59 protein-coding genes and 3 pseudogenes (2 of these 62 running past the window's edge) are annotated in these 54,792 nt (G+C 57.0%); 12 read left to right on the top strand and 50 right to left on the bottom strand.

Annotation, left to right across the window (positions count from 1 at the left end):
- The 3 genes and pseudogenes from AC1MEW_RS21085 to AC1MEW_RS21075 all read left to right on the top strand — a co-directional run.
- Nucleotides 1-2,037, top strand: partial view of a hypothetical protein gene (locus AC1MEW_RS21085; protein WP_480423516.1) — the 3' portion only. 780 nt of this gene lie to the left of the window's left edge; only the last 2,037 of its 2,817 coding nucleotides appear in the window; its start codon lies off the left edge, out of view; the stop codon is at nt 2,035-2,037.
- A complete protein-coding gene (locus AC1MEW_RS21080) occupies nt 2,015-3,391 on the top strand; it encodes a JmjC domain-containing protein (RefSeq protein WP_480423515.1) in 1,377 nt (458 codons plus the stop codon). The genes AC1MEW_RS21085 and AC1MEW_RS21080 overlap by 23 nt, the downstream gene beginning before the upstream one ends.
- 85 nt (nt 3,392-3,476) lie before the next feature.
- Nucleotides 3,477-3,692, top strand: a pseudogene (locus AC1MEW_RS21075) (IS3 family transposase); the annotation flags it as partial.
- 523 nt (nt 3,693-4,215) lie between these two features.
- Here the strand turns inward: AC1MEW_RS21075 and AC1MEW_RS21070 are convergent.
- Nucleotides 4,216-4,446, bottom strand: a pseudogene (locus AC1MEW_RS21070) (transposase domain-containing protein); the annotation flags it as partial.
- On the bottom strand, nt 4,436-4,798 hold the full coding sequence (locus tag AC1MEW_RS21065) for a hypothetical protein (RefSeq protein ID WP_480423514.1): 363 nt from the start codon (nt 4,796-4,798) through the stop codon (nt 4,436-4,438). The gene AC1MEW_RS21065 and the pseudogene AC1MEW_RS21070, both read right to left, overlap by 11 nt.
- Before the next feature lie 619 nt (nt 4,799-5,417).
- Between AC1MEW_RS21065 and istA the strand changes: the two genes are divergently transcribed.
- Together istA and istB are read left to right on the top strand one after the other, a co-directional pair.
- On the top strand, nt 5,418-6,917 hold the full coding sequence (istA, locus tag AC1MEW_RS21060; RefSeq protein WP_480427301.1) for an IS21 family transposase: 1,500 nt from the start codon (nt 5,418-5,420) through the stop codon (nt 6,915-6,917).
- Nucleotides 6,910-7,713 carry an IS21-like element helper ATPase IstB gene (gene istB / locus AC1MEW_RS21055; RefSeq protein ID WP_480423513.1) on the top strand — a complete coding sequence of 268 codons (804 nt, stop codon included), beginning with the start codon at nt 6,910-6,912 and terminating at the stop codon, nt 7,711-7,713. The genes istA and istB overlap by 8 nt, the downstream gene beginning before the upstream one ends.
- A 159-nt stretch (nt 7,714-7,872) precedes the next feature.
- On the opposite strand, the pseudogene AC1MEW_RS21050 reads toward istB, so the two are convergent.
- Together AC1MEW_RS21050 and mobH are read right to left on the bottom strand one after the other, a co-directional pair.
- Nucleotides 7,873-8,022: pseudogene (locus tag AC1MEW_RS21050) on the bottom strand (aldehyde dehydrogenase family protein); the annotation flags it as partial.
- 326 nt (nt 8,023-8,348) lie between these two features.
- On the bottom strand, nt 8,349-10,070 hold the full coding sequence (gene mobH / locus AC1MEW_RS21045) for a MobH family relaxase (protein ID WP_480423512.1): 1,722 nt from the start codon (nt 10,068-10,070) through the stop codon (nt 8,349-8,351).
- Between the two features lie 221 nt (nt 10,071-10,291).
- Here mobH and AC1MEW_RS21040 point away from each other — a divergent pair, with 221 nt between their 5' ends.
- Nucleotides 10,292-10,486, top strand: coding sequence for a DUF7740 domain-containing protein (locus AC1MEW_RS21040; protein ID WP_020300924.1), 195 nt, complete (start codon nt 10,292-10,294; stop codon nt 10,484-10,486).
- 136 nt (nt 10,487-10,622) lie between these two features.
- Here AC1MEW_RS21040 and AC1MEW_RS21035 read toward each other — a convergent pair whose 3' ends face one another.
- The gene (locus tag AC1MEW_RS21035; protein WP_480423511.1) at nt 10,623-11,582 is read right to left on the bottom strand and encodes an ArdC family protein; all 960 of its coding nucleotides are present in this window, start codon (nt 11,580-11,582) and stop codon (nt 10,623-10,625) included.
- A gap of 131 nt (nt 11,583-11,713) precedes the next feature.
- Nucleotides 11,714-12,043 carry a hypothetical protein gene (locus AC1MEW_RS21030; protein WP_480423510.1) on the bottom strand — a complete coding sequence of 110 codons (330 nt, stop codon included), beginning with the start codon at nt 12,041-12,043 and terminating at the stop codon, nt 11,714-11,716.
- 456 nt (nt 12,044-12,499) lie between these two features.
- Here AC1MEW_RS21030 and AC1MEW_RS21025 point away from each other — a divergent pair, with 456 nt between their 5' ends.
- Complete coding sequence (locus tag AC1MEW_RS21025; protein ID WP_480423508.1) at nt 12,500-12,898, top strand: DUF3742 family protein; 399 nt, start codon at nt 12,500-12,502, stop codon at nt 12,896-12,898.
- On the opposite strand, the gene AC1MEW_RS21020 is transcribed toward AC1MEW_RS21025, so the two are convergent.
- The 5 genes from AC1MEW_RS21020 to AC1MEW_RS21000 form a co-directional block, all read right to left on the bottom strand.
- The gene (locus AC1MEW_RS21020; protein WP_480423506.1) at nt 12,887-14,428 is read right to left on the bottom strand and encodes a conjugal transfer protein TraG N-terminal domain-containing protein; all 1,542 of its coding nucleotides are present in this window, start codon (nt 14,426-14,428) and stop codon (nt 12,887-12,889) included. The two genes, AC1MEW_RS21025 and AC1MEW_RS21020, sit on opposite strands and share 12 nt — an antisense overlap.
- 10 nt (nt 14,429-14,438) lie before the next feature.
- Nucleotides 14,439-14,747: a hypothetical protein gene (locus tag AC1MEW_RS21015; RefSeq protein ID WP_150580268.1), complete on the bottom strand. Its 309-nt coding sequence runs from the start codon at nt 14,745-14,747 to the stop codon at nt 14,439-14,441.
- Between the two features lie 3 nt (nt 14,748-14,750).
- The gene (locus tag AC1MEW_RS21010) at nt 14,751-16,133 is read right to left on the bottom strand and encodes an integrating conjugative element protein (protein ID WP_480423505.1); all 1,383 of its coding nucleotides are present in this window, start codon (nt 16,131-16,133) and stop codon (nt 14,751-14,753) included.
- Nucleotides 16,130-17,086, bottom strand: coding sequence for a TIGR03756 family integrating conjugative element protein (locus AC1MEW_RS21005; RefSeq protein WP_480423504.1), 957 nt, complete (start codon nt 17,084-17,086; stop codon nt 16,130-16,132). The genes AC1MEW_RS21010 and AC1MEW_RS21005 overlap by 4 nt, the downstream gene beginning before the upstream one ends.
- Before the next feature lie 105 nt (nt 17,087-17,191).
- Nucleotides 17,192-17,446, bottom strand: coding sequence for a helix-turn-helix domain-containing protein (locus AC1MEW_RS21000; RefSeq protein ID WP_480423503.1), 255 nt, complete (start codon nt 17,444-17,446; stop codon nt 17,192-17,194).
- Between the two features lie 169 nt (nt 17,447-17,615).
- On the opposite strand from AC1MEW_RS21000, the gene AC1MEW_RS20995 reads away from it, so the two are divergent.
- Nucleotides 17,616-17,888, top strand: coding sequence for a LasR-specific antiactivator QslA (locus tag AC1MEW_RS20995; protein ID WP_480423502.1), 273 nt, complete (start codon nt 17,616-17,618; stop codon nt 17,886-17,888).
- Nucleotides 17,889-18,019: 131 nt separating this feature from the next.
- Here AC1MEW_RS20995 and AC1MEW_RS20990 read toward each other — a convergent pair whose 3' ends face one another.
- From AC1MEW_RS20990 to AC1MEW_RS20945, 10 genes are all read right to left on the bottom strand, one after another.
- Complete coding sequence (locus AC1MEW_RS20990; RefSeq protein ID WP_090454301.1) at nt 18,020-18,292, bottom strand: HU family DNA-binding protein; 273 nt, start codon at nt 18,290-18,292, stop codon at nt 18,020-18,022.
- A gap of 124 nt (nt 18,293-18,416) precedes the next feature.
- Nucleotides 18,417-21,167, bottom strand: coding sequence for a conjugative transfer ATPase (locus AC1MEW_RS20985; RefSeq protein WP_480423500.1), 2,751 nt, complete (start codon nt 21,165-21,167; stop codon nt 18,417-18,419).
- The gene (locus AC1MEW_RS20980) at nt 21,167-21,577 is read right to left on the bottom strand and encodes a TIGR03751 family conjugal transfer lipoprotein (protein ID WP_480423499.1); all 411 of its coding nucleotides are present in this window, start codon (nt 21,575-21,577) and stop codon (nt 21,167-21,169) included. Before AC1MEW_RS20980 ends, AC1MEW_RS20985 begins: the two co-directional genes overlap by 1 nt.
- Nucleotides 21,540-23,057, bottom strand: a complete 1,518-nt coding sequence (locus AC1MEW_RS20975) for a TIGR03752 family integrating conjugative element protein (protein ID WP_480423498.1) — start codon at nt 23,055-23,057, stop codon at nt 21,540-21,542. Before AC1MEW_RS20975 ends, AC1MEW_RS20980 begins: the two co-directional genes overlap by 38 nt.
- Nucleotides 23,047-23,859, bottom strand: coding sequence for a TIGR03749 family integrating conjugative element protein (locus tag AC1MEW_RS20970; RefSeq protein WP_480423497.1), 813 nt, complete (start codon nt 23,857-23,859; stop codon nt 23,047-23,049). Before AC1MEW_RS20970 ends, AC1MEW_RS20975 begins: the two co-directional genes overlap by 11 nt.
- Nucleotides 23,856-24,497 carry a PFL_4703 family integrating conjugative element protein gene (locus AC1MEW_RS20965; RefSeq protein ID WP_480423496.1) on the bottom strand — a complete coding sequence of 214 codons (642 nt, stop codon included), beginning with the start codon at nt 24,495-24,497 and terminating at the stop codon, nt 23,856-23,858. The genes AC1MEW_RS20970 and AC1MEW_RS20965 overlap by 4 nt, the downstream gene beginning before the upstream one ends.
- The gene (locus tag AC1MEW_RS20960) at nt 24,494-24,907 is read right to left on the bottom strand and encodes a TIGR03750 family conjugal transfer protein (protein ID WP_480423494.1); all 414 of its coding nucleotides are present in this window, start codon (nt 24,905-24,907) and stop codon (nt 24,494-24,496) included. Before AC1MEW_RS20960 ends, AC1MEW_RS20965 begins: the two co-directional genes overlap by 4 nt.
- A 7-nt stretch (nt 24,908-24,914) precedes the next feature.
- Nucleotides 24,915-25,286 carry a TIGR03745 family integrating conjugative element membrane protein gene (locus AC1MEW_RS20955; protein WP_480423493.1) on the bottom strand — a complete coding sequence of 124 codons (372 nt, stop codon included), beginning with the start codon at nt 25,284-25,286 and terminating at the stop codon, nt 24,915-24,917.
- A gap of 17 nt (nt 25,287-25,303) precedes the next feature.
- Nucleotides 25,304-25,543, bottom strand: coding sequence for a TIGR03758 family integrating conjugative element protein (locus tag AC1MEW_RS20950; RefSeq protein WP_480423492.1), 240 nt, complete (start codon nt 25,541-25,543; stop codon nt 25,304-25,306).
- Nucleotides 25,540-25,875, bottom strand: coding sequence for an integrative conjugative element protein, RAQPRD family (locus tag AC1MEW_RS20945; RefSeq protein WP_480423491.1), 336 nt, complete (start codon nt 25,873-25,875; stop codon nt 25,540-25,542). The genes AC1MEW_RS20950 and AC1MEW_RS20945 overlap by 4 nt, the downstream gene beginning before the upstream one ends.
- 317 nt (nt 25,876-26,192) lie before the next feature.
- Here AC1MEW_RS20945 and AC1MEW_RS20940 point away from each other — a divergent pair, with 317 nt between their 5' ends.
- From AC1MEW_RS20940 to AC1MEW_RS20930, 3 genes are read left to right on the top strand one after another with little or no spacing between them, the layout of a single operon-like run.
- Nucleotides 26,193-27,476 (top strand): hypothetical protein, encoded by a 1,284-nt coding sequence (locus AC1MEW_RS20940; RefSeq protein WP_480423490.1) that lies wholly within the window; start codon nt 26,193-26,195, stop codon nt 27,474-27,476.
- An 11-nt stretch (nt 27,477-27,487) separates the two neighbouring features.
- Nucleotides 27,488-28,174 (top strand): matrixin family metalloprotease, encoded by a 687-nt coding sequence (locus tag AC1MEW_RS20935; protein ID WP_480423489.1) that lies wholly within the window; start codon nt 27,488-27,490, stop codon nt 28,172-28,174.
- Entirely contained in the window at nt 28,108-29,568 is a 1,461-nt protein-coding gene (locus AC1MEW_RS20930; protein WP_480423487.1) for a S1 family peptidase, read from the top strand. Before AC1MEW_RS20935 ends, AC1MEW_RS20930 begins: the two co-directional genes overlap by 67 nt.
- A 148-nt stretch (nt 29,569-29,716) precedes the next feature.
- Here the strand turns inward: AC1MEW_RS20930 and AC1MEW_RS20925 are convergent, their stop codons facing one another.
- The 12 genes from AC1MEW_RS20925 to AC1MEW_RS20870 form a co-directional block, all read right to left on the bottom strand.
- On the bottom strand, nt 29,717-30,448 hold the full coding sequence (locus AC1MEW_RS20925) for a TIGR03747 family integrating conjugative element membrane protein (protein ID WP_480423486.1): 732 nt from the start codon (nt 30,446-30,448) through the stop codon (nt 29,717-29,719).
- A gap of 86 nt (nt 30,449-30,534) precedes the next feature.
- Nucleotides 30,535-32,640: a type IV conjugative transfer system coupling protein TraD gene (gene traD, locus AC1MEW_RS20920; protein WP_480423485.1), complete on the bottom strand. Its 2,106-nt coding sequence runs from the start codon at nt 32,638-32,640 to the stop codon at nt 30,535-30,537.
- 9 nt (nt 32,641-32,649) lie between these two features.
- Nucleotides 32,650-33,165, bottom strand: a complete 516-nt coding sequence (locus AC1MEW_RS20915) for an integrating conjugative element protein (protein ID WP_480423483.1) — start codon at nt 33,163-33,165, stop codon at nt 32,650-32,652.
- Nucleotides 33,162-33,710, bottom strand: coding sequence for a lysozyme family protein (locus tag AC1MEW_RS20910; protein WP_480423482.1), 549 nt, complete (start codon nt 33,708-33,710; stop codon nt 33,162-33,164). The genes AC1MEW_RS20915 and AC1MEW_RS20910 overlap by 4 nt, the downstream gene beginning before the upstream one ends.
- A complete protein-coding gene (locus AC1MEW_RS20905; protein WP_480423480.1) occupies nt 33,692-34,411 on the bottom strand; it encodes a TIGR03759 family integrating conjugative element protein in 720 nt (239 codons plus the stop codon). The genes AC1MEW_RS20910 and AC1MEW_RS20905 overlap by 19 nt, the downstream gene beginning before the upstream one ends.
- Nucleotides 34,412-34,420: 9 nt before the next feature.
- Nucleotides 34,421-35,092 (bottom strand): chemotaxis protein, encoded by a 672-nt coding sequence (locus AC1MEW_RS20900; protein WP_480423479.1) that lies wholly within the window; start codon nt 35,090-35,092, stop codon nt 34,421-34,423.
- Nucleotides 35,089-35,631: a PFGI-1 class ICE element type IV pilus protein PilL2 gene (gene pilL2, locus AC1MEW_RS20895; protein WP_480423477.1), complete on the bottom strand. Its 543-nt coding sequence runs from the start codon at nt 35,629-35,631 to the stop codon at nt 35,089-35,091. The genes AC1MEW_RS20900 and pilL2 overlap by 4 nt, the downstream gene beginning before the upstream one ends.
- A 106-nt stretch (nt 35,632-35,737) precedes the next feature.
- Complete coding sequence (locus AC1MEW_RS20890) at nt 35,738-36,484, bottom strand: DUF5983 family protein (protein ID WP_480423476.1); 747 nt, start codon at nt 36,482-36,484, stop codon at nt 35,738-35,740.
- Nucleotides 36,485-36,536: 52 nt separating this feature from the next.
- Nucleotides 36,537-37,031 carry a RadC family protein gene (gene radC / locus AC1MEW_RS20885; RefSeq protein WP_480423474.1) on the bottom strand — a complete coding sequence of 165 codons (495 nt, stop codon included), beginning with the start codon at nt 37,029-37,031 and terminating at the stop codon, nt 36,537-36,539.
- Nucleotides 37,032-37,131: 100 nt separating this feature from the next.
- Nucleotides 37,132-37,389 (bottom strand): hypothetical protein, encoded by a 258-nt coding sequence (locus AC1MEW_RS20880; RefSeq protein ID WP_480423472.1) that lies wholly within the window; start codon nt 37,387-37,389, stop codon nt 37,132-37,134.
- 71 nt (nt 37,390-37,460) lie between these two features.
- The gene (locus AC1MEW_RS20875; RefSeq protein ID WP_480423471.1) at nt 37,461-38,042 is read right to left on the bottom strand and encodes an STY4534 family ICE replication protein; all 582 of its coding nucleotides are present in this window, start codon (nt 38,040-38,042) and stop codon (nt 37,461-37,463) included.
- A gap of 904 nt (nt 38,043-38,946) precedes the next feature.
- Nucleotides 38,947-39,288 carry a helix-turn-helix domain-containing protein gene (locus AC1MEW_RS20870; protein WP_480423470.1) on the bottom strand — a complete coding sequence of 114 codons (342 nt, stop codon included), beginning with the start codon at nt 39,286-39,288 and terminating at the stop codon, nt 38,947-38,949.
- 209 nt (nt 39,289-39,497) lie between these two features.
- Here AC1MEW_RS20870 and AC1MEW_RS20865 point away from each other — a divergent pair, with 209 nt between their 5' ends.
- Nucleotides 39,498-39,755 (top strand): hypothetical protein, encoded by a 258-nt coding sequence (locus tag AC1MEW_RS20865; RefSeq protein ID WP_480423469.1) that lies wholly within the window; start codon nt 39,498-39,500, stop codon nt 39,753-39,755.
- Between the two features lie 44 nt (nt 39,756-39,799).
- Here AC1MEW_RS20865 and AC1MEW_RS20860 read toward each other — a convergent pair whose 3' ends face one another.
- The 17 genes from AC1MEW_RS20860 to AC1MEW_RS20780 all read right to left on the bottom strand — a co-directional run.
- The gene (locus tag AC1MEW_RS20860; RefSeq protein WP_480423467.1) at nt 39,800-41,767 is read right to left on the bottom strand and encodes a DNA topoisomerase III; all 1,968 of its coding nucleotides are present in this window, start codon (nt 41,765-41,767) and stop codon (nt 39,800-39,802) included.
- A gap of 225 nt (nt 41,768-41,992) precedes the next feature.
- Nucleotides 41,993-42,463, bottom strand: coding sequence for a single-stranded DNA-binding protein (locus tag AC1MEW_RS20855; RefSeq protein ID WP_480423465.1), 471 nt, complete (start codon nt 42,461-42,463; stop codon nt 41,993-41,995).
- Nucleotides 42,460-42,978 carry a DUF3158 family protein gene (locus tag AC1MEW_RS20850; RefSeq protein ID WP_480423464.1) on the bottom strand — a complete coding sequence of 173 codons (519 nt, stop codon included), beginning with the start codon at nt 42,976-42,978 and terminating at the stop codon, nt 42,460-42,462. The genes AC1MEW_RS20855 and AC1MEW_RS20850 overlap by 4 nt, the downstream gene beginning before the upstream one ends.
- Complete coding sequence (locus AC1MEW_RS20845) at nt 42,975-43,730, bottom strand: PFL_4669 family integrating conjugative element protein (RefSeq protein ID WP_480423462.1); 756 nt, start codon at nt 43,728-43,730, stop codon at nt 42,975-42,977. Before AC1MEW_RS20845 ends, AC1MEW_RS20850 begins: the two co-directional genes overlap by 4 nt.
- A 220-nt stretch (nt 43,731-43,950) precedes the next feature.
- The gene (locus AC1MEW_RS20840) at nt 43,951-45,135 is read right to left on the bottom strand and encodes an STY4528 family pathogenicity island replication protein (RefSeq protein WP_480423461.1); all 1,185 of its coding nucleotides are present in this window, start codon (nt 45,133-45,135) and stop codon (nt 43,951-43,953) included.
- Nucleotides 45,132-45,680 (bottom strand): DUF2857 domain-containing protein, encoded by a 549-nt coding sequence (locus AC1MEW_RS20835; RefSeq protein ID WP_480423460.1) that lies wholly within the window; start codon nt 45,678-45,680, stop codon nt 45,132-45,134. The genes AC1MEW_RS20840 and AC1MEW_RS20835 overlap by 4 nt, the downstream gene beginning before the upstream one ends.
- Nucleotides 45,677-47,263, bottom strand: coding sequence for a ParB family protein (locus tag AC1MEW_RS20830; RefSeq protein ID WP_480423458.1), 1,587 nt, complete (start codon nt 47,261-47,263; stop codon nt 45,677-45,679). The genes AC1MEW_RS20835 and AC1MEW_RS20830 overlap by 4 nt, the downstream gene beginning before the upstream one ends.
- A 14-nt stretch (nt 47,264-47,277) precedes the next feature.
- Entirely contained in the window at nt 47,278-47,487 is a 210-nt protein-coding gene (locus AC1MEW_RS20825) for a hypothetical protein (RefSeq protein WP_342215339.1), read from the bottom strand.
- A gap of 85 nt (nt 47,488-47,572) precedes the next feature.
- Nucleotides 47,573-48,415, bottom strand: coding sequence for a ParA family protein (locus tag AC1MEW_RS20820; protein ID WP_480423457.1), 843 nt, complete (start codon nt 48,413-48,415; stop codon nt 47,573-47,575).
- A 4-nt stretch (nt 48,416-48,419) separates the two neighbouring features.
- Nucleotides 48,420-48,650 (bottom strand): AlpA family phage regulatory protein, encoded by a 231-nt coding sequence (locus tag AC1MEW_RS20815; protein WP_201180397.1) that lies wholly within the window; start codon nt 48,648-48,650, stop codon nt 48,420-48,422.
- Between the two features lie 115 nt (nt 48,651-48,765).
- Entirely contained in the window at nt 48,766-49,515 is a 750-nt protein-coding gene (locus AC1MEW_RS20810) for a hypothetical protein (RefSeq protein WP_201180398.1), read from the bottom strand.
- A gap of 803 nt (nt 49,516-50,318) precedes the next feature.
- A complete protein-coding gene (locus AC1MEW_RS20805) occupies nt 50,319-51,143 on the bottom strand; it encodes a DUF4198 domain-containing protein (RefSeq protein WP_480423454.1) in 825 nt (274 codons plus the stop codon).
- An 8-nt stretch (nt 51,144-51,151) separates the two neighbouring features.
- Nucleotides 51,152-51,475, bottom strand: a complete 324-nt coding sequence (locus AC1MEW_RS20800) for a hypothetical protein (RefSeq protein WP_480423453.1) — start codon at nt 51,473-51,475, stop codon at nt 51,152-51,154.
- A gap of 29 nt (nt 51,476-51,504) precedes the next feature.
- Nucleotides 51,505-52,518: a metal ABC transporter substrate-binding protein gene (locus AC1MEW_RS20795; RefSeq protein ID WP_480423451.1), complete on the bottom strand. Its 1,014-nt coding sequence runs from the start codon at nt 52,516-52,518 to the stop codon at nt 51,505-51,507.
- Nucleotides 52,515-53,420 (bottom strand): metal ABC transporter permease, encoded by a 906-nt coding sequence (locus AC1MEW_RS20790; RefSeq protein ID WP_480423450.1) that lies wholly within the window; start codon nt 53,418-53,420, stop codon nt 52,515-52,517. The genes AC1MEW_RS20795 and AC1MEW_RS20790 overlap by 4 nt, the downstream gene beginning before the upstream one ends.
- On the bottom strand, nt 53,417-54,094 hold the full coding sequence (locus AC1MEW_RS20785) for a metal ABC transporter ATP-binding protein (RefSeq protein WP_480423449.1): 678 nt from the start codon (nt 54,092-54,094) through the stop codon (nt 53,417-53,419). Before AC1MEW_RS20785 ends, AC1MEW_RS20790 begins: the two co-directional genes overlap by 4 nt.
- A gap of 14 nt (nt 54,095-54,108) precedes the next feature.
- Nucleotides 54,109-54,792: the 3' portion of a metal ABC transporter solute-binding protein, Zn/Mn family gene (locus tag AC1MEW_RS20780; protein WP_480423447.1), read on the bottom strand. 249 nt of this gene lie beyond the right edge of the window; the window shows 684 of its 933 coding nt (coding positions 250-933); its start codon lies off the right edge, out of view — the gene reads right to left on this strand; the stop codon is at nt 54,109-54,111.

The raw sequence follows: 54,792 nt of genomic DNA, 5'->3' as shown, positions 1-54,792 counted from the left end.
GACAAAGGTCCCTACGGCGAAGGAACGCCCTCCGGCCAACCAGGTGTCGAAGGCTTAGCCGGTTCCGCCTCGGTACAGGTGCTGAGCCACCTTCGTAATGTTCCTTTCACCAGCTCCGTTGCCTATTTTGTGCATCCCAGCCAGTGCTCGATGGTGCTAGAGGCGGTCAAGCTCGCCTACACCTTCCTGGATCCGACAGCGGACGATGCGTCCAATGTTGTGGCCGACATCACCGTCAATCTTAATCGGCTGGTCACTCGCACTGCGCCCTTTGTAGGGCTTGATGCGACGACACCGCTGGCGATTTTCTATACGCAAAACGAGACAGCCTATGGTGCGATCAACTCACTCGGAAAACTGGCTGATATCAATCGCGAAGCCACTCGCTATTTACATCAGATTCAGCGAGGTTACGATGCATTCGGTCGACCGCACGACTACGTGCCATTGGTCAGTCTGATCACCTTGGAGCAGGTCAGTGTCGAAAGAATGCTGGCATCTTTTAAGGACATTCAGACTTCCTACGATGCACTTTTCAAGACCTTGGACGACCAGCACACATCGGATATGAGCGTTCAAGCCGCGCGTGAGCAACTGACGGCGCTCTCTGGTCAAGGCGCTGCCGATATTAACGAACTGACCAGCCGGATGACTGCTGCGGCTCAAATTATCGATGGCTACACCCCCTTGCTGACAGCAAAGAAGAACTCCGTCGACCAGGCGCTGATCACCTATGCCTCGCAATTAGGCCGGGCCTTCGTTGATCTTGGCGACGTACTCAACGCCGCTCAGCAATTGGCGTTTGCCCCGGAAGCGGACATCATGATAGCCATCCAGGGCGCGCAATTGGCCTACCAGGCGGGTACTTTTGCCAAAACGGCCAATGGTCAACCGGTGCGAAGGGATCTGTTGGTCAGCGAGGTATTGGTGGTGGACGCCAGCATCAAGTCTCTCAGCGAGGGGGTTAGCATTCTCAACGACGGCTCTATAGGCCTGAATGATCCGGGAGCGGCTAAGCTCATTGCCGACCAGGGAAAGATCGACGATCTGTTGGACAGTATGTACGGTCAGATCCCTTATGTTGCGATGGAGGTGCGGACGACGTTCGATGACTACGTGACAGCGGTGACTGCACGCAACTCTCAGGTTCTTGTTTACAATGCATGCGTGTCAATGTTGGTCAGGAATGACGCGCAGTCACAGCAGATGGCGCAGCAAGCCACTGCCCTTAATGATCAAGTTATCGCGGAACTTGAGGCGGGTGCGCCCGAGCTCACCGCCTATGTATCCCAAGCATATTACGCGAGCCGTCAGCAAATCCTGGAACAGATGAGCCTGGCCTCGCGCGCCTATCGCTTCTGGTCGCTGACGGATCAGGATCTGTTGGCCAGCAATCTATCCGGTTTGGCGCCACCTCAGATCAACTATGTGGTGCTTGACAGCATCCAGAACAATTTTTGGTCTGCCTACATCAAGGGCCTGAGCGATCTCGGCGGAACCGCCGATTTCCCAGCGTATGAGGGCGCGCTTTCGCCCACTGTGAAAATCACCGGTGCAGCGGTTGAACTCTTCAAAACCAGCGGCATGGCCATCGTCACGCCTACACCAGCCCTTCCTGACTCTCCGGCCACCCATCCCTTTTACCGGATGGCCGATGTGCGTGTCAGTGAGGTCAGGGTGTGGATCGATGGGGTCGTTCTGGATCCTTCGGTTCGCGCCTCATCGATTCTATCGGTCAGCGTGCACCACCCGGGAACCGAAAAGATGGTCAGCGGCCAGTCTGGCAAAAAGTTTACTTTCAGCCACTCGCCCATGAAAGCGACTTTCAAATACGATATTGAAGCGCCGAGAGGTTTCTCGGCGATCGACCTTCAGGCAATATTCCAGTGCGCAGGTCAGGTGTCCGACCCGAACCTGGCAATGATCGGACCATTTACGAGTTGGTCGTTGATGGTGGATCTCTTGACACCCGGGCTCGACCTCAGTGACGTCACCGCAATAGAGGTCGAGTTTCGTGGAAAAACCAGATCCTTCTGACATCTCCACACTTGTGGGTATGATCCAGACAGGACGGCGCGAAGAGTGCGGCTTCATGGTGTTGGCCATGCCGACGGAGATACTCGGCTGGCTAACACCGACACAGGTCTTGGACGATATTCTCAAGCAGGGGGTGCGACGGCCTCTCGCTCGGCTGGCCCGCGATGATGCGATCCTGCCTGAGGACGCGCTTTACATGACGCGCGATACCGAGCCTTTTCCGATCCGCGTAACCGACTCGGTCAAGGCGAGGACGGCTTATCGTGATGGCGCGACAGTCATACTTCACGGCCTGGAATATTTTTGGCCACCGGTCGCCGACGCCGCGTATACGATTCGTCAAACGCTTGGGGGCTATGTACAAGCCAATGCCTACCTTTCACCCTCGACACGCCGTGCTTTTGGGCCACATGAAGACCCCCATGACATTCTCGTTTTGCAACTTGACGGTCACAAAACCTGGAAGCTTTGGCCCGATGCGCAAGCCGCCAATCGTTCGGCACCCATGATCAGCGTGCGATTGGAAACTGGACAAGCGCTGTACCTGCGCTGCGGTGTGTGGCACGCCGCGACGGCTGACGACGACAGGCCGTCATTGCATATCACCTTCGGCTTGAAGGACGCGGAGCGGTCAGACCTGTCAAGGCTTCCCCTGCCGCCTCGTGTTCATCGAGGGGCGTTGCTACGAGGTCTTGGCCACACCAGGATTCAGGACTCACCCGACGTGATCAAGGTTACAGCGTCTTTGCGTTTGGCCCCGACACGGCCAATTGCGGAACTCTGGGCCAAGACGTGTGCGCTAGCTGATGTGGGAGTCGTCGTACAGGGCGCTTTTAAGCTCCACGGAGATATAGATGCCGACCTCATCGATCTTTTGCTGACATCGACCGATGTACGGGTGCCTCGTTTCCGGATGTCGGCGAACGGCAAGGAGCTCGACCACAAGGCGTATACTCAGGCTTGGCGTTATCAGGTCAGTGAACTGGACGGTTTGCCATCCATCCCTGAAATTAGCAAGCACCTGGCATCAGGCCTCTGCCTAGAACTAACGGATCAGTCCACACGAATAACCCTAAAAAGACCCTGTGACATTGCGAATTTGCCGGTTAAAGGCAGCGCCATCGTCATGGCTACAGGTGGCGAGCAAGGTGTGGTGCCCGCTGTACCTTTCCCGAGCGTTTTCGTTATTACCGCGGGTATAGGTCGTTATGGCGATCAGGCTCTTCTCCTTGGTGACTGTGTACTCCTAGGGGCGAACGCGATAGGCCCAATACCCACTTCCAGCGTGCTGTACGGGATTCGTTTGATTGTAGAACAGGTTACCACTGGCGGGTCTTCTGAAGCCCTCGACTAATCGTGAGACCACCTGTTGGCGCTGATTGAAAATGATCCCCAAGGGGAGGTGCGGACGAAAACTTGGACTCTAGAGGAGATCATCCATGTATTCGTACGCAGACCGCACGAGGGCCGTGCAGCTCTACATCAAACTCGGCAAGCGCCTGGGCGCCACCATCCGTCAGCTGGGCTATCCGACGAAAAATGCACTCAAGGACTGGTATCGCGAATACGAACGTCATCACGACCTACCAGCAGGCTATGTACGCACCAAACCATGGTATTCAGATGAACAGAAACGGGGCGCCAAAGAACATTTTGACTTGGCTCTAGGACGGTAGTTTCAGTTTGAAAAAATCTTGATATGCCCCCAATTTTGCCCCCAATCCTATGCCGTACACGAGCGATCACGAATGGCGATTCCTGACGAAATCCAGTATGGCTTTGGGTGGCTTTGAGTGTACGCCCAAACTGGGGTTGGCTGGGGGGAGCGAGTTGCACGCTCAGAGGTGCTTTTCACCCAATTGCTTGGCCAGGCTGCGTTAGCTCAGATCACATCGTGCTTTGGCACTGAGCATGTTATTGAGTAGCCTGCGGACCCTAGGTTAGATTTTCGTGCATCTCCCATGGGGTGTATGTAGCACCCGGCTAACCTCCGTCCCTGAGGGCTTAGCGCTATTGGCTGTAGAAGTGGGAGCAATGATGGGACTCTCCAGCGGCCAGCAAATACACTTTCAGAATCCCAGCATTGAGGTCCATGGCGTTCACCTGCGGGGCCACTGACCGAAAGCCTGCGATTGGTACAGAGTAAGCGTACGCGGAACACACCTTGCGCAGATCAGCCATCCACTGAAGCGGCAACAACTGCACTATCTCGCTGGCCTTCTGCGTATGCAACAGCGTCAGCACATCCATGAGGTACACGTACGGATCATGCCCACTCATGCGCGCCGACTGGATCAGGCTCAAGATCGCCGCCGCCCGTTTACCACTGTGCAGTGATCCTGCGAAGAGTCAGTTCGAACGCCCAAGCGTCCACGGCCTGATCGTGTTTTCGACCGGGTTATTGTCGAGTCGTAGCGGTTGGATTGACAACGAATAGATTGATGTTGCTCTTTCGAAATTTACTTCTATCGATTGCGGAGACCGCGAACGACTCAGCAATGCTTGCGATCTGCTCCGAGCTGAAGTTCTCGTTGATGTACTTCGGGCCGTAAGCAGAGTTCTCGACGTAGTTGAGTACGATGTTTGAAAGGCCAATCTTCAGCGCTTCATCCTCCAGCTTGAGCAGTCGTTCGATCGACGCCTTGAAGCTCGGATTGCCTTTGGAGAAGGTGAAAATGATATGGGTTTGGCCGTCCTCCGGAAAAACGTTGAGCATCACGTTCTTCATGTCAGCACGGCTCGCTGCGCTAGACTGGGCCATTCGCTGTTCCTCCTGCCTGGAGATGATGCGATTTTCGTCCAGGCCTCACAGGTCACCTTGAAGGGAGTGCGCTCGACCTGGCCATTGGTCTCGGGGTCGTAGACCTTGGTCAGAGGATGCTTGATGCCGTGCACGTGGCAAACACGATCAAAAATATGTCCACCGAAGCTGTTTGCGGGCCTGTGGACTGAGCGATGTGATTTGCAGGAGGTCTACCTTGATCTTTGCGAACGTTAGCCCCTTAGCCGTGAGGGCTTAGGGGCAGCTTGATCCTTCAGCTTCAGATTTATCCGGTCACCGAGGCCATAACCCATCCATCGAGCGGCGGATATGTTGGGTAGCTACGGGGCTCGCGCTTATTGAGCAGTTTGAGCCGCAAGGCTTCAATCTCCATCAGCAACTCTGTGCTGTCTATGTTTAACTTCTTGACTCTCCGCTCGATGTATTGGCAAGTCGCCCAATGTCGAGGTGGCTGTGCCTCAAGAAGCTTCCGCAATAGATCGGTGTTGCCGCTGACCGAAAACTGACCCAGTAGAGGCTGTTCTGCCGACTGAAAACTGACCCAGGTGTTCAACTGCTTCTGCTCACTTTCCGAGCAGGAGAACACAGGGTGATCAGCATGGAAATGTTGGGAAAAATCCGGCGGATGTACTTCCGCGACAAGCTCTCGCTGCACCAGATAGCCAAGCGTACCGGGCTGTCGAGAAACACCATCCGAAAATGGGTTAGAGCGCCCGAAGCCACTCAGCCGGCGTACCAGCGGTGCGCGACCTTCAACAAACTCAGCCCATTCCACGACACGCTGGAACAGGCGCTGAAAGCCGATTCGTTCCGGGCAAAGCACAACCGTAGAAGCGCCAAAGCACTTTTCGAGCAGATCAAAGCCGAGGGTTATGACGGCGGCTACAGCCAGCTCACGGCGTTTGTACGCTCGTGGCGAGGTGAGCAGGGCAAGTCTTTACTCGCTTTTGTAGCGCTGACGTTTGCGCTCGGTGAAGCCTTTCAATTTGACTGGAGCGAAGAAGGGCTGCTGATCGGTGGTCTGTTTCGACGCATCCAGGTCTCCCACATGAAGCTGTGCGCCAGTCGCGCATTCTGGTTGGTTGCGTACCCTAGCCAAGGTCACGAGATGCTGTTCGATGCCCATACACGCTCGTTCGGAGCGTTAGGTGGCGTGCCGCGCCGCGGCATCTACGACAACATGAAAACGGCTGTCGACAAGGTCAATAAAGGCAAGGGCCGCACGGTCAATGCACGGTTTGCCGTGATGTGCGCGCACTACCTGTTCGATCCGGATTTCTGCAACTTAGCCTCTGGCTGGGAAAAGGGCATTGTCGAAAAGAACGTTCAAGACAGTCGACGACGCATTTGGCTTGACGCTCAAAACTGCATGTTCCACACCTTCGAGGAACTGAATGCCTGGCTCGGCCTACGCTGTCGTGCGCTCTGGAGCGAGCTGCTGCATCCGCAGTACAACGGGCTGACGGTGGCGGAAGTTTTGGAGCTGGAGCGGGTCGAAATGACGCCGATGCCGACCGCCTTTGATGGCTACGTCGAGCGCACCGTAAGGGTCTCCAGCACCTGCCTGATCAGCGTGGCACGAAATCGCTACTCGGAGCCTTGTGAGCGAGTCGGCCAGTGGGGCAGCAGCCGTCTTTACCCATCCCGGATCGTGGTCATCGCCGATGACATGATGATCGCCAGCCACGAGCGTCTCTTTGATCGAGATCAGGTCAGTTTTGACTGGCAGCATTACATCCCACTCATCGAGCGCAAGCCGGGTGCACTGCGCAATGGCGCACCGTTTGCCGATCTGCCCAATCCGTTGCGGCTTCTCAAACGGGGCCTGAGACGTCACAGCAACGGTGATCGAATCATGACGCAGGTGCTCGCTGCCGTGCCCGTCGCCGGTCTCGACCCGGTGCTGGTAGCGGTAGAACTGGTACTTGAGTCGGGAAGTCTGAGCGCCGATCACATCTTGAATGTTCTCGCCCGACTCACCGCTACTGCACCACCGCCTTCCGTAGAAACCAGCCTGCAACTCAAGGTGACTCCCGTTGCCAACACGGCCCGATATGACCAACTCCGTACAACAGATGAGGAGAGCCGCAATGCGTGACTTGATGGCAGAACTTAAAGAACTGCGTCTGCATGGCATGGCGCAGGCTTGGGAAGAACTGGCGACCCAGGGAGAAGCTTCGACGGCATCCTCGAAATGGCTGCTTGAGCATCTGCTCCAACAGGAGCAGGCAGATCGCGCCGTGCGCTCTGTGAATCATCAGATGAACATGGCAAAGCTCCCCATGCACCGTGATTTAGCTGGCTTTGAATTCAGCGCTTCTAGCGCTGATGCCCGTCTGATCAAGGAATTATCCAGCCTTGAGTTTACGGAGACTGCGCAAAATGTCGTGTTCATCGGTGGGCCTGGAACCGGAAAAACACACCTGGCCAGTGCCTTGGCCGTGTCCGGAATCACCACTCATAACAAACGAGTACGGTTCTTCTCCACCGTCGATCTCGTCAACCTGCTGGAACGTGAAAAGTACGATGGTAAGGCAGGCAGAATCGCCCAGGGACTGCTTCGCACAGACCTAGTGATACTCGATGAGCTTGGGTATTTGCCCTTCAGCCAGAGTGGTGGCGCGCTGTTATTTCACCTGCTTTCCAAGCTGTACGAACACACCAGCGTGGTCATCACCACTAACCTCAGCTTCTCGGAATGGTCGAGTGTGTTTGGTGACGCCAAGATGACCACAGCGTTACTGGATCGGCTGACACACCACTGCCACATCGTCGAAACGGGCAACGAGTCCTACCGCCTGCAACACAGCACCTTGGCAGAACAGACAAAGATTAAATCGCGTGAACGAAAGCGCAAGGATGCAGAGGATATCGAGGACGATGCACCGTTTTGACCTGCACGGTAAATACCCTGCTGCATGCCTACATGCGGTGGGGCTTAATGAGCCTTCAACCGGAACACGACTGCTAAGCTTATCCACAATTGCTGGGGCAAAAATCAGCAATCCGCCCTGGGTCAATTTTCAATCGGCAGGGTGGGTCAGTTTTCAATCAGCGCCAACAGTCAGGCCGTAGACGGTGTCGTTGGCCCGTTCGATCGCTTCATCGATGGGCGAGAACGACGTTACCCTAAACACCGGGCCGAAGATCTCTTCAACGAACAGGCGGTCATCCCGCTGCACGCCATCGACAATGGTCCGCTGCTCGGCAGTTCTTCTGATTGAGAGTGCTCGAATACGGAGTAACGAGTCAACAGATCATCAATGAATGAGCAGTCATCAGTGGTTACCTTGGCAACCTTATGTAGCTTGCCTTGGGTGTTGATCGCGCGGCGGAAGCGACCCACGACATCTGCCAGCAGAATGAACTCGATCGTTTTCTCCACGATAATCCTGAAATCACTGAATTGAAAACATATGAGGCCGCAAAGACCGTTATTGATCGTGATAGGACTGAGTGGAGAGTACGAAAGCTGGCAAGTACTCGCGATACAGAACGTCGTAGGGATCCAATAGGCTGCCATGGAAATTTAAGCATTGACGATTTTAAGAAAAGGATTGTCGGCAGGCACAATGCTGAGCAACAACGCCGGTGTCTCGAGTAAATAACCTTTGAGACTCGCTTTCTTTCGACGACCTTCGACCTGACAGATCCATATGTTCAAGCCATCGTCACGTTTTCTGTGGGTCTTCAGTTTCTCAAACTGCTTCTGCACCCAGCGCCATTCTTCGATCTCTTGACAGGTGCCCTGAGAGATACCAGGAAACTCCTGCGCATAGCGTTGAAAGAGGCCAGGTGTTACCAGAAATACGCTGCCACACACCGTGTGGATTTTCGCTTTGCTGTCATTGATGATCAGCTTGTGGCTCTGGATGCCTTCCCTAACCCAATTCAGGAAAACCTGACCAGGGTTACTCGCAGGAGGGTTTGAGATTTCGAGAGCAATTGCGGACGGTGCATCGCAGGCCTCAGGCTTCTCTAACTCGAACATATCCAGCAACGATCCTAAGTAGTCCGCATCTTCCATAGTCATTGGATCGGGCTGCGATTGGCTTTGTGTTGACGTTGTACTGACTGCCTTCGGCGGTGGTGATAGCGGAGCGTCAGTTGTATGGTCTTCGGCTGCCACGCTCACCGTTCCGTTGAAGGCCTCGGGCCGGTCTTCGTTCCCCCAGATCAACGCCGGTTGAAGGCGCAGAAAGGTAAAGGTCTGCTCCCAGTTTCCTTGTACGACGAGCGCGGTCCAGATGGCTTTGCCTTTGGCAGTAGACTCGACAAGTCCATGCGACTGGAGTTCGTCGAAGACCGCGATGTTGGATGAGGGAATACCCTCAATCGATTGCGACAGCAGATAGGCTCGCAGCTTGTCCGTGACCGGCTTGCTGACCAGCCAGAGGGCGTCTTGAGTCAACCAACCTGCGGCACCTGGCTGGTTGAGTTTCAGCTCGTGCTGAACCAGATGACGCAGTCCGATGACCAAGTGGTGTTGCAGCGAATGGATCGGGGCCTGCAGTGCCTTCTTCGGATTGCCACCGATGTTCTGCGCGGTGGAGACGCGGTCGGCCTGAATGACCAACTCGCCGAGCACGCCGGCACGTTCGTACTGGCCCGCCAGGACATACAGCAAGCTGGCCCACAGTGACGGAAAACCGCTGAGCCAGTCCAGGATCGGGCGATCGAGAATCTGGGTGTAGAGCAAACCTGCGGCGGCGCCATGCAAGTGATAGTCGCGACCTTTGAGGTAACGAAAACGGTAGGGCTGATCCAGCGGGCCCTGCCAAGGATGCCAAAGAAGGCCATCTTGGCGTTCGACCAACAGGTCCACGGCGATCTTGCCGATGTCATGCAGCAGGGCACCATAGGCGATTCCGGCAGACCAGGCATCAGTTTGGGCGGCTTGGTCTTCGGGCGCGGCGCCGGTCGGAAGCAGATACGACTGACGCAGTTTCAAACTACAGGCGACCAGTTCCAGTCCATGGTCGAGCATGCCGCCGAGATAAGCATGATGGTGCGTTTCGCTGGCGGGCAGTTGTTGCACCTGTTCAGCGTAGCGATGGATCGGATTTAAATAGAGCTGGGTGAATTGGGCGTGGGAGAGGGCGGTGTACTGCCAGATGCGATCGAGCAACTGGCGGCGATGCTCGGCCGCCAACAGGGTATGGGCTGACTCGATGGGCAGGTAACCTTCAGCGACGCTCACGGTCGATGTCGGAGGGGGCTTCTGCCTTTTGTAGCGAAACAGGCTGATCATCGTGACCTCCGGGAAGTGGCTGGGTCAGTGGCCTTTTAGCCTTTTCGGATAGAGCTCTTACCCTTGAGTCCCATTCCCTTCCAACCCTCACCCGTCCTTTTGGCCCGTGTCCCTTTGTGCGGCAATCGGGATATTGATTTTGCTAGACATCGTTTTGCTGGAGGCTAGTACGGAAATGAAAAGAGTCGGTACACTGCGGTGCATATTTTTTGGGTCTTGCCATGAACCTCACTGACGCCACGCTCGTGCTGCTGCTCGCGGCACGTATCCATGGGACCGACGAAGCCGTCAGGGCCTCGGCGAAGAGCGTGGTCAAGAAGTTGCCGCGCAGTAAACGCGATCTGATCTACAAGGTGATCGACAGCCGGAGTCCCCTCGAACTGGTGGATTTTCTGGCGCAGAACCTGGATACGTAACGGCATGCTGCGGGTGTGCGCTCCTCTCTTGTTCGTTGCGTCAGAATGCTTGCGGCATGGGGCCTTTTTTCTGAGTACAGAAAAAGGCCCAACTCGTGTTGGGCCCTGTGAAGCGTGTGCAACGATGAGGTAACAATCAAACGTCATCGTTCATACATAGCGAGTCATCCAAGATCACCTGCTTCGATTGCTGCTCCAGGTTGAGCACATACTCCGAGGCGCTGCGGGCGTGACCACTGGCGCGAAAGATCGCGCGTTTGTCAGCCTTGAGTAGACCGAGCCAGGAATCGATATAGCCCTCGTGCCTCAGTTCTCCCTGAATGCCGGCGTAAGCACATAAAAACGCAGCACCCATCTCGGCGATCAACTCCTCAAAGGCATAGCCTGGCGAGCCGAACGGATAGGCTGACGCGACCCCGTCACGCTGCAACCGAGCGTGATGCCCGGTCCAGTGCGTCAGCTCGTGCAGTGCGGTGGCGTAGTACCCGCCTTCATCGTGAAATTGTGCTTTTGTCGGCAGTTGGATGAGATCCCTGATCGGGTGGTAAAAGGCTTCGTCGGCAGGCCGATGAACGATGTGTGCACCTGAACTTAACAGCAGATTTTCCGCAACGCTATTGGCCTGGAAGGGATCGGTCGGTTCCGTTTCGAGCAGGGTTTGATTGAACATCTCGAGCCCCTCCGTTTGCTGGATGTTGAACAGAAAATGCGTCCTGAGAATGCCGAAGTGAGCGACCTTGGGCTGACCGTTTTCATCGAGTACGGGTTGGCCTGATTCGGTCTGTTCCTCGCGCTCCATCGGCTTGTAGAGCACAGCCAAAGTGCTGTGCTCCCCCTTACGGATGTGCCCACCCGCCTTTCTGGCTTGATTGAAGGTCAGCCAACGATCTTGAGTGAACCCCTGCAACCTGGCCTCGGCCCAGAGCAGCGGTAAATTGATACCCGAATACGGACGTCGCGTGATGGCGTTGATGGGGTAGGGGTGATGACCGATGCATGCGGAGCCGCTTGAGGACCAGGGTTTGATCCAGGGAGCCGCGCCCTGGGCCAAAGCGGCAACGATTTTGTCAGTTACGTCTTGGTAGATATCGCGCATGGCAATTTCCTCGAGAGAAAAACGGAGGAACGCCTTGCCCGTCGGGGGAGGGTTCCCCGGTGGGTGATGGGCTGGATTGATGCAGGTCTTGCATGCCGTCCGAATGTGGAGGTGGGCGCCGCCAATTGCGCTTAGCGCTTGTGTTCTCCTGCAAGCGCTATCAGTAAGGCGCCAGGCTGACCCGGTTCTTGGAGTAGGCTGAGACTCAATTGCAGCAACGGGTCGTGGTCGAAGTGATCGGTTGGTTCAATGTGGACTACCTCGAACAGCACATAGGGCTTTTGTGGATAGGCCAGGTGGGCTTCGAAGGCTGCGCGCAATACGTGGCTCAACCGATCGATCTGCAGCTTCCCAGCGTGATCGGAACGCTCAAGCTGTACTGCGCGTTGCCACGCGCCAGGTGTGAACACGATGGGCAACCGAAGGGTGTTCAGTGTTTCCGGTGTAAGTGTGTCGGGCATGGTATGTCTCCGTTGAAAACGCGAAGAAACCTGTCCCGTGCGAGGAAAGATTTCCCCGCAGTGGGTTGAAGAAAATCAAGAGGGTTTTCTTGACGAGCAGAGCTCGAAAGGCGCTCAGGAGAGCAGTAGGCGTTCATCACCGTAGAAACGGTTACCGTGCGAGCTACCGAACGCTTATCGCACTTGGGGAGAGCCATCATCGAAGTGACGTAGCCTTGAAGGTTCTGGCTACCTGGGAAAGTGCTGTCGATAACAGCGATCCGTACCTTGTATTTAACCGGACGATTTGTATGGGTCAATGACTGTAGAGACGCTGTTTCACGGAGCTTGTATTCTGTCTTCCAGTGAAGATTTTTCGGCTGGGGCAAACTGATAAACGGTCAGGCACGGGCCAATTTCAGTAGTACGCTATTACTCTTGTCTCAACCATGAAAACGCTCAGAAGAGGGCGAGACCATGCCGATTCAGCAACCTGTTCAGAGTTCACGTGCCCACCGCTGGGCGTACGTCTGTGGTATGTCGGTGAAGCGTGCTTACCGTAGGTTGAAAACGTTTGAATTTCGCGTGGTTGAGCGTGCGGAGACGGTAGGTATGCCCGCAGGTAAATTTCTTGCTCGCGGGAGTTTTCTGATTGCCAAACTGGCATTGATCGGAGGTTTTTTCCTTGTCAGCGTTTGGCTGGTTACTTTTTTTGTGATGATGTTGGCTGTCATCACTTTGATATGGTTCAGGGCTTTTGTTGGTTCCGATCATCAAGAGGAAAGTCCAGGGCCAGACTACCTGGGTGCTGATCTCTACATCGGTGACTTCGACGACAATGGGCATTATATAGGCGACAGCAAGTCATCGAATTGAGCGCTTAGCAGCACCCAATATTTGATCCGTACCTTTACTCGCTGAATCACTTGCTGCTTTGCTACCGTTTGCCAACATGCCTTGAATCCCGTTGCCGACTGAATATCCTGCCCAGCTCATGGCTCCTAGAAACAGCATCGGTAGCACGATGAACATCGCCCCCATCACATACTCAATTACCTGCGTCGTGACCGTCCCATCCATAAACCCGGATGTGGGCAGCGATAACAGCACTTGATTGGAAGCCGAAACTTGGTTGTACAAGGTGTCGAGCATGCTGGAGTCGACCCAGCGTGCTAACTCCCACCAGAAGCTCAGCAGGTGCAGCGTGAACAGCGCGAACGTCACCGTCATGACGGTCTTCAGCTGGTAGGTACTGACCAGCAGGATCAGCGGCAAGCTGATGATGACGCCCATGATGAGGAAGGCCTGCACCATTGGCAGAGCGGCGCGTAGCGCATTCATCGCCGGGAAGTTGCTGAAGGAGCCGAGGGCCAATCCGGTATTGGTGGCCAGGTTATTAAGCCCCTGATTGATCGAGCCGCCACGAGCGCTGGAACCATAGTCCTGGTACACCTGTCCGGGCGACATGGACATCGATTGCTGGCGCGGACTGACCAGTTCGCGCAGGGTGGCATCCTCGATCTCGTTGCTCGAGCGGCCAGTCAGCCAACCTTTCAGCTGAGTCAGCAGAGAGGGATCAACCTGCTGGATCAACCGCTCGCGCAAGCCAACACCGCTGTCGCTCCACCACTGCTTGCAAGTGGGGTAGCCCGCGCCATTTTCCAGCCGCGGCAAGGAAACATCGCGGCTTTCGTCATACGGCCAACTGATTCGCGGTGTGCGTGAACGATCCGTGTCGTAGTAGCCGGGCGTGTCGAGAAGATAGCTTGAGCCGATCCAGGACGCGTCGTGACTTTGTGCCTTGTCCAGTTGCGGGCGATTGGTAAACAACCGAGAACGGGAATAGCCATAACAGTCGCGGGTGAAGTCGGCGACTTCCTGCAGCAGTACCTGGCTGTTGATACGCGAGCTGTCGATCTCCATGCGCATCTGCCGAATATCCGGTGCGCAGGGAATGGAGGCGGTGGCTGCGGCGGTTACCCCTTTGCTCAAGGCATGCACTAGAAACCACCAGATCGGTACGTTGGCGGAGCGTTCGCCGATGGTATTGAAGGTCGTCCCCCAGGCGGTTTCCGCTGGCTTGGCCACACTTACGCCGCAGCGCTGACTCGCCGCATCATCGAACGTCATTGACGAGAGGCTCAACGGAAAGACCGGCGCGCAGCCGAACAATACGACGATGTAGGCCAGCCACAACCGGTTCTCGATCCGCGGCACCGAGAGCAATCCCTTGTTTCCCTCATCCGCGCCTTGCTGACGGGCCGATAGCCATTCTTGCAGGATGATTGCACCAAAGGGCGCGGCGAACAGTCCTGTGTCGGACAGGACGCTCCAGAGGCCGTTGTTGATGATCCAGGCCAGCAGGGAGAGGTAAAACTCCAGGTAGCTGTTGGTGCTCATGAGCATTGTGGTGACCTCACAGTCGGGTGAGTTCGACGCAGGTAAAGAGCACGAGCCCTAATGTCCCGATGCGTTTCACGCGCAGTCGATCCTGGGGTCGATGTCGGTAGCGCTGAAGCAGATCCCACCAGAGCGCAAAGAGGGCGCCGTAGAGCAGGGCACGCCACCCCCGCAGATAGGGTCGTACGGATTCGAATGCCTGCTGCCAGGCCTCGAAACTACCCAGCGCAGTGCGGCCGATCCATGCGACCAGTGCAGCGGTCAGGATCATCACTGCGGCAATCCCCAGACTTGAAAGCAAAGTGAATAGCGGTGAGCGTTTCATGGCTCACTTGCGCCTGGCATCAGCATCATTGAGTCGACCGGGCTCGGGGTCGCCTTGCTCGACGGTACGCGATGCGTCGGCACCACCGGCATGCCGGTCGAGCACCAGGCTGGCGGTGTTGGTGGCCAACATCTGCCGGACCTGTAGTTCGGTCTGCAACAGGTGTACTTCGCGCTCCAGAGCGTCGATGTTTTTCGTCAAGGCGGTTTGGGCCGGCTCGGCGGAGGCGATGTTCGGTTCGTGACTGCCCGCCAGTAGCGTGCGCAGTAGCAGGAGCGCCTTGTCGAGTATGCTGGACAGGGCCGTCTCGCTGGCTAGGCGTCGCGCCAATAGATCCTGGTCGGGATCGTCGCGCAAGGCCTCGATCACACCACGGCTCACCGGCAGCATTGGGCTGGAGGCTTTAATCAGATTGTCAGGGGTAGGCGGCAGAGAGCCAGACAGCAATCCTTGCAAGGCCTTGAGGCGCTCGTTATAGGCCTCCTGGATCAGCGGCGTCAGTCCGCTGCCAGCGGTCGCACGCAGAGTTTCGCAGCTGTCGCAGGTCGCGACTTCGCTCTCGCCCAACACCCGAACGGCCCAGTCGGACTCCTCTTGGGGCGAAGCCCATGTCTGGCAAATAGCCCCGCCGAAGCAGTCGCTGCTACTGATCGAGGTGCTGTCATCCACGGTACGGTTATGCAGCAGGTTATAGCCTGCGCGGACCACGTCGGCGGTCACCCGAATGGGCGTCTGTCCGTTACCTCCGGCCTTTGAGCCGCCGACCCAGGACACCCCATTGTTGCCGTTATGGGCCTCGGTGTTTTTCACCGCTGCCACCGCATCACCGCCGGTTTGCTCCAGGTTGCCTTGCATTTCTTGGTTCTTGGCCAGCGCGCCCCAGCCGGCTTGACCGACCTTGTCCGCCATCTTTTCGGCCATGGCCTGGCAGGTCAGCTTGGAACGGTCGAAGTCGATACGCCCCTGCATCACCCCGTTGCTCAACAGCTCATAGAGGCCGGGGTTAGCGCGCTGGATGATCAACGCCGGCAGCGACATCACCGCTTGGGTCGCGTTCTGCACGATGCTGCCCATGATCTGCTGGAAACCTTCGGTGACGCCGTTCAGCTGGTTTTGCAGGGTGTTGGTGAGACTCATGTTTCCGCACATCATGTTCGCTCGCCATGATCCGCCGACACCGAGACCACTGGGTCGGTAGAGCGAGCTCGGTGAGCCGACTGCCGAGCCGCCACCGATGGTGTACATCACCCGGTCGTCGAGCACTTCGCCTTGAGTACCCAGGCGGTAATTGCCCTCGGCGGCGTGGGCATGAGTGGCCATGGCGAGCAGTCCACAGAGCCACAGACTCATCACGCCCAACCAGGGTCGTGCGAGAAGCCGACTCATGAAGCACCTCCTTCGAAGTCGATGCTGAACAGGAAGGTCTGTCCCTCTCGTTTGCAACAGCTATAGGGACGCCACAGCGACCAGGCGTAGCCGCCATCCGCGCTCTGTACCGGATCGCTGGGGAAGATGGCGCAAGTCGGTTGAACCTGGGGGTAGAGCAATTGCCATTTGTGGGTCGTAGCGTCGTTTTCAACGATCGGGCCAGGCGGCCAGTAGCCGTCGCGTTTGGCGGGCGTGAGCGGTACATACACGTGCGGCTGCCAGTTGCTGGTAATCACATCGCCGGCCCGTTGCGCCATGACTGCGGCGGCCTTGAAATCGTCGGGCTGTACCAGAAAGCCTTGGCGGGGATAGACGTTGCCCCACATGTTTCCCGAAGCCTGACCACCAATTTCACGGATCCCCGGCATGAGCGACTCGGGGTAAAGACTTTCCGGTATGCCCTGGCGCCATGCCAGCGAGTCCAGGGTGCTCAGGTAGTAGGGCATGAACGCAGTTGCACCGCTGGCGCAGGCATAGCCGGATTGCGAAGCCAGTTGTGTTGCGGCCCAGCCACCGGGGTGGCCGATGCCATCGACGTTCTTGAAGCGGGGTAGGTTGTCGCGCTGGGTGTTCGGCGTGATCAGGTTACCGCCACCTTCCGCACCACTGATGGGAGCGGAGAGGGTGGCCATCTCGGTCCAGGGATTGTTGCCGGTGGTGGCGTAGCTCGAGACCACCAGCTCAGGAATGAAATGACGAATCTTGGTCGAGGTTTTGACTGTGCAGCCGAAGGGCGTGCAGAGCAACCAGAAACAGATGCCGACGACCCTATAGGCGAGGCAATTTGGAGAAAGCACGGAGGACGTGATGCTGCCGCTGTCCAGCGCCACGCTTGGGCCGCACGTCAGCAGGATGCTTAGCGCCAGGGGCCGTAGCTTTGTGGGCGGGATTGACGAGCAGGCAACAGGCATGATCCAGGCTCTCGGTGTATGGCCTGGGCAGGTTCGGTTACGGACTGAAGACTGTCAGTGGAAATTATGAAGGCGGATCTATCGGGTTTGTGAGCCGTGAGACTATTATTTGACGTGAAGGGAGCTGCACAGGATATCGGGTTCTACAAGTAGCTGATCTGCGGTGATTTCGAAAATATTGGCGAGTTTGCACAGGACCAACAGCGACGGATTGCCCGTGCATCGTTCGATTTGACTGACGTAGGTGCGATCCACCTCGGCCATGAGCGCCAGCTGCTCTTGGGTAAGGTTTTTTACGCGCCGCATCAAGCGGATGTTCTCCGCCAGTTGCAGGCGAAGCTGTTCGTAGTCTTGAGTCATGCGCGCAAATTGCGCCTTGAGGGACTCTCAATCCACGGGATATAGTCTACATTGGCATTGATCTAGGCCATTTGGTGCTCATGCCTGTTATCGAGCGTTCATTTGGTTTCGTTAAGCTTTTCGAAGCTGGACCCAGCGTCTAACAATAAATCAGAAATCTAGGGTGTGTATGGACGAAAACTACATTTCAATTCCTGCGGCGGATGGTTGCCCAAGTCTTCTGACACCTTGGGGCAACGAATTTGCTCCGATGATCGAACGTGGCGTGCAATGCGCTCAGGCTTGGCTTGATGCGCCCGGCGAGATTCCACTGTGGTGGGAGCTGGCGCAAACCCGCAAAACCTTTCCTGTCGGTGACTGCCAGGATGCCTTTGAAGCCGGATTCTTGTTGAGGATTCAGCAGCGGCTAAGCAGTGTGTCACCCAGCCCAAATCAACGCTGAGAAAAACGACGTTTAAGACGCGTTCATACTCATGGCTTGAACGGCTCCCGGAGTTCAGCAAGCGTTTCGGCTGCTGAAGCCCCAATACCAGCGCTCTTGCAGAGTTGGTATTGGGTAATCGCCACCAGCGTCTAGTTAACCGCGTCTTTCAGCGACTTACCGGCTTTGAAACTAGGCGTCTTCGCGGCTGCGATCTTGATAGTGGCCCCCGTTTGAGGGTTACGGCCGTCGCGCGCTGCACGCGCTTTCACCGCAAAGGTACCAAAACCAACCAAGGTGACGTTCTCACCGCTTTGCAACGCAGTGGATATGATGGTTGTGAGGGCTTCCAGCGCGCGTCCGGCAGTGGACTTCGGGAGGTCGGCGGAGCTCGCTATGGCCTCGACGAGATCGTTTTTATTCATGTATGACTCCTTCTGCTGGCTGAATGGTGACGAGTAATCTACTCAGATAGTTCGGGCATATCCAGCACAAAACCGCTCTCCCGCCCTTTGCAGATGTAACGCTATTTGGGTTTAAAATCGATACTTATGTCCCGATTCCACGGGCCTGGTCAATGCGCTCAGCCACCTGAAAAGCCGCTTCCAACTCCGAGCAGCCGTTTTCCTGCATCAGTGTCCAGCGCTCGGCTTTTTCCTCGGGCTCCGTCATGGCCAGGGCGAGATAAAGACTAGGCGGCACGGCCCGAAACAGCGTTTCGAGCTTCTTCGATAGCACGACCCCCTCAGTGTATTTCCCCGGCTCCTTACTGGCGGAGAGCAGCAAGGCTTTCTGCGCCGGAGTGAGTTTCTTAAACCGTGCGATTTCTTCGATTTCCGCGGGCGGCATGTTCAAACAAATCCACCATTCGATCATGTTGAGCATGGTCTGCGTGGCCGTGGGAAAGTCGGCAAGATTTTGCGTCGCCAGCCAGAACCAGGCACCGAGCTTGCGCCACATTTTCGTGCCCTTGACCACGAACGGTGCCAGCAATGGGTTCTTGGTAATGATATGGCCCTCGTCGGTGACCATGATGATCGGTCGGCCCAGGTACTGGTCGCGCTCGGCAAGGTTGTTCACGGTGTTCATCAGGCTGATGTAGCTGATGGACATTTGTGCCTCGTAGCCTTCGCGAGCATAAGTGGCCAGATCGACAATGGTCACATCGCTCTCGGGCCAAGGTGTGCCCTCGCGATCGAACAGCTCACCCTCGAAACCCTGGCAAAACAGGTCGATGGACTCGCCCATTTCCTGGGCACGCTCGCGACGCTTCTCCGGCAAGTGCGGGTCGGCAGCGACGCGCAGCAAGGCGTCGCGCACGTCCCGGGTCAGCACCTGATGGCCCGACGCGACACAGATCTGTGCCGCATCCAGGATGCATTCGCGAATTAGACTACGATCGGCCCGGCTCAGGCGGGCTTCTTCTTTGGCCTCGCCGCCAGTGATCATCAGCCGAGCGGTAATTTCCAGTTCACCGAGAACGTCGCGGTGGTCTTCGCGGCTTGCTACGGCTTCATCATCCCACTCATCGATCGACAGACTCGCGACCTGATCCGGTTGCTCAACCAGGCGCCAGGCATCGGCGAAGGGGGCGAGGCTGACCGAGGCGCCAGGTTTTAACTGGACCTTGTTGACCGACAGGCCCTGTGTCGCGAAGTAGTCTCCCTGCAAGCCGAATGAGTTGCCGGCCTCGACGATAAATAGGCGGGGGCGGTACACGGCCATGACCTGCATCAGTAGGGTGACCAGGGTCGCCGACTTGCCGGCACCGGTGGGGCCGAACAACAGCAGATGACCGTTCATGGCCCGATCCAGGCGTGACAGAGGGTCGAAGCTCAGTGGCGAACCACCGCGGTTGAACAGAGTGATGCCCGGGTGGCCGGTGCCGGTGCTGCGGCCCCAGACCGGAACCAGGTTCGCCAGGTGCTGGGCGTACATCAGGCGGGTGTACCAGTTACGCGTGTCGCGGGCCGGGTTGTAAGCCATCGGCAACCAACGCAGGTAGCTGTTGCAGGCGGCGACCTCATCGCCTTCACGTACCGGTTGCAGCCCCGCGCCCAACAGCGCGTTGGCAAGGCTGACCGAGCGCTGGTGCAATTGCTGTTCATCGTGACCGCGCATGTAGAACGCCAGGGTTCCGCGGTACAGCTTGTGCTGGCGGCCGATGATTGCACGGGCTTCTTCGACATTCTGGCGGGTCTGGGTCGAGGCCAGGTTTTCACCGATGGCTTTGCGGGCCAGGCGGTTCAACTGCTCCTCGAGCACATCCTGCGGTTTGACCACCAGGGTCAGACTCATCACCGTGCCTTCTGGCAACTGGTCGAACAGGGCGTTCACCGCGTCACCCTTACGGGTTTCGCCAGTGAGTTGGCCAATCAAAGGTGCCCGCCGCAGCTTGTCCACCACTATGACCCGATGGGGTTGACCATCGAAGTACCAGAGTCCGCGCTGCACATTTGAATGCGGTTCATTGAAAAACAACCGTTCGGCGAAGTCGTGATCGAAGGGCAATTCCAGTGACTCACCGTCGCCCGACTCCGGATAGGCCACGCGGCGGTAGAAGTCCTCGGGTGCTTCATCGGTGAGCCTGGGGGCCGGATTGAACCAGGGCAATAACCAGGCATACAGACCGCGGCCATCGACTCGCGCCGATTGCACCCCGCATGCCTGCATCGAAGCCGCGACCCGTTCGCAAGCTTGTTGCAGAGATTGCACCGGAGTGAGTCCCGTCTCCTCTGCGTCAGACTCAAGCCAGCGATAGACCACCAAGTGCACTCGTCGGTTATTGCCGCGCCAGGGCAGGCGTGTCACGACCTTATCCTCGAATAGCCCACCGGGCTTGGCGATGGCCTTCAGATGACGGCGGCTGAGCTCCAAATACGACTCGGTGAAGACGGTGCCTTGCGCACTGTCTCGAATATAGCCAGTCAGCCGGTTCAGGTAGGGGGTGAAGTCGTTGTCATTCTGGCAGAAAAACTGCGCCACCCAAGGCGCTTGATCCCGCTCGTCAAAGCTATCCTGCAGGGCATCCTCGAGGGCATCGCGGGCCGCCATCAACCAATCGGGTTCACGCCCTTCGGTGCCGATTGGAAGCAACTCGAACACCGCTCCCACCGAGCGATTGTCATCCAGCAAAAAACACTGCTCGGTGTCGAGGTACTCGACCCAAGGCAGGTGATCGGTGAAGCTGGGATTGTGCGCATAGAGTGCAGCTTCATCGGCCAAGGTGGCGTGAGGGCGCAATGGGTTGCGCCAGGCTTTCCACGCGGAAGTGCGGTTGCCCGAATCGCCGCTACGCACTACAAGTCTTCCTGACGTTCACCCGGTAATGCGTACTGCACTCGTTGGTAGAACGGAAAGACGGTTGAGTACCCCGGGACCGGTGCCTGCTCGGTGCCACTCAAATGCGGATACACGTACAGCACCAGATCGGGATTGGGCAGGCGCGGGAACAGGTTGCGGATCTCGTTCGTCGCTGTGCGCGTGTACGGTTCTTGGAGAGTAATGGAGACATCTGCCAGCGGACGGCGTAACTGCTGCCGAGCCTCCAGCAGTTGCTGCTGAGTGCCTTGCGAACCGGCGCCGTTCCAGATGTCCAGCATGGTTTGCTCGCCATGGGGCAAAAGCGTGTCCTTGTCGGTAGAACACCCCGCCAGGACCCAGCACAGCACACTAATCCAGGTCAGGCAGGAAGGCATGGTCTTTTTCATGGCGAACGCTCCGGCCCTTGGGCTCGTAGTCTATGGTGATCTCATGGTCGAGGTGCAGTGCGACTTGGGCGGCCGGTGGCACGTACACGGCAGCAAAGGCCTCGCCATACAGCTTGTTGATCCACTCCCGGATATCGCTGACCCCACCACTGAGGATTGAGTTCAGCGCGCTGTTGCCCGTGCTGCTGGTGACCCCGAGCGTACTGCCGCCCGAACTGATCACGCTGCTGTTGTTTTGCTCATCCCCGAGCAAGGCGGCGACACCGGCGCCGGCCGCAGTGATCAGGCTCTGGCTACCGAGGTATTGCTGAGCGTTCGAGCGGCGCTCGCCGGCAATGCAAGGAATGCCATACGGATCGGACAGGTAACCGAGTCCGCCACGGATCTTGTCGGTGTTTGAGCTCTGGGTGGTGGAAGCATTGCGGCTGGCCACCGCCTTCGGCTGAGGCACCGTGCGGATGGTGCCATCGGTAAACACAAAGGTGATCGACTCGACCTGTCCGCGCACGCAAGACAGGGTCCAGTCACCGGACGCCGTGCCGCTCATCACGGCACCCGCGACGTCCGGCAGGTCGATGCCGTTGGCCGTTAGGTTCTCCGGGCCGACCAGCACCTTGAAGGGGTAGGGATCATTCACGGTGCCGTCCACCGGGACTCGACCGATTAGCGCGGTCATCGCGACCGAGCCCATCAGTGTGGCGTTTTCGGGAATCGTGTAGACCGGCTTCGCGCCTTCGGTACGATCAACGGATCGCGTCAGGTCGCGCTCACCCTGGGTGACGGCTCGCAGTTGTTTCTGGCTGCGATCAATCGCGTTATCGTTCAAACCCTCCAGTGAGTTGAAGGCGGTAGGCAGACTCAGGGCGGAGGCGGTCTTGGTTTTGCCTCGGGCGTCGGTGGGTGGAGCATCCGAGGGCTCTATCCACTGCAGCCCATCATTGGCAGAATGCTGCCCTTCGAACTGGGTCCCGTCGCCCGGCTCAAGCCCCAATCCGATCGGCATGTCCTTGCCTTTGCCGGTCAGCCCCGACAACTGATCCTGCAATTGCGTAAGCAGACCGCGAGCCTGACGACTGTCTTGTTCCGCTTTGAGTCGGGCCTCGTTGGCTTGGCGGCGGCCTTCGTCGACCTGTTGGGTCACGCTACCAAGGGCGGTTTGGATACGTGAGTCGACACTGTTTTCCCGATCGCGCAGGCGATTGTTCTCCGTCTGCAGCGACTCGTTGTGTTTCTTCAGGCCGAGCATGTCACTGCGCATGGCCTTCACCTGGCCGACCAGGGTGGCGACCGTGTCGCGTGGGGTATCGCCAGCAATGCCGAGCGACTTGGCTTGCTCGGCGGATAACTGAATATTGCCCTGATCAACTGGGTGCTCTGAATAGGAAGTGTTACTACCCGCGACCCAGGTTTTCAGGATGATCACCACCACGGCCAGTAGCGCAGCCGGTACCAGCCATTTGAGCAAGGCGTTAGCTTTCATCGTCAGCACCTTGTGCAACGGGCGGGAGCTGCACAGCTTGTTCGAGGCCGCCACCGCGAGTGACGAGGTAGGCGATCGTGGTGTCTTGAGCACTGCCGACAGGCCCGAGGAAAGCATGTTGGAAGGCTGCGGCGAACAGCTTGGCCTGAAGCCGACGCGGATCGAGTTGCACCGTCTCTGAACCACGATTGCGCAACTTCACCGCAGTCACCCAGTAATCACCGAGTTGCCAGGCGGCGATGGGCGTGCTGGACACGTTTTCGGTCGGCAGCAGGGTCGGCAGTTCGGTGCGCCGCTTGAGCGGAACGCGGCGTACACCGGGCAGGGACTCTACGGTGCGCAGCGGCGCGTACAGGCTTTGCGCGGCATAGCGCGTCAAAGCGACCGGGATCGGCGTGCGCTCTGGAGCAGGGACGGTGCTAGATTCAGCCTCGGTAGTTTGCACCTGAGCATTCTTGAGAATGCGCACGGGCTCCAGCGGTTGATCGCCGGGTGTGGCCGCGATATCTAGAAGGATGATCTCGCCCGTCGCGACTGATTGCAGTTGCAGTCGGGTCGGTGCAATGGCTTCCGACGCACGCAGGTATAACGTTCCGCCGGTTGATTGCACGCGTAGCTTGCCCGTCAGGGTTGAGGGCATACCGACTCGAACAGCCTCATCAACAAAAACCACCCGCTCCTGATTGATCACTAGTGGAACCGCAAGGGGGAGGCGTTCCCAGTGCATCAGCTCGACGGACTGCGCCGCACCCCCCCATAACATCAGTACGACGGTCAGTGCCAGGGTAGAAGTCCGCTTCATGGCTCACCTCCAGGCAGGGAGATTTTTTGCGGCGTGCCTTGATAACAATCCAGTGCCAGTCCCCACTTATTGCGTTCGGGGTCCAGATCAAAACGCACCACGCGTAATGGATAACGCACCACCACTCGTTTCACCGGTTCGGCGGCGTAATACTCATCGGTGTTGAGGTCGAGCTTGACCAGCCAGCTGTCGCGATCGAGTTGCTTGACCCTGAGTTCCGGATCTTCGCTGTAGCCTCGGCCCAGGATCTCGTAGACTCCGCGCACCCGCTGGCGCAGTTCACCAGCGGCCTTGCGATACTCGTAGTCGCCGTCGAGAAAAGCCTTGCAGGAAGGTGTCAGGTAGGACTGCAAACCATAGATAGCGCGGCGATAATCCTGCTCGCCATCCGAGGGCCAGCGGTTGAGCTGACCAAAGATGTACAGGGCAAAGGCATACACATTCTCTGAGGGGATATCCCACCACTTGCGGGTGCTGCCCGAGCGCAGATCCGGTGGTACATGCACGGTCAGATCGGTCGGTGCCGAGCGCCAGCCATACCAGAGTCCGGCACAGACCAGGGCGAGGATCACTACCGCCAGGCGCAGGCTGAAGATATGAGCCTGTTGGGCATCCACCTTGTTCCGAAAACGGCTCATGGTTGCCACCGGGACAGGGCAGGGCGCAGTCGACGCGAACGGCGAACCGTCCAGGCGCCGGAATGCAGAATCAAACTGCCGCGACCCAGGCGCCAACGACTGGCCAGTATCCATTCGAGCTTGCGGTACAACCAGGTCTCGGGGCGAGCCCGTTTGGCCCGACGCAGTAGTGTGCCGCCGGCAAATAACACCACCGCCATGCTTGCGATCATGCTGGTCGGCGCCACGGCAATGGAGGCGGTGGCGATCGCCAGAGGAACACCCAGCAGCAGGCCAATGACGGCGCCGGTGCCGAGCGCTACCCACATCTCATCATTGGTTAAACCGCGCAATACGGCGGGATCACGATTGAGTCGCTCTGGGAGAAAGACCAAGGTGCCGTCGGCAAGACGATCGATAGTGTCGTTCATGCCAACCTCACAAAATCGCGGCGGCCTTGGTCAGGAACCAGATGATGATCACCACCAGCAGGGCTCCGATGCCGACTACGGCGCCGAGGTCTTTCCAAGTCTTGCGCTGGTTCTGCACGTCGGCATAGACGGTCAGGGAATGCCAAGCCACACCGAGAAAAGCGAGCAGGGCGATCAGCAGGCCGAGCAGGATGCCGCCGTCGTAGGCATAGTTTTTTATCGTCTCGATCAACCCGGTGCCTTCACCACGCGAAGGTGCTTCCATGGTAGGTAATTGGGCAAAGGCCAGGCTCGGACCGAGCACCAGCAACAGACCGATCAGGCGTTGACTGGCACGATCACGCAGATTGTTTTTCAGGGGTACAAAACACTTGAACATGACGGTGATCTCCTAGATTAGGAAAGGGTGAAGAACATCAGGACCAACAATGCGAGCAGCACGCGCACGGCGCTGCCGCCAAACGCACCGAAGCGCACACTGCCTGTCGCCCATCCTCGGTAAGCCGTCCACATCACCCAGGTGCACCAGAGCAAGGTCAGGACCAGAACCAGGGACAGCCACAGCGTCGAACTGCTCTGTGCCGAGAAGCCGGAGGCGTTTTGGAACGCTGAGGTCTGAGCGTCAGTCATGCTCATGGCGACGACTTCACGGGTAGCGTGTCGAGACGGTAATCGCCGACCAATTCAGTGGGATCGCGGGGTTGGGCGCGGGAGGGGGACAGATAGCCCTGCACGCCCTGGCGAATACGTTGGATGTCCTGAGACAGGTGGGGATAGTCGAAGCGATAGCGTTCGTCTGATTCAGGCTTGCTGATTGTCTCGGCCTGAGCGGCAAGGTGATCGATAGTATTGAGCTGCTGCTGGACCAGGATGAGCTGTTCCTGCTCATAAGCCGATGTGGCATAGCTGCTGCCATCGGCGAGGGTCAGAGGAAGTAGTAAAAAACAGCGAAAGACAGTAGTTGACATGATGCTGGCCCATTTGGATCTGGAGCCAGATTCAAGATAAAAGTTGAATTGTTCAGCAAGAAACGTGAGGTGCGATGAATCGTTTTTGTAGATGTCTCATTAAGGTGCTGAGGTTTTATACAATATTGCCTCGATTAAGTTGATAAAAATCAACATCTTCAGTGGATTGATGCTGGCATGCACATGCGACCCCTCACCAAGTGCGAGTTGAATAGATTGCGTGCTTTGTGGAGAGAGGTGGATTGTCAAGTGTTATCACTTGCTTTAGGTGAAAACTATGCTTGAATTTAAGAGAAATAGGCATATGGAGGTGTAGTATGCGGTTCTCATGGCTGATTTTACTGATAGGCATGGTTTCTGGTTGTACTCAATCCTCCAAAGCCATCGATGAAGAGCGATTAAGTGGCGCGGCGATCACCTATTATCTTCCAGAGGCCACCGCCTCCGTTTCCGTAACTCTATCGGTTACTGACTGTGCCCCCGATGCTCAAGTTAAACCTGAGGTTACGGTGGCAATAACCGCAACTCAGGGGAGTTTGAGTTTTCGGCTTGAGGGTGGCGAACTGGCTTCCTGGAATAAAACTCGCGATATAAGTATCGCGCTGAACGAAAATGGGTCAATAAAAACAATAAATGCTATGTCTGCCGATAGGACAGGTGCGATCGTTACAAATATAGTTAAAGGTGTGGCAAGTGTTGCTGCTGTTGCGGGAGCCAAGACTCCCACTAACTTAAAATGCAGTGAAGAAACTATTGCTGCTTTAGATATGACAAAAGTTATCCAGCTTCGCTTGAAGACGCTAAGGGCTAGCTTGCTCGGGAAAAAGCAGCAAAACGTAGAAAAGGTAAAGCAAAGCATAGATGCTTTAGCTAATGAGTTCGCTCGATTGAAAAACTCTAAAGATCTGATGATAACGCTGCCAGGAAAATCTATAGACTTGACAAAGGCTGGTGGGACTATTGACTGGGCCAGAACAGAAATCCCCATGGCCCTGATCTCGTCAACGGCAGCAGTGAACTCTTCGGGTCCCTTCAAGCTTGCCTATTGTTTAGAAAAGGCGGGAGGCGATGATCCTGACGCTACCAAATGCACGTTACAGGCGACTGCAAATCTCGCTACGACTCCTGTCAAACAACAAACGGAAATTGCTTGTCCTGGGGACGAAAAGTGTAAGCGTACTTTGGTTCTTCGAGAGCCGGGAACAGTTCTTTTAACGCTCTTAGCCTCCGGGTCTGGATTCGGAAACCAGCAAACTAAGCGATTAAAAGCGGTTACCTTGCCAATCCCTCAATGGGGGGAGTTCAGTTATCTTGCGCTCGATGTTGGTATTGCAGAGTCGAGAAGTGTAGGGGTTACGCTTGATGATTATGGACGAAGAACAGCTATGTCATGGAAAAGTGATGCGCGCGCCGAGACGCTGACGGGAGCAGTTACTAGTGAACTGGATGCAGCATCCAGCTTGAAAAAAACCTTAGATGGGCGAGAAGTAGCAAAACAAAAGTTAGAAATCGATGCTCTGCAAACCCAGCAGACGTTGAATAAGCTGAAGTTTTGCGAAGACGTAATACAGGCTGGTGGCTATACGTGCCCTGCGAATTAAAGGGAGGTGTTATGTTTGTTAAATATTGGAGTTTGGGTCGCCTCACTTGTGTGTTCCTGATCCCGATTGTAGGGAATGCGGTTCTGACAACCAAGGCTTATTCGGAACCCGCGATTCCAGTAGGCATCACCAAGGAGCAACTGTACGGTACAATGATTAAAAAATCAAAGTGGCAAAATTCCAATATTGCAGTTTGTTGGGAGAATCCAGAAGATGGAGATGTTCATTATCTTGACCTTACTCGACAAGCTGTGAAGGATACATGGGAGCTAAACTCGGCGGTGCGTTTTATTGGTTGGGGGAAGTGTGTTGAGAAGGCGCCTGGTGTACATGTAAGAATATCAGATGAACCACCTCATGTCATTGCTGTTGGGCGATATCTAGACACAAGATCGGATGGAATGATTTTAAATTTCAAATTCGAAAACTGGAAATTGGATTGTGCCGAGACTCGAGATTTTTGTATATCTGCAATTGCTGCGCATGAATTCGGACATGCTCTTGGTTTTACACATGAGCAAAAAAAAGCGAATGCTCGAGCAGAATGTAGCAATGAGCCAAATGATATAATAGGTGATTATCTTGTCCCGAAATACGACCCACTATCTATTATGAGCTATTGTAACCCAGAATGGAATGGAAACGGAAAGTTGAGCAAGCTGGATATCGAGGCAGTAAAATCCATTTATGGAAGTTAGCTGCTCTGCTGATATTCTTCGCTTGTAATGTTGCATACTCTTTACCTAGGAAGGGTGGGGAGATCTATGTCAATGGCTATTACAAATACAGGGTGGTCCATCTTCAATCTGTTGGTGTTCTATTCAATGGTGAGACTGATATAATTGATGGTTCTGGTTTTATGTTAAGTGCTGATCTTGTCGTAACTGATAATCACGTCATCCCGCGTGAGGCAAATTACCAATCCATGGTCATTAATGTTCGATTCAGATCACGTAATAATGATCCCGTCGTCGCTACGCTGGTGGGGCGCGATCCGGAAGCTGACTTGGCGGTTTTGAGGCTTTCAAAACCTATTTCTACACTCCTCCCACCATGTCCAATTGATACATTGACAGAGTCTTCGGATCTGCCTGCGGGCACGCATGTCATCCTAATTGGATTCACCGCAGTAGCGGACCAAGATCTGATCGCTCCAGGAGTCATCAGCGGCAAAGATGAAACGGAGGGGCGTTGGTTAACCACCGCGCCACTGAATATAGGGCAGAGCGGTGCGCCAGTGTTTTCAGAGGATGGGTATTTGATCGGTTTCGGTCAAAGTGGAATAACTTCAATTGTTCTTGCCGACGGAGAGAGTGTTTCTATCTATGGTGTTGGCTTTCTCATACCTGCCGCAAAGTTGCTGAATGGGCCGTTGGCGAGTTTCTTGATGAGTGAACCTACATGTTGGCGAGTTACTAAGCTAAACCTAGTTAACGATTGGGATGTTGGTGAGGTTAAAGTAGTTAGTAATGAAAGATTGACGATATTGAATTATAAATCTCCGCTCTCTACCAGTGTCAAGTCTGCGTTGGATGTGGTGGGGGGGGTTCAAGATCTATCTTTTGACACTAAAGGTAATATCCAGAATTTTTCTTCACTCTCTGGTAGAGTAGAGGTTAATGGTGAAGCGTTGTCGACAACTGATTTTGCAGACAAGCTTAAAGGTATTAATGCAAGTCAAGTGGCTCGTATTGAGTTGAGTCGAGGAAATTCCGATGATTTAGTTGTGAATGTATCGGCCTCTACGCGAGATGCTAAGCTTCTAACAGGTAAACTAGAGTCCTCAGGGACTATTTTTTTTGACGATGTTACAAAAATAGCTGAGCGGCCTGTGACTATTTCTCGCATCATACCAGTATCAGATAAATCCACTGATGTTGGGCATGAATTCACACCGCGAACCCTAAGGGCCTATGATGAATACCTAATAACCTCGTGCATAGCTAATGCTCAATATGCTAGCGCCGGTGTGCGTGCTTATTGCGAAATATCCAAGGACTCTACAAGTGCGACATTGTCTATAAAGGGAGCGTTGCCGGGCGAGATGCTCTGGGTTGGTTCAGTTGTACTATCGCAGACGCTCAAAAAATAGATGTGGCAAATGATTTTTTAGGGGGCGGGCGGTCAAACTCGTCCGGTAAATAAGTTTTCTGATGTCTCGTAATGATATTTGACGTGCCATCATGTCTTTCAGGATTGGCTAGTACGGTAGTTTTATAATTAAAATATATGGTTTACCTTCATAGGTACTTCTTAAAAGTCGATGTTGTAATTGCCATTGTAGCCCCTAGCGTCACCGCGCAAGGCAAAAAAACGGCCATGGGATTGAGCGAAAAGGGCAGGGATAGGTAAATGATCCAAGGCACGATCAGCAGTGGTATCACTGCGCGCTTGGCGCGGTGATAGACAAAACTGCTCTCACGGCCCGCGCCAAATTTGCGCAGGTCACGGCGCATCAAGCCATCCACAAAACCAGTGAACATGGCCAACAGAAACAAGGGTGTGGCTAGGACCAGAATGGTCAGGCGCACCACGAAGGTGAAGGTGACATACACCGCCGCCAGCACGAAATCCTCAATGCTCACGTATAGCTGATTGGTCCAACTCCAGAAGCCGTTGCCCTGGCTCGACACCCGCGCCTGCCGGGCAAAATCCGCAAAGCCGGTCTTGACTAGCAACCACTGATTGAGGAAATCCAGCATCTGGACAATTGCTGGCCGAGGCTGTTGGATGAGAAGTGAATCTTTGAAGTGCTCGCTGAGCCAGCCCAACTCACTGGTTAGCATGGCCTGACTATGCCGCCAGCCCTGATCACCCCAGAACAGTAGCAGGCCGACGAACTCGGTCAGGATCGAGAATAGCAACGAGGCGATCAACAAACCGATGATGCGCAGTACCAGGCTGATCGCCGAGAGGATCAGTCCTGGGCGCTGGATCGGTTGTGGCGGCGTGTTCTGTGCGGTAGTCGCCATCGTTCACTCCATTGTGTGCCATAGGACTGATGTCGTTATTACGTCTTGAGTGTGTTCTTGCTGAATAGAAACCAGGTGGGGTAGGGCTACCCCACCTGATCCAGATCGAAGTTTGTTGTTGGGCCGCCACCGCTTGCGCTCCACCACTGCCCCGCCTGCGCGTTGTAGGCCATCCGCATCCGTTTAGTGAGCTCCTGCAGGTCCTTGGGCATGGCATCGTCGTTGGAGGGTTTAGGTAAAGGCATGCGGACTTTCCAGAGCTGCCCACCGGCCTGGAAGGAGAACATCTGTCCTTTGGGTAGACTGACGATATGAGCAGGCTCGATCAGCGGCACACTGGTGCTGCTGACACGGTCCTGTGAGGACGAGGTGAAGTCTGTGTTGGCCTCAGGATCAGAGGTGTCGGTGGCGCCCGACACCAGGGTCTTGGTCAGCACGTTAACCTTGGGCAACTGTTGGGTGAGCAGTTCCGCAGTGGCGGTTTCGCGCACCCGCAGCATCTGCAGGGTGTTGAAGTTGCCAATAACCTGGCCGGCCTTGGCGCGGTTGCCGATACGTGCTTCGATATCGCTGAGGGTCTGGGTGTAGGCGGTCACCTGGATGCCGGCGCCACCGCCCTTATTGATCAGCGGGATGAATTCATCACCCATCAACTCGTTGAACTCATCGGCGTGCAGGTTGATCGGCAACTTGTCACTGTTGTTACCCGATTGGGGTAGGCCATGGTCGATGCCGTGTTTGTAGATGTGTCCGGCGACCGAGACCAAGTCGGCGAACATGGAGTTGCCCACAGCGGCGGCCACCTCGGCGTCGGTCAGTGCATCCAGGCCGACGTAGACGATGCCGCGTTTTCGGATGATCTGCATCCAGTCGAAGATTGGCCGCGGGTCATCTAAATCGGTGTAGTTGGGGGCCAGTAACTGGGCGGTCTTGCCGGTGGTGAGTTTTTCCAGCAGCGGCAGTAGCGAGGCAACGATTTTGTCGAAGTAAGTACGGTCATATCGTACCGCCGAACGCAGTCCATCCAGTACCGGATCAAATACCCGCTTCACCGCCAGGTACTGCTCGATGGCCACCACACGTTTTTCGCGCCCGATCATATGCCGGGGGATGTTCTTCTCGGTGAGTTTGCCTTCAAGCTGAACGATCACCTCCCACGCCTTCGGGTCGGTCTTGGCGAAAAACTGCTGTGCGTACTCGATGAACAGTGCGTCGATGTTGACTACATGCCGTTGGATCTGCAGGTAGTCCGGACGCCGGCCTAACTCGATCAGGGCACGGGCGATGATGTTGACGAAACGCCAGGCAAACTCGCGAAAGGCCGCGGAGTTACCTTCGCCGCTGAGCTGCCCGGCGATGCGTGACGCCACTTCCGAGATACGCCCGAAGCGTCCCACCGCATTGTATCGAGCGGAGATCTCCGGCCAGCCTAGATGGAAAACATAAAACTCCTTATCCCGGCCGGCCCGCTTGGCTTCAACGTACATCCGTTTGAGCAGGTCGGCATCGCCCTTCGGATCGAAGACGATGACCACCTCATGTTCGATGCGATGAATGTCCTGGGTGATGTACACCTCGGCGAGCCGGGTCTTGCCGACACGGGTAGTGCCTAGCACCAGGGTGTGTCCGACCCGTTCGCCTAGCGGCAGACTGACTTCCGTTTCATCGGGCTCGACCCCATGCAATAGTGGCGAGCCACCGACCGGGGGCAAAGGCCGCAACGGATTGAAGGCACTGTCCCAGGCCGTGACACGGGCCAGTATCGAGATTGGAAACGGTGCATGCTCCAGGCGCCGTTCGAGTCCACGGGCCAGGCGGTAGCTGGTCGGTTGGTCGACATAGTGGGCGACCGCCGGATCCTGGGCCTCGACCAAGCGCTGGGTGTGCAGGCGGGTCCAGCGAAAGCCTCGGCCCATGAACAGACGCTTGCGGCTGACCGGAATCTGCCGACTGGTCAGCTCGTAGCGGGGCAGCCGACGGATATTGCGCCGATAACGCAGCACCTCCCAAGCTTGTCGCAGCCGGATAAGGCCGAACAGGGCATAGGCCAGCGCTGCAACCAGACCGATCTCGGGTGACAGGGCCACAGCCCAGGGCGAGTACACGCACAACACTGCGGCAGCGATACAGATTGCTACGGTATACAGCTCCACCGCTGGCCGGAGCTTGGACTCCATCGCATGCTCGGCCATGACCTGGACTCACTGTTCCAGTGAGGTGGCAGTGATCAAGACGGGGTAGTGCTCAATCTGCAGGCGGGTGGCGATGTCGTTGCCGTTGACCGGCAGGATGGTGATGCCCGGAGCGGCTGCTCGAATCCGGGCCAGGGCTTCATTATCGGCCACTTCGACGGCGAGGCCAGCCGCGCCCATTTCCTGCAGTTCAGCCGCGCGTTGACGCAGCCAAGTCAGCGACTGGGAATCGTCACCGACCAGAAAAAATGGCCGCAAGCCCGGCATGTTCAGGGCGCGAGACGTGATCTGGCCGGGGCTCAAGTGAGAACTGCGGATGGGCAGTATCCAGGCTTCATCGGCAAACGTGGACAGGTCCGCATGCATGGCCCGATCAGGCTGGGTCTTGTTGTTTATTGCCGGCCTGGAAACTTGAAAATGGGGTCGGGTGAAGTCTCTAGGCTGATCCTCGGCAACGGTCAGTTCCGGCTGGGCGAAAAGTGCCAAGAGCAGGATGCAATAACAGACACTGGGGATTCGCTTCATGGTGGTGTGCCCTGTTCAAAGGAAATCAGCAGCTGTTCGAGTCTCTGGGAAAAGCCAGCACGGTAGCGTGCTGCCGGCGCGCCTCCTGCCGGACGGTGATAGCGCCCGGCAGCCAAGACCCAATCACCGGTGGCAGCGTGATGCTCCTGCAGCAGCGCGGCGGTCACGGCGAGATTTCGGTAGGGATCAAGGGCTTCGCAAGGGCTGGAAAAACGTTGTCCGTGGTAACCCAGGTTGGTTTGCCCGAGACCGGCATCGACCCGCTTGGCGTCATGTCGGGCGAGTACCTGAAGCAAGGCGTGACAGGCGGCCTGGCGAGTGGCGAAGCGGTAGGGTGTTCCGGCGATGTTCAGGGTCCAAGGCCAGGGCAGCAGTCGACCACGGACGCGGATACCACTCTCCTGCAGGGCAATCGCGAACAGCACCGTAGAAGGGATGTCGGCGTCATGCGCCGCCAGTTGGTAGGCTGGCGGCGGAAGTTCGTCAGCCTGGACGGCGAGCATTGTCAGCATGAGCGCAATACCACTCAGTCGAGGTGTTGCCATTGTCCATTCACCTGTTGAAATGTGGCAGGCAATGGCCCCGGGGCACCCAGGTTGAACCAGCGACCACGGTCATGGTTCAGGGTGATCTGCTGGCGTTGGACCCTCGCCGGATCGATGTCCGCTTGCCGAGCCCAGCTACGGATGCGTTCATCCTGGCCTTGGCTGCCCACCAGATAGATATCGAACGCCGTGTCGCTGCTTTGCAGACGCTGCGCTTCGGCGGTGCACTCTGGGCAGTGGTCCTCCACAAACAGGGCCTGGCGCGGCATGACCGATGAGCTGGCAGGGGGCGGGGACGCCATGCCCTGGATCGGCAGCAGCCCGGGAAACAGCTTGGCCCAGGCCGCGGTGTAAGCGTTTTGGTAAGTCAACTCGCGCTCGGCGCGTTTGGCTTCCAGCGCTACCTGTAATTCGGCATAGCGCTGGCGCTCTTGGTCGGTCTCGGCCTCGACCCCGAGTGCGGTCAACGGATCGAGGTTCGGGCTCCAGAAACCGCGCGGGCCGGCTTGGATCTGTTCGAAGCGCGTCCACTCCTGCTCCGTCAGACCCCAGCTCGCCGCCTGTTCAGAGTCAGAGCGCCCCAGCGGAGCAGACTGCGTGTCCTGGGTCCGTGACTGTGTCGTGACGGGGTTGCTCATCGCAGCGCCCATGGTCAGTAGCGAAACGAGACTGACAACGGCGGGCAGTAGCGCTCTGTTCATGATCGCTTCTCAAGGGAGGTGCACGGTCTGGTCTGGCTGAGCGGCCACCGCGAAGATGGCTGAGTTCGGCTCCAGCACTTTCAGGTGCCAGGCTCCGAGCTGCTCGCCGCTATGCAACAGCCGAACATCCATGAGCGAGCGACTGTCATGAGGTGCAATGGCCAGAAAACGCTCACCACCGCGGGACTCGACACTCAACACTGAGAACGGTGGCGAGATAGGGACGGGCTTGAGGCGAGCCTTCTGTTTCGGCTTGGTCGCGGAAGAGGTTGGTGGTGGGGGTGATGGCCGGGTCTTAAGGTCCAGGAGCTGTTGCTCGACGTACTCAAGGCGTGCGCGTAGCGCTGTCATGTCTGCCTCGGTGGCGCAGGCTGCCAGACCATCGCGTAGTTCCTGTATCTCTTGCGCCCACTGATCCAGCATGGGATCGAGGGTATTGGACTGTTGCTCACCGGTATCAACCATCTGCTTCAGGTCTTTCAGCGCGTACTGCAGTTTTTCCTGTGCATCCTTGAGCGCGCTTGAATCACGTTGCAGGGCGTCCAGAGTTTGTAGGTGCTGAGTGTTCGTACTCTGAAGCTCGGCCACGCGTTGATACTGGTTGTACAAACCACCGCTCAGGCCGGCGACTGCCAGGCAAAGCAACCCAACAATGAGGGTTTGAAACGTCGAGGCCTTCATGGGCGTGCTTCCGACTGACGGGGCGAGACGGGTGTGATCAGCACGACGCCAGCATCCGTTTTCTGCTGTTCGAAGCAGACCGAACGGCTGACTTCATCGGTCGTGAGTTGCCAGGCGGGGCCAGCCAGCACTTGTAGTGCGCTGCGCAATGGGACCGGGCCGAGTCGGTAATGGGCTGCGGGCAGAGACCGGGTAAACAGTACCTTCACTGGCTCGGCGGCAGGGCAGAGCGAATAACCCGAGCGCTGCAATACGTACTGCAACGCGTCCTGCACCGAAGGGCTCAGACTGGACGGGATGCTCACTTCAATGATTTGGGCGAGAAGATCGCGTTGTTCCGTGGTGGGCTCGGTGCTGACTAGCGTATAGCGGCCATAGCGCAGCTCTCCCGCATGGCTTCCTTCGGCTGCGCCCTTCAAGAGCTGGGCTCGATTGGAGCCACTGTCGATCTCTGGATGGGTCGGCAATGGGTTGGGGATTGTCGCGGTGCAGGCGCTCAACAAACCCAGCAGGCAGACAGGCGTGAGAAAACGCTCCATGGAAAAAACCTCATGTCAGATTCAGTGCAGAACCTGACATGAGGTGAAGGAGCGATTCAGTGAGAAAGTTGATTCAAGGCGGGTCGTGTTAACGCTGAACGCGTTGCTATTCATCAAAAATGGCGAGCCCATCCAAGACGGCAGCGTCGGGGTCGAAGATCAACAATCGCACATCCGCCAATGCCGCTAGATACAGTACGTTGACCAGGGCTTCCGGTGTGCCGGCGTCGAGCTGCTCTTGCCTCAGCGATGAATAAGGACGACCCTCGATCTTCACCAGGTTATCGTCGGTCCAGGGCGTGCCGATCAGTTTGCAACCGATGCCGCAGCAATCCGGCAACGCGAAAAGCTCAAACAAAAGTCCGGTTTGCCTCGGAGCGGAGTTACTGATCCACCCTTCCAGATAGAACATCGCTTCTTCAGGAAGGTGTGCGGTACTGATCTCCCAGGCTCGACTGTAGTGTCCCGTTTCGAAGCTCAAGCGATGGACCATGGCTTGGGCTTCTTCCAGGGAGTACAGGTCGCCGACGTGATGCCGCTCATTGAACATTTCGCCAATCACGGCGTAGCTCACTTTGCGCACTAGCCCGGTGGACTGGCAGTGTTCATCCAACTCCTCCGGAATGGATTGGCCTTCGCTGATCAAGGCGAAATCGTCATTGAACAGGCAGGGGACCAGCTGCAGCTCATCGTCGGACAGATGGGCCTGTGAGTCGTGCAAGGGTCGAAAGCAGGGAGGACAGTCGTTTTCGTAGGTGATCAGTAACAGCCGTTCGATATGAAGGTTGTCGTAACCGCGAGCAAATGGGTTCGAGGCTGTTAGCAGGGCTGGGGCTTGGTGTGCGGGACTCATGAGGGGGCTCCAGAATGAAAATGAACAAGGCGCCCGAAGACGCCTGTGAGGGTTAAAGCCAGCCATGTTCGGCAAGAGAAAGTGGACAACCTTCACCCACGATGAAGTGATCCAGTACGCGCACTTCGATCAAGGCCAAGGCCTCTTTCAATCGTGCGGTCAAGACGCGATCCGCCTGGCTGGGTTCTGTACAACCTGAGGGGTGGTTATGAACAAAAATGGCGGCCGCGGCGTTATGCGCTAGGGAACGCTTAACGACTTGGCGGGGGTAAACGCTGGCGCCATCAATGCTGCCGTGAAAGAGGACTTCGAACGCCAACACGCGGTGCTTGGCATCGAGAAGAATCACACCGAAGACTTCATGTTCTTGTTGCACAAGATGCAGTTTTAGGTATGAGGCCACGGCGTCAGGGGACGTCAGGTTAGGGCCGCGGGTGAACAGCCGGCGATCCAGAATATGCAGCGCTTCGTCGATCAGCTGATTTTCTTGGACAATTCGATCAGCCTCGAAATCCGAAGTCTCGATCAGTGTGAGTTGGGTGCTCATGGTGGTACCTCCGAAGGGAACAATCAGGGGTACACGCCCTAGGGGAGTGGTGTCCCCGAGGTGGATGTAGAGGCGCAGGCGTTAGCCGATGGCGCGCCGTTTACAGGCGAGTGAATCGGTGGCGTTGACCGTGTAGGGGTGAACCACAGCCGTCGCAGGGCAATGGGGAAAAGGCTTGTATTCCCCAGCCGGCTTCGCGATCGAAATCGGCACTGATAGGCATTAACCGAACCAGTCCACGATGGATGCCGGCGATGCGTTTCTCAATTTCATCCGTCGTGTAGTAGAGCGATAATGTGCTGTAGTCCTCGTAAGCAGCAGCGAACAGGCAGTCGTTGCAAAGCCAGAAGGATTCCATGTTGGTTCTCCTGTGCTGATTGAAGAAAAGGCGCTCGAGGGAGCGCCTTGATGAGGAACATCGTGGACTGTTCAGGCGGACTGAACGGTACGGGGGGCACCACGGCGGGCCGTGCGGGGAGTGGGTGGAGATTCAGGTTTGACCTGAGCTTCAGTTGGTTCTTCGGACTCCTCAGCTTCGGCATCAGCCGACGGTGGGGATGGCTCACTGTTTGGCGCTTGCTCAGCAGGTGCTGTTGCTTCCTGCCTGGCGGGCGCTTTGTACTCGAACGTGCCGTTGACCTTGATCCAGTCGATGAACAGCAAACGACCTTTCAGGCTGGCGCCCGGTTGGCCTTGTTTATCGCCTTTCTCGTAGAGAAACGGATCGATCCACAGGTCGCCGATACGGAACGACAGCAAGACCTTTTTCTCGGCTTTGACGGCGTCCATGTAGAGACGAATCAAGCGTTCAGCTTCACCCCCAGCGACTTTGCAGTCGAAACGGGTGTACTCCACCGCATCGGTGGCACCGTGCAGGGCTGCGATATCGCAGGCCATGAACGGCTGGCCGCGGCGGACTTGGACTTCACGAACTCGGTTGAGGTAGCCGATACCGACGGTGTGCAGGTTGAAGTAAGTGGTCGCTTCTTGGGAGTGGTTGGCGTGGGCCATGGTGGTTCTCCTGTTTCAAGGGAAAACGGCGACGCACAGCCCCTGACGGGGAAGTGAGCCCCCGTCAGGGTGGGTAAGGTGAAGGCGATCGATGAACGACTCGCCACCGGCAAGCCGATGACGATCAGACCGATGCGTCTGGGGGAATAGCATTGCAGCAGACGAGTGTCTGCGATGGTAATCCGCAGGTATGGGGTAATGGGCATTCATCACCGCTGAAGCGGTAACCGCACGAGCTTCCGAACGCTGATCGCACTTGGGTAAACCACCACGAACGTGGCGTAGCCTTGAAGGTTCAAGCTACCTGGGCTGGGCTGTCAACGACAGCGAACCACGCCCTTTGTATAAGCCTGTCACAGGGGAGCGTCAAGACGCTGCAACCCGATTTTTTATGGCCGGAATAGAGTGGTAGTCACTGGACTGAAGACAGTGAAGAGTGGGCCTGGCGGGGTGCCAGGCGAGGAAGAGAAAAGCCACCTTTGGCGGTCCTACGCAGTCGACAAGCTCCTCACAAAACTTGGTTTAACTGCGCAATGATTCGCCAACCAACCCTTGTCGTGGCCTGGGTCGGAAGCTGCTGGCACGCATCCGCGCACAAAGGGTGCCCAGTGTTTCCCCGGTGGGCTCCGGGACTGAATACGATCGCCGAAGCGGATGACCGCTATTGCCTGGTAGAGGCAACAGTGGTCATCCGCCACCACGATCAGGTCGAGCACAAAACGGGGAATGCAATCCCGCAGAGGAGAAGGCTCCGAACTCTAAGAGTCCGACCGAACTACCCGGAGCGAATCGGTCTTGGGTCGCCGTTGGCGATGATCCTGAGGCACTACAGCAGAGTGGGTGGGATAACGTCAAGGCAGAGAGCATCCCCAGAGGCCCCTATGCCGAATGCGAGCAAATGAGCTCACTTGTTGCCGAGATGAGCGGCCAATTGTTCGACGGTTGCCAAGATAAAAGCACGGTCGCTTTCTTTCAGTCCACTCAGCAGACCGGCGATCATCTGGCCCTGGTCATTGGGACGATTGCTCGACTCCGTCAGCAGTTCATCCATTCGGCAGTCGAAAATGTCCGCCAGTTGCATCAGCTTGACCACGGAAAGCTCCACCACACCCCGCTCCAGGCGCGAAATAGCTTCGCTGCCAATCCCCAAGCGTTCAGCCACCTCTTCTTGGGTCAGATTACGCTCGGTCCGATGTTTCGCGATCATGCGCCCGATTTGGGCTTGGGTTGGATGTTTATGTGCCAAGTGATGAGTTCTCCAGTTCAACCCGAATGGTTGAGCAAAGACCCATTGACATGAACATCCTTAACGGTTGAGTATCGACTTATAGAGTTGTTATATTGGCTGAAATCGCTATGTAATGCGACGTGGCTTCTATTCCTCCAGGAATCAAAGTCCGAGGTGGTCAGTGAGAATGAGCGGTCTGATAGGGCCAAGCTGAGGAACGGTTGAGCATGGAAGAGGAGAGCGAGAACGTCATTGATCTGATTTGGGATCGAACACTGGAGCTGTTCATCAAGATTCATGATTGCCCGGAGAACCCCGAGCACTTCGACAGTCTTGTCCATTGGCTCAACGAAGATCCTGCTCACCTGAAAGCGTTTAACGAACTGGGGCAGATATGGATTGCGACAGGCATCGCCTTGGCCCGTGAAATCGGACAACCGCTAAGCGATTTGGAGAGGGATCAGCCGCAGTTGGTGACGCACTGACCAGTACATCGCCTCCAATATTCATGTTGATCTTCAATGGCGCGTCATGGGCGACGCGAATCTTTTCTGATCGGCACAGTGCCCTTGCAGTCCGGATAGTGGGAGCATGACCAGAACGGCCCTGATTTTCCCTTTCGCCTGAGCATAGAAGCGTTGCAAATGGAGCAGGCCGGACCAGCTTCGATAGGTATGGCTAAAGTAAGTGAGCCGTAGCGTGCGACCAACTGCGCAATCCAAGTCGCCTGCTTGGCGACGAACGCATCAAGGGTCAGCCGTCCCGCTTCGATTTCGTCCAGAGCCTGTTCCCAGATCGCGGTCATACCTGGATCTGCGATTGCAGCGGGTACCGCCTCGATCAGGGTATGGGCCGCTGCGGAGGCTATCAAGACTCGTTTTTTTTTCAGCAAATAACCGCGATCAATCAACCCCTTGATGATACCGGCTCGTGTGGCTTCGGTGCCGATACCGGTGGTTTCCCGGAGCTTCTGTCTCAGGCGTGGGTCGTTGACCAGCTTAGCCACATTTTTCATCGCCTTGATCAGATCGCCCTCGGTAAGCGGTTTGGGAGCGGTAGTGCGCATGGACTTGAGTTCGACGTCGTCCACTGTGCACTGAGTGCCCTGTTGCAAGACGGGCAATACTTGGGACTTATGACTGGGCTCATCCTCCTCGGCGGCGTCATAGAGCAAGCCTTTCCAGCCCTGGACCAGGATCTGTTTGCCCACAGCGGTCAATCGTTCTTCGCCACACTCCAGTTCGACCTGGGTCCGATCAAACTCATGATGCGGAAGAAATTGCACAAGGTAGTGGCTGCGAATCAGTTCGTAGACTTGGCGTTCTTGTACGGACATCCGCGCAAGGTTCGCCGGCTCGGTGGTGGGGATAATAGCGTGGTGCGCGGTGACCTTGGCATCGTTCCACACGCGAGAGTGCAGTGATTGATCGAGTCTTCCTAATGCGGGTTGCAGCGCGGGATCCGTTTTGAGCAGGGCATCGAATACCGCGGGTACCTCGTTGAACATACTCTCTGGCAAATAGCGGCAATCGCTGCGTGGGTAGGTGGTGGCTTTGTGGGTTTCATACAGCGTCTGGGCGATGTTCAGGACTTCCTGGACTCCGAGCCCCAACTTGCGCGAGCAGACTTCTTGCAGTGTGCTCAGGTCGAAGGGCAGGGGTGGCGGTTCGCGGGAATGCTCAGTCTGCAGCGAGAGTACTGTGGCGGTCTTACCGCTAGAGATCGCTTGGACCGCATGACGGGCAAGCGTCTGCTGCAGGCAACGACCGGCCTCATCTCGTCCTGAGCTTGGTGGTAACCACGATGCAATGAATGGTTGCCCCATTGAGGACAGGTGCACATCCATGTCCCAGTAGGGCACCGAGACGAAGCTGGCAATCGCGCGATCCCGATCGACCACCAAGCGCAAAGTGGGTGTTTGGACGCGTCCAACCGACAGTACGCCATCGTATCCCGCCCGCCGTCCGAGGAGAGTAAACAAGCGACTGAGGTTCATGCCGATCAGCCAGTCGGCGCGGCTGCGGGCGAGGGCTGAATGATAGAGCGGGAAAGTCTCCTGACTAGACTTCAGCGAGGACAGTGCTTTGCGAATCGACGCCTCGTTGAGTGCGGACAACCAGAGGCGCTGCACGGGGCCTTGATACTTGCAGAGCTCCAGTAACTCACGGGCAATCATTTCCCCTTCGCGGTCGGCGTCGGTCGCGATCACGACTTTGGAGGCTTCACTGAGCAGGCGTTTGATGACTTTGAACTGTGCCGCAGTTTTGGGTTTGACCCCGACCTGCCACTGCGCGGGAATAATCGGTAGATGGTCCAACGACCAGTTCTTGTACTGAATGCCATAGGCTTCGGGTGGGACCGTCTCCAGCAGATGGCCGATACACCAGGTGACGGTTGTATCGGTGCCGATCAGGCAACCATCACCGCGCCGGGTGGCTCCGAGTACTTTGGCGATGTCACGACCCTGGGAAGGTTTCTCGCAGAGGAAGAGACGCATAGAACTGCTCCGGATTGAGTTCGGAACAGCGTTGTTGGAAACAGCGATGGCGAGATATGAGAAACCTGAATGGCAGATTCCTCATATTAGTCGGCGAGGGCTGCCTTGAAGATCCGAGACTGCTACTCCGTTTTAGCGTGGATGACAGTGTGGGTCTTCACGAGCAGCGAGTAGTAATACGCCAGCAACTTCGCGCAAAGGGGCATTTTTTATGCCTAATGCTCGTCATTCCGGAGATGGTGGCCCTCTGCGCTTTTTGGGTTTCGACGCAGGTGAGCTGGCCTGCTCTGTGTTTTTCCCGACGGGTGTCGCAGATGCCGCCGGTTCACTGGAGCGTTCCCGCATGACCACGCTGTGCACCCGGTGAGGCAGGATGCCGACTCGACGGGCCTCGATCTTGAAGGTCACCCGCGCATTGTCTTCGCTGTCCTCCCACTCATCGCGCACGGTGCGGCCTTCGACCAACACACGCATGCCTTTCTGGTACAGCGTGCTCCAGTGTTCAGCCTCGCGGTGCCAGAGCTCAACCGGCGCCCAATAACCGCCTCGATCTTCATAGCTGCCATCGCGTGGCACGGGGTTGTCGAAGTACACATTCAGCCGCAGCAAGCGTCGTGGCTCGTCATTGCCTGAGGGGAACTCCTGGAACTCTGGCGCACTGCCGATGTTGCCTTCGCCGACGAAAAAAGTACTCATTGTGATAACTCCACAGCTGGTGTGAACTGGCGCAGCAGCCGTTCGGCACTGGCCATTTTGATCGCGCAGGTCGAGGCCTGGCGATAGAGGGAATGCACCACGCTCATTTGCAGGTTCAGTGCAATGCGATCGCGTTCGAAACGGTGCAATCCCTCGCGTACGATCTGCGGCAGGACTTTGTTGCAGACCTGGCGTTCCCAGACAGCTACCCCTATACGGGCGAAGTCACGGGTGCGCCAACGCAAAAAGGTGCTGCCAGCGCTGGTGTTCTGCAGCACCAATCGAATATCCAGCAGTGAGTAAGGGGGCTGTCCGGCTTGCTGCACAACAGCCTCCATCAGGTGACATAACTGCGCCTCGATGTCCCTCGCCACCTGCGCCAAGTGTTCCAACTCCCCCTTACCCTTAAAGGGCTTTAAAAGGCCTTTTAGGGAGGCGGCGTGTTCGAGGTGTCGATAGGCATCCGGTGTCAACGCTTCGAAGGGCATTGGTTTTGCCGAGATCAGGGGATTCATGCTTCGTCCTCCAGCTGGTCCACCGTCGCAGATGGCACTCCCACTTCGTCTGCCAACGCGTCAGCGTCACCCACTGCCACAGCACCACGACGAATGATCGGTGGCGCGAACTGGGAGCGGCGATGACCCTCCAGGATGTCCATGGGGGGCAAACCCATTTTATCGATGGCCGCCAGGGCACGGGCGTTGTTCGCCGCCATGTCATCGCGTGTGACCCCAGCATGCCGATAGCGCTGTGCCTGGCCGAACAGGCTGCGCAGCAGATGGGCACCGTCATCAATCCAGGCTTCCATATCCCTGCGGCCGATCAAAGCGGTGTGATGGGCCAATAGGGTCCGGCGCACCAGGGTGTCGTAGTCAGTCAGCAGGTAGACCGCCAGAAAACCCAGTTGGCTGCCGATGTACAACGGCAAGGTGACGGGGTGGATGTTGAGGTTGTCGCCCATGTCGATCTGTGTCGGCAGGTCCTGTCTGATTCGGTCCAGCTGTAGGGTCAGTTCCAGCATCCCAGCCTTGGCCTGCATCAGTTTTTCTTCGAGTTGCGCGATGGCCCAGTCGGCATAGGGATCGTCCTGGGCCGCGGTTTGTTTGATCAGGTTGGTGACACTGATGTAGCCGACCATGCCCATGATCGAGTGGACGCCTTCACGTGCGGCCCGACCTTGCCAGATACGGGCGGCGTGGTGGGTGTGCAGGGTCAGGGTGATGCTGCTGCGCAATGAACCCAGATTGAGTTGATAGTGATCGGCCACGGTGTTGTCCTCGCATTCGCTTGGACAGGAACGTTGCGACAGATGAGGGTCAAGGACAGCCAAAAAGCTGAATGCGGTCTGTTCGGTTTGGTTTAAGAGGGTTAACTATGGAGACGTCAATGGGAGGAGATGTCCCGGCTTTTCCCTATAAAGTTTCATAGTTTGGTCCGATGTGTTCGTAGGGTGGAACTCCATGGATTTGATGCCAGTGGCATCAAATCTACTGACGTCCACCGCGTTTGCCACGCAATTGGCGCAGCTCATTCAGGCACGCTTGGGCAAGGGCAGACGCGGGTTCGCCCTGTTGTCGAGATGGCCGCGAGGGGGGGGGTGGTTCTGCAATGGGTGACGGTTCTGCCTGACCTGCCCAAGGGCGAAAGTCACCTTTCAGCGCACGCTGGATCAGACCCATCAGATACGCCGCTGGCTTGCGGATACCGCCGGCCGTACAGCGTGCTCCCGCTTCGTTGAGCACCGCCTGACGATCCGCGGGTTTGAGCTTGTTCAGCGCCACGGCGACGGCCTGACGCTCGCTTGGGCTCAGGTTCAGCGGAGTGGGCCAGTGCAGGTTATCCACCGCTTGGGTCGCGCGCGGTACTGTACAAATACTTTCTTTGAATACAGTACAGGCGGCGTTCGGATTCCGAACGGTGCCGGAAACACTGGCGTTCAGACTCGGTTCGGAATCCGAACGAGGGCCTGCACGATTCCGAACGAGGGCATCTTCCCCCCGTTCGAAATCGTGCAGAGTGGCATCGGTTGCCGGATCCAATCCTTGCTGCGCCCAAAGTTCGCCCCAACTGTCGAGCCGCGTCGGTAACCGATCCCGATCGATATTCGTGTCTTGGCGGACTTCCTCCACAACGTGCTGGGCGACAATACGCACCGCCTTGGTGGCATGACCGAGGGCATGTCCGACCAGCGCCAGGTAATCCTGATCCAGTTCCATGGCTTCGGCGGGGGTTAACGGCTCATCGTGCAGGACATACAGAGAACCTTGGAGACGTCCGCTGAGCTGGTCGCGTCCGCGACTCACCAAACTGAGCCACCGCGTCAACCTGAGCATCGTCAACACCCGAGCAATGGTTTCACGGGAGGCTGACGCACCGTAGGGCACGCTAGACAGGTAAGGTTGCAAATCCTCATAGCGCGGTGTGACCACGCCCTGACCGTGCAGCATGAGTCGAAACACCTGCCAGGCATTCCGTTCCAATGGCGTCAGCCGACTATCCAACAGCAGCCGACGTGGCACGACTTCGTGAGATTGGCCACTGAACAAAAAGCCAGCCTGTAGAGCCTGGTTGGAGGGTTGTTCAGTGGTGGGGCGTGCGGGCCAGCGTTCACTCAGCCGCTGGGTGCATTGCTGCAGGACACGTTGCCAGCGACTGGACGGGGCAGTGTTCATGTGTTGTTGCTGTACTGGTCAATCTGCTGCCAAACGATGGTCAAGCTGATCTGTTGCTCTTCCGCCAGCATCATCATGGCGTCGAGCTGATCCCCGGTACTGTCTTGAGCGCGCAGCTGGCACCATCGCTGCCAGAGTGCGTGTTCCTGCGCTTCACTCAAATGCTGAGGGCGGCCCTTACGGGTTTCTATCTTGAGCAGACGCCGACGCAGGGCGGTTTCCGAATGCGCCAGGCCGAAGCACTGATACATGATGGTGCTGCTGGCGCCCAGCTTGAGCGCTCGGTTGATCAATCGCTCGTTCTGCTCGTCACGTTCGGCTTGTTCGATCAATCGATGCAGCACCGGCGAGTCGATCTTGACCTCAACCCAGGGGACGGTGGCATGGGCCAGGCGTGACAGGGTGGTGGGTGGTAAGGATTGCAACAGGTAGATGTCATCCTCACGCAGTCCGAGTGCTTTGCAGCGCTGCAGGTTTCCCTGGCGCAACTCGTGTAGCACCTGGGTCAGCATGGCTTGGTTGAGCACATTGAAGGACAGATTCATAGCAGCTCCTTCGGTGAGTTGCCTTCCTGGTTAAGCGTTAAGTCGATCAGGCGGCGGGCCAGGCGGATCAGGCGATACAGTTTGATGAGCAGACTGTCGGGCAATCGCTCCAGTCCGACATCCACGGCGGGACGATCTGTGAGCGGAAGTTGATAGACCCCCAACAGCAGCTGCCCGAACAAGGCTGAAGGCAGTTGCTTGCGATCCTCCCAGTTCACGTCGTCTTGAGCACGCAGCAGGGCCAGGAGCAATAAGTGAACGCCGGTCGCGCGAGGCGCTGCAAGATCAACTCGCTCGATGTTGAGGGCGAAGCCCAAGCCAAGCTGCTGATCGATGACGCTCTCGGGATGTCCGGCATATGCCGCCATTTCCCGCGCCAGTGTGGCAATGGCGGATCGCAGTTGTTCGGGGCTATCCAGTGCTGGTGCGATGGTCCAGATGTCGTCGATCGCATAGGTGTCGACCGAAGATGCTGCGTCGGTGGCGGTCTCGCGATCGATTTGTTCACGAATCTGTTGAACGCGTGATGGAGGACTGACCGCTGATACGACGTTCGTTTCAGGCGGTGTAAGCAATTCCTCTCGCGTTGGTTCGGTCTGGGGTCTGGCATCCGTTGATTTGGAATGAGGCTCGGAGGAGGGAGTTCCTGCAGCGGCGATATCAACGCTCGGCAAATGGTTGTTCTCTGGGGGCGTAGTCACGACGATGCCCGGCGTCGAGATGACCCGCTGGGTGTCGCTCAGTTCCAAGGCCAACATACGGTAGGACAGTCCGAGCAAGTGGCTCATGCGTTCGAGCAGTTCATCCTGGAGCTGCTCAAGATCGAAGGACTCGGGTTCGGCATCGAAGTAACCCAGTGTATCGAGCCAAAAATCGGCGAACGCGATGGGGGCGGTTGGATAGCGGTTCCAGGTTTGTTCTGCCTGGCTGCGTAGGCCGATTAGGCGTTCGATCTGGGGCTTACCCAATCCGGCATACAGCGTTTGTGGGATGGCGGGCAGTAGGTGTTCAAGGGTGTCCAGCATTCGGCTGATGTGCGACTGCGAAATCGGATAGCCTCCAGCGGCAAGACGTCGAACGAGCTCACGTTGTGAGAGCACAGCTCCCTCTGCTTCGAGCATGGTTTTGAGTTTGGCTACCGCCAGAGCCCGTTCGATGAAAGTGAGCTGGCCGTGCAGATCGCTTTCGGCCAGATGGCCGAGTAGGGCGGTGATTTCATTGCTCCAAGGTCGGAACAGGCAATGAATGCGAAAGAAACGCTCGTCGCGGGTTTCCTGCCACAGCTCGCCGAGAATTGCCAAGCGCGTATTACCGCCGTTGCGGATGATGAAATAGGTTTCACCCGGGCGGCGGGTAATCGGTGGCGGTTGATCCAGCCCGCGTTCACGGATCGAAGCCTTGATATCGTCGTATAGCGGATTACGGATGAAGCGCGGGTTGTGTTCGTAGGGCCGCAACTCCTCCAGCGTGACCAGCATAGGTGTATCAGTGAGTGGATCGGACAGCCGCTCCAGTTCTGGACCTCGGGGGAAGTGGTCCTGGTGCAGCTTGTCGGTGATCTGCTCCTGACTGAGCTTCTTCATCGGAAAAACCTCAGTTAACGCCGGTTACGCAAATGGTCACCGACCTCGAACTTGACGATCTCGGCAGGGCCCGAACCTTCGAAATGTCGGGAAAGTTCTGCGAGGAACCATCCCATAGCCGAGCGCCTACCCTGCAGGCGAAAGACCACGGTGCAGTACTCCTCGCAAGGTGGGTGGTGTGGTTGAATGGAGGGTGGAACGATGATGGGCAGTTGATCCAACATCAGAAGACTCCTAGCCAAACGTGGTTGGCCTCAAGGTCGATCAAACACAATGACGGAGTGAGAAATGCCAGTTGGGTGATTTGTCTCATTGAACCTCCGCGCATCGGCTCACCGAAGAGATCGCCTCGCGCCATTCCGGAAACAACTCAATGGCCAACGCGTGCATGGTTTCCAGCGCTGATGGCGAGCGTCGTTCGCGTGACTGGCGCGTTTCGATTCGATGGACCGGTAGGCCAAGGGAGGCGGCGTTGAGATACGCCACTCGGTCTGGAACTATGGTGTCTAGAACCGAGATATTCGCAGTCTCGGCAAAGGTCTCGCGCAAGCCACGGATGATCATCCGGGTGTCCACCCGAATGGCATTCACCTGGTTCAGTAGCAGTCGTAAGGGTGGTGGTGGAATGCCCATGTGGCGGAATGGTTCGAGTTCGCTGAGTAGCTTCAAGGTGCCGCGCTGCAGTTCACGGGCAGCGAGCATTTCCGGCGTGATGGGCGAGAGGGCGAGATCGGAGGCCAGGATGGCCATCTCCAGCAGCACGCTACGCGCACCTTGGGTGTCGATCAAAAGCAGATCGTAATGGGGACCGAAGTTGTCGAGCAGATTGCGCAGCCGTAATCGCCCGTCAGGGGCATGCAGCAGCAAGATGCTCAGCCGGCCTTGATCGTCGTTAGAGAGGATCAGGTCGAGTCCCGTGATCACTGTCCTGGAAACAATTTGTGCAGGAGTTGCTAGGTTGAGTGCAATGAGCTCGTACGCACCAGCAACAGCTTTCTGGTTCAAGGCGTAATAGATGGAGAGGGTGGGTTGGCCATCCAGATCCAGCAGCAGAACACGCAGGCCAGCATCCGTCAAAAGACCGCCGAGATTAACGGCTACTGTGGTTTTTCCTGCTCCACTTTTGGTGGAAACCACTGATACCACGCGCATGGCATCAGGCCTGCTGCGCCAAGCGCTCGGTGACCCACCGCTCGATCTCCAGCGAGTCCCAGCCGACGGCGCGCAGTCCAATGCGTTTGGCTTGAGGGAATTTACCTTCCTTCATCAGGTTGTAGATGTGCGCTCGCTTGAAGCCGGTTTTTCGCTCCACCTCGTCACGCCGCATGATGTGACGTTCGACTTGTGGTTGAGGTGCTTCAACGATGGGTGAGGGTTGGCTGGACATGCTGGTCACTCCTGGCGCCGATTGGCATGTGATGGGAAGTGGCCTGTATTGAGGAGCAAAAAAGTGAGCGAGTCATTGCACTGCAATCGAGGGCATTGCAGTGCACTGCCATGGCTCACGTGGTTTTTTTGAGGCTACGGTTGGCCGCAGCGAACTTTTCATCCAGTGTTCGCTTGCTTAAACCAGAAGTTTCACCGTAACGAGCAATAATCGCATCGACGATTGCAGATTGGCTCTTGAACACGGAAAGCGGTTTGCCTGAGGGCGACACGTCCAAGACGGTGTTGACCAAGGCACCGATGGTCTGCAGGTAGGTGTGTTCACTACGTTTACTGAGCTGTCCCTGTGTTTTGACCAACGCTTTCAGGCTTTCTTGTTCAAGTCCCAACTCCTGAAGATTGGCTATAATATCTCGGAGCTGATGCTGCAGCGTATCCCGCTCTCGTAGGAGGGCATCCCGCTCGGCCTGGAGTGCAAAGTAAACACCCAAGCTGATTTTATCTTGAGTGTCGTCGTTCGATTCGAACAGGAAGTCGGGTCGCTGATCGGGGTAGTAGATTTTCATCCAATGACGCAGATCCGAATGTCGAACCGTCAACAAAGTGAGCTCCACGGGGGTGCCCAGGGGGACCGAAATACCGAAGGAGCCGTACGGTAATTCGCCATTACGGACGGCGTCATAAATTCTGTCGGTATTGGCCTGTAGGCAAGGCCATTGAGGAAATAGGGTCCTGAGCTTTTCCGGGCAGGACCAAGCCGCTTGCACGATCTGCGGTTCGTAACGAATGAGGTTGCACCAACGCAGTGCTGCGTCGATGGGCCGATAAAAGGTTTTAGCCTGCGGGTTAAAGTTGTTTGAAGACATGTACGAACGGACCTCCATTCCTTATGGATCGGCCTCCCGCGAAACATCTCTACATCGCTTACCTGCTAGAAAATTACTGGCAGTGGCTGTGAGTTCGGATTTTTTACTCGATGAGGTTATTCCATTTACATAGCTTCATAGCCGACGAAATCTATAATTATCCCGATTTGTAAGATATCGACTAGCGGTGTCGTGTCTTAATCCCTCATTTGGCTCAAGCTCTTCACGGGTGTTATCATTTTTTGGCGTCTAGCGTTGCTCGCTCAAAGACGGCAGCCCTCAGATCATAGGTGCCTGCTCTCAATATCGTTATCCAAAATCGGCATGCTAAAAAACCTAACGATTGATTTGAACCATATTGGTGCAAGTCTTGTTTGGCTGCCACTTTGGGATAACGCCTCTCTGAAGACACCTCGTAGGTGATGGACGCGGACCTTATAAAGCCCCCGCTTGACGTTCTTCACAAACTCATTGAGCAGCATTTGACGCACCGTGAGCTAAATGGTCTCCCTGATCGTTCAGTTGCGTCCCGACTCGTTGAAGGAGAAGCAGGTGACCTTGGTTGCCTCACTCGGATGCACTGGATGATTTTTTTCTGAGAGGTCAGACGGAGGGGCGTGTTCAGAATCAATATGGGGGCTCCTGCTCTGTCGGAAATCTTCGATAACATGCGCCCGTTCCGCGAAGAGATCCTTCGATCTGGTCGCAGGACGTCAATGACCAGGAGCGACTTAGCGTCATCCAAACATCCGTAAATTAAATATTTCTCATTTTCTCTGCTACTGCCCCCTGATGGGCTTGTGTCATTTCATGTCTCTGGCCTGCACCCACAGCACCGCGTCTTGCGACAGGGGTTTGCCCTTATGGGTTTTCGTTGTGCCGATGTCGAGCGCTGCAATGCCCCACCAGCCGGCCCGGGGCAGGCCGATGGTCACGATGCCCTGAGAGTCCGTGTACGTGCTCAGGGCTTTGAATGAAGCTTGAGGTGCCGTTACATAGTCTTGCTGGCCGAAGGCGTTTTTCTCGATATCGACGGAATGGTTGACGTATTCGATTTCGATCTCGGCGAACGGAACGGGCTTGCCGTCGGCCAGCACCAAGGCGCGGAACACTCCGCCCGTCCAGTTTGCATAAGGCTTGCTGAGTGGCTGGATCTCAACCGGCAACCCTTGTGGTTCTGCCCAGTTGCCGGGTACTCCGCCCACGTTCACGATCAGCTTGGTGAACTGTTGGATGTAGACATCTTCCTCGGTTTCCAGGTAGGGCTCGGGTTCGAGTACGAAGATATGGTCACCCAGTGAGCGCACCAACTCCCGTGGAATCGACGCACGATAGGCAGTCGTTCGGTTATCACGACTTTGCCACTGGACAGGGCGCAAGTATTTGCGCAGATCGATTTTTTCCCCGCCGTGCGAGCTGATGTGGCTGAAGGCGCGAGGTTCATCCATGGTCATGGTGGGGCCGCCGGAGAAGGGATGCGTGAACACTAGTGCGAACTCCAGTTTGTCCGCGCGCGGCAGCGCCGTTTCCTCGACGTAGAGCATCTGGAAGTGGGCCTGCGCAGCGCCGGCCAGGCAGCTGAGCATCGCCGCGGCAAGACCTTGGAGCAGTTGTCTTTTGATCGTCATGGTCGCTTTCACTTTGAAATGTCGGAGGATTGAATTGTGGTTTCGTGACCCTCTCCTCCGAGGAAAATCACGGAGTAGTTGCCTGCCGGGGCCTGGAACGAATAGGTGCTGTCCTTGCCGACTTCGCCTTCGAGCAACACCTTGTTGCTCATGTCGCGAACATGGATTTTTCGGCCGGCGGCCGAACTGCCGTCAGTGAAACCGGCCTCGCATTTCACCCAGTCATCGTGCTCGATGTAGCAGTCGAAGACGGGGCCATGGGCGAAGGCTGCCTGGCAGAATAAAAGGGCGCCTGCTATCAGTATTCGGTGTGCTGAACCTATGGGTTTCATAAGGACTAAAGCCTTTACTGTCGAGGTGATCATTGACGAGGCGAATGAACATCGCTGCTCGTATTGGTATTGCCTGTCTTTGCTTTATCAGGTGCAGGGAAGGCCGCCAGTAAGGCATCCAGGTTTGAACGCAGCAGTGCGTCGTACCCGGTGGCCGGGTCGGCGAGTATTCCCGGGTTGCCCGTGTCCAGGATCAGCAAGCGTGCGCCCCCGTCCTGAATGGCCTTGGCGATCTTTTCATCCGGAGCCCACTTGTGGACCACCACGCGAATGTCGTTCTCGCGCAGGTACTGGGTCAGTGCGGCGCGGTCGGTATCGCTCCAGTCGATGTCCTGTCGCACGAACCAGCCGTCGACAAAGACGCCGAACTCGCCAAACAGGTAGATGAACTCATTGGCCAGCGACAGCACTCGCACATCCGGCAGCGCGACCATCCGGGCGCCGTACTCGGCCTTGAGCTGGCGCAATCGGCTATCAAGTGCGGCGAGGTTGGCCGCTATCCGGGGCGCATCGGCGGGAGACAGGCGTGCCAGGTCTGCAGCGATCAGCGCCGACATGCGCATGCCGTTGACGGGCCCGAGCCAGGCGTAGGGCGACAGGCCGCCGTCGACGTTGCCCGCGACGACCCAGGGCACGTCGTTCGAGGGCACGCGCACCACGGCCACGCCGGGCTTGATTGCCTCCCATGAGCGCGAGGCGTCGATCTCGACGATCCGCAGGTTGTGGCGGCGCGCGGTCGCATACAGCGGGTCTGCGCGCCAGAGATTGCTCAGGGTCACCACGGCGTCGGCCTGCTGGAACACGGCGGGGTCAAGACGCGACAGCGCGTTGGCCATGCTTTCCATGGGCACGGGCGTGTCCGGCGGCAGGCGCACGGCGTCGATGTGCGTGCCTTCGCTAAGTGCCGACGTGAGTGCGTACACCGCCGGCAGTGCAACGAGCACCCGCTGCCGGCCGGTATCGGCAAAGGCAGACAGCTGGGTACCCAACAGCAGTGCCAGCATCGCCAGCCAGGATCTACGTGATATGCAAAGCCATTTCATACGCTGGCACCTTTGAATCGCGACGAAGTCGCGCGGATGATGGTGGTCGCGACGAACACCAGGGCGGCGACCAGCACGATCGCACCGCCGGTCGGCACGGGTATGTGAAATTGCATGGGGGCCAGGATGCCGACCACGCAGGAAAACGTAGCGATCAGGACGGCAAGCGCGACCAGTGCCGGAAGTGACCGGGTGACGTTGCGTGCTGCCGCAGCAGGTATCAGCAGAAGGGCCTCAACCAGCACCGCGCCGATGATCTTCAAACAGGCCACCGTCACCAGCGTGACCAACACCACAAACAGGTACTCGGCAGTGCGCACCCGCACGCCGCGAGCGTGCGCCAGGCTTGGGTTGAGGCTGGACAGCAACATGCCGTTGTACAGTGGCAGCCCGATGAGCGCGCAAATCACCGTTATGCCAAGCAGCACGTTCATGTCGGTGTGGTCCACGGCCAGGATGGAGCCGAACAGCACGCTTTCCATCACGTGGGTGTTGATCTTCGCCGAGACGAACAGCAGCAACGAGGCGCCGACGGCCAGCGAGATGGACAGGAACACGCCGATCAGCGTGTCGTTGGCCAGCGTCGTGCGGTGCTGGGTGTATTTGAGCGTCAGCGCGAACAGCAGGCAGAAGCCGAACATCGACAGGTAAGGCGAGGTATAGGACTCGCCGATCAGCACGCCGATGGCAACCCCGGTCATCGCCGCATTGCCCACGGACTGGCTGAAGAACGCCATGCGCTTGATCATCACCATCGAGCCCAGCACCCCTAGCAACGGCCCGATGAGGACGGCGCACATCAGCGCGTTGATCACGAACTCGTATTCGAATGGTTGCGGCAGCATCTGGCTCGCGGCGAGCGCCAGGAGGTGGTCGCGAATGAAATCGTACAAGGCATTCATCGCATATCCTCCAGTAGGCCGTCGATCTGATCGGCGGGGCCATGAAACAGCACACGTTGGTTGATAACCGTCACGGACTGCGCGATACGCCTGACCTGTTCGAGGTCGTGGTTGATCCAGAGGACGGTGACGCCGCACTCGTTCAACTCGGCCACCAGCGCCTCCACCAGTCGCACCCCTGCCTCGTCGATACCGGCGGTCGGTTCATCGAGGATCAGCAGCCACGGCACCGGGCTGATCGCCTGGGCCAGCAGCACGCGCTGGCGCTGCCCACCGGACAGGCTGCCAAATGGTTTTGTGCCCATGTCGGCAACGCCGGTACGCGCCAGGGCCACGGCATTGGCTGCCTTGGCGGATCGGCTTGAGCCCAGGAAGGCCGGCCTGCGTTGCCCGAGAAGCGCCATTACATCGTTGACCGTCATCGGCACGTTGCGGTCGAAATCCAGCAGCTGCGGCACATAGCCCACCGGCTTGGCGACGCCCTCGAAGTGGATGGTCCCCGAATGCGGCATCTGGCCCAGCAGCGCACGCACGAGGGAGGTCTTGCCTCCGCCGTTCGGGCCAACCAGGCAGTGCAGTGCACCGGCTTGTACCCGAAAGCTCACCTTGTCGAGCACCTGTGTACCCCCCAGTTGTAGTGAGACGTTATCGAACACCACGGTAGGTCCGCGCATCGCTTGCTCCCCCTTCATTGCTGAATAAACTCGACGGCTTCTGCCAGGGTCTGGAGGTTGTCGCGCATGGCCACCTCGAATTCGTCCGCGCTGTAGGTGCTGCCGGTGATGTGAGACAGGGTGAAGACCTTCACGCCGGTGGCGGCCTCGATGGGTTTGGCCAGGTCCAAGGAAAAGTTCTTTTCGGCAAAAAGCACCCGCACATTGGCTTTTTTGATGGTGTCGATGGTGGTGGCCAGCTGGCGCGCAGTCGGCGCCACGCCGTGACGCGGCTCAATGACTGCACTCACGAACAAACCGAACTCCTGCATCATGTAGTCGTAGCCGCCATGCAACGTCGCGCAACGAAACGTCGAAAGATCCAGCGCGGCAAAGCGAGTCATGAAGCCTGCCCGTAGTGCCCGGATCCGTCCGGCATACGCCATGGCGTTGTGTCGATAGGCCGCCGCGTTGTCCGGGTCCAACTCGCCCAGGCGGCGGGCGATCTCGAATACCTGTTGTATGGCAGCGGTGGTGGAGACAAACGTATGCGGGTTCACCACCTTGACGTCGCTCTGGTCGCCGTTGATGGGAATCAGCGCCACCGAGGCATTGGCCTGGATGATCGGCAGCGTCTCCCGGCGGCCGGCGGCCTTGAGGATCTCGAAGGCCCATTCATCGTGCCCGATGCCATTGACCACCAGCACATCGATGTTCAT

The sequence above is a fragment of the Pseudomonas sp. ASL4 genome, assembly GCF_056680395.1.
The sequence above is the reverse complement of the archived record's forward strand: the minus strand, read 5'-3'. Positions and strand labels throughout refer to the sequence as shown.

Bases quoted from the DNA above. Each gene is read 5' to 3' on its own strand.
- AC1MEW_RS20990 (WP_090454301.1), bottom strand. From the start codon at position 18,292: ATGAATAAAAACGATCTCGTCGAGGCCATAGCGAGCTCCGCCGACCTC.
- AC1MEW_RS20810 (WP_201180398.1), bottom strand. From the start codon at position 49,515: ATGTCTTCAAACAACTTTAACCCGCAGGCTAAAACCTTTTATCGGCCC.
- AC1MEW_RS21010 (WP_480423505.1), bottom strand. From the start codon at position 16,133: ATGAGTCGGCTTCTCGCACGACCCTGGTTGGGCGTGATGAGTCTGTGG.
- AC1MEW_RS20935 (WP_480423489.1), top strand. From the start codon at position 27,488: ATGTTTGTTAAATATTGGAGTTTGGGTCGCCTCACTTGTGTGTTCCTG.
- AC1MEW_RS21005 (WP_480423504.1), bottom strand. From the start codon at position 17,086: ATGCCTGTTGCCTGCTCGTCAATCCCGCCCACAAAGCTACGGCCCCTG.
- AC1MEW_RS21015 (WP_150580268.1), bottom strand. From the start codon at position 14,747: ATGAAACGCTCACCGCTATTCACTTTGCTTTCAAGTCTGGGGATTGCC.
- AC1MEW_RS20930 (WP_480423487.1), top strand. From the start codon at position 28,108: ATGGAATGGAAACGGAAAGTTGAGCAAGCTGGATATCGAGGCAGTAAA.
- AC1MEW_RS20950 (WP_480423492.1), bottom strand. From the start codon at position 25,543: ATGAGCATGACTGACGCTCAGACCTCAGCGTTCCAAAACGCCTCCGGC.
- AC1MEW_RS20900 (WP_480423479.1), bottom strand. From the start codon at position 35,092: ATGAAGGCCTCGACGTTTCAAACCCTCATTGTTGGGTTGCTTTGCCTG.
- AC1MEW_RS20785 (WP_480423449.1), bottom strand. From the start codon at position 54,094: ATGCGCGGACCTACCGTGGTGTTCGATAACGTCTCACTACAACTGGGG.
- AC1MEW_RS20970 (WP_480423497.1), bottom strand. From the start codon at position 23,859: ATGAAGCGGACTTCTACCCTGGCACTGACCGTCGTACTGATGTTATGG.
- AC1MEW_RS20840 (WP_480423461.1), bottom strand. From the start codon at position 45,135: ATGAACACTGCCCCGTCCAGTCGCTGGCAACGTGTCCTGCAGCAATGC.
- AC1MEW_RS20925 (WP_480423486.1), bottom strand. From the start codon at position 30,448: ATGGCGACTACCGCACAGAACACGCCGCCACAACCGATCCAGCGCCCA.
- AC1MEW_RS20890 (WP_480423476.1), bottom strand. From the start codon at position 36,484: ATGAGTCCCGCACACCAAGCCCCAGCCCTGCTAACAGCCTCGAACCCA.
- AC1MEW_RS20795 (WP_480423451.1), bottom strand. From the start codon at position 52,518: ATGAAATGGCTTTGCATATCACGTAGATCCTGGCTGGCGATGCTGGCA.
- AC1MEW_RS20915 (WP_480423483.1), bottom strand. From the start codon at position 33,165: ATGAAGCGAATCCCCAGTGTCTGTTATTGCATCCTGCTCTTGGCACTT.
- AC1MEW_RS21025 (WP_480423508.1), top strand. From the start codon at position 12,500: ATGCCGATTCAGCAACCTGTTCAGAGTTCACGTGCCCACCGCTGGGCG.
- AC1MEW_RS20850 (WP_480423464.1), bottom strand. From the start codon at position 42,978: ATGAATCCCCTGATCTCGGCAAAACCAATGCCCTTCGAAGCGTTGACA.
- AC1MEW_RS20835 (WP_480423460.1), bottom strand. From the start codon at position 45,680: ATGAATCTGTCCTTCAATGTGCTCAACCAAGCCATGCTGACCCAGGTG.
- AC1MEW_RS21020 (WP_480423506.1), bottom strand. From the start codon at position 14,428: ATGCTCATGAGCACCAACAGCTACCTGGAGTTTTACCTCTCCCTGCTG.
- AC1MEW_RS20815 (WP_201180397.1), bottom strand. From the start codon at position 48,650: ATGTCCAGCCAACCCTCACCCATCGTTGAAGCACCTCAACCACAAGTC.
- AC1MEW_RS20940 (WP_480423490.1), top strand. From the start codon at position 26,193: ATGCGGTTCTCATGGCTGATTTTACTGATAGGCATGGTTTCTGGTTGT.
- AC1MEW_RS20980 (WP_480423499.1), bottom strand. From the start codon at position 21,577: ATGAAAAAGACCATGCCTTCCTGCCTGACCTGGATTAGTGTGCTGTGC.
- AC1MEW_RS20955 (WP_480423493.1), bottom strand. From the start codon at position 25,286: ATGTTCAAGTGTTTTGTACCCCTGAAAAACAATCTGCGTGATCGTGCC.
- AC1MEW_RS20855 (WP_480423465.1), bottom strand. From the start codon at position 42,463: ATGAGTACTTTTTTCGTCGGCGAAGGCAACATCGGCAGTGCGCCAGAG.
- AC1MEW_RS21030 (WP_480423510.1), bottom strand. From the start codon at position 12,043: ATGCCCGACACACTTACACCGGAAACACTGAACACCCTTCGGTTGCCC.
- AC1MEW_RS21000 (WP_480423503.1), bottom strand. From the start codon at position 17,446: ATGACTCAAGACTACGAACAGCTTCGCCTGCAACTGGCGGAGAACATC.
- AC1MEW_RS20905 (WP_480423480.1), bottom strand. From the start codon at position 34,411: ATGAACAGAGCGCTACTGCCCGCCGTTGTCAGTCTCGTTTCGCTACTG.
- mobH (WP_480423512.1), bottom strand. From the start codon at position 10,070: ATGATCAGCCTGTTTCGCTACAAAAGGCAGAAGCCCCCTCCGACATCG.
- AC1MEW_RS20820 (WP_480423457.1), bottom strand. From the start codon at position 48,415: ATGCGCGTGGTATCAGTGGTTTCCACCAAAAGTGGAGCAGGAAAAACC.
- AC1MEW_RS20860 (WP_480423467.1), bottom strand. From the start codon at position 41,767: ATGCGTCTCTTCCTCTGCGAGAAACCTTCCCAGGGTCGTGACATCGCC.
- AC1MEW_RS20875 (WP_480423471.1), bottom strand. From the start codon at position 38,042: ATGGCCCACGCCAACCACTCCCAAGAAGCGACCACTTACTTCAACCTG.
- pilL2 (WP_480423477.1), bottom strand. From the start codon at position 35,631: ATGGAGCGTTTTCTCACGCCTGTCTGCCTGCTGGGTTTGTTGAGCGCC.
- AC1MEW_RS20830 (WP_480423458.1), bottom strand. From the start codon at position 47,263: ATGAAGAAGCTCAGTCAGGAGCAGATCACCGACAAGCTGCACCAGGAC.
- AC1MEW_RS20945 (WP_480423491.1), bottom strand. From the start codon at position 25,875: ATGTCAACTACTGTCTTTCGCTGTTTTTTACTACTTCCTCTGACCCTC.
- AC1MEW_RS21040 (WP_020300924.1), top strand. From the start codon at position 10,292: ATGAACCTCACTGACGCCACGCTCGTGCTGCTGCTCGCGGCACGTATC.
- AC1MEW_RS20790 (WP_480423450.1), bottom strand. From the start codon at position 53,420: ATGAATGCCTTGTACGATTTCATTCGCGACCACCTCCTGGCGCTCGCC.
- AC1MEW_RS20965 (WP_480423496.1), bottom strand. From the start codon at position 24,497: ATGAGCCGTTTTCGGAACAAGGTGGATGCCCAACAGGCTCATATCTTC.
- AC1MEW_RS21035 (WP_480423511.1), bottom strand. From the start codon at position 11,582: ATGCGCGATATCTACCAAGACGTAACTGACAAAATCGTTGCCGCTTTG.
- AC1MEW_RS20975 (WP_480423498.1), bottom strand. From the start codon at position 23,057: ATGAAAGCTAACGCCTTGCTCAAATGGCTGGTACCGGCTGCGCTACTG.
- istA (WP_480427301.1), top strand. From the start codon at position 5,418: ATGGAAATGTTGGGAAAAATCCGGCGGATGTACTTCCGCGACAAGCTC.
- AC1MEW_RS20800 (WP_480423453.1), bottom strand. From the start codon at position 51,475: ATGAAACCCATAGGTTCAGCACACCGAATACTGATAGCAGGCGCCCTT.
- AC1MEW_RS20995 (WP_480423502.1), top strand. From the start codon at position 17,616: ATGGACGAAAACTACATTTCAATTCCTGCGGCGGATGGTTGCCCAAGT.
- radC (WP_480423474.1), bottom strand. From the start codon at position 37,031: ATGAGCACCCAACTCACACTGATCGAGACTTCGGATTTCGAGGCTGAT.
- AC1MEW_RS20910 (WP_480423482.1), bottom strand. From the start codon at position 33,710: ATGGCAACACCTCGACTGAGTGGTATTGCGCTCATGCTGACAATGCTC.
- istB (WP_480423513.1), top strand. From the start codon at position 6,910: ATGCGTGACTTGATGGCAGAACTTAAAGAACTGCGTCTGCATGGCATG.
- traD (WP_480423485.1), bottom strand. From the start codon at position 32,640: ATGGCCGAGCATGCGATGGAGTCCAAGCTCCGGCCAGCGGTGGAGCTG.
- AC1MEW_RS20805 (WP_480423454.1), bottom strand. From the start codon at position 51,143: ATGACGATCAAAAGACAACTGCTCCAAGGTCTTGCCGCGGCGATGCTC.
- AC1MEW_RS21065 (WP_480423514.1), bottom strand. From the start codon at position 4,798: ATGGCCCAGTCTAGCGCAGCGAGCCGTGCTGACATGAAGAACGTGATG.
- AC1MEW_RS20825 (WP_342215339.1), bottom strand. From the start codon at position 47,487: ATGTTGGATCAACTGCCCATCATCGTTCCACCCTCCATTCAACCACAC.
- AC1MEW_RS20865 (WP_480423469.1), top strand. From the start codon at position 39,498: ATGGAAGAGGAGAGCGAGAACGTCATTGATCTGATTTGGGATCGAACA.
- AC1MEW_RS20960 (WP_480423494.1), bottom strand. From the start codon at position 24,907: ATGAACGACACTATCGATCGTCTTGCCGACGGCACCTTGGTCTTTCTC.
- AC1MEW_RS20880 (WP_480423472.1), bottom strand. From the start codon at position 37,389: ATGGAATCCTTCTGGCTTTGCAACGACTGCCTGTTCGCTGCTGCTTAC.